The sequence below is a fragment of the Luteimonas soli genome (assembly GCF_042648865.1).
Classification (GTDB): Bacteria; Pseudomonadota; Gammaproteobacteria; order Xanthomonadales; family Xanthomonadaceae; genus Luteimonas; species Luteimonas soli.
This window is the reverse complement of record NZ_JBHRYA010000001.1, coordinates 5,983-63,139: the sequence shown is the minus strand read 5'-3', so window position 1 is coordinate 63,139 and position 57,157 is coordinate 5,983. Positions and strand designations below refer to the sequence as shown.

Below are 57,157 nucleotides of genomic sequence, written 5' to 3'. Positions count from 1 at the left end.
GCCGCGCCCCGCCCGTCCGGCGGCTCCGGGCGCCGCCACAGCCATACCGCCACCACGGCCATGCAGCCGATCCCGGTCGCAGCCATCCACGCGCGCGGTGCGGTCAGCCACATGATGACTCCGCAGGCGGCCATGGACAGGACGGCCAGTCGCTTGGCGCGCCGGCTCACCGCGCCGTGCGCCTGCCAGTCGGCGATCATCGGTCCGAACACGCGATGCGCGAGCAGCCAGCGGTGCAGCCGTTCGGAGCCTCGCGCGGCGGCGAAGGCCGACAGCAGCACGAACGGCACCGTCGGCAGCCCCGGCACCACGACGCCGATCAGTCCCAGGCCGAGGCTGGCGTAGGCCAGCAGCCACCAGGCCCAGCGGAAACGGTTGGAAGTCATCGTCTGCATTGTAGGAGCGGCGGAAGCCGCGAGCTTTTGAGGGCAAGAGCAAATCCCCCATACCCCCTTTTCCAAAGGAGGCAAAAGCGAAGAGCTTTTGCTCCCTCCCCTGCCTTCGCAGGGGAGGGTTGGGGAGGGGGTGTCTTTGGGATCAACGCGAGCCGTGGGCACCCCCTCCCAGCCTCCCCCTGCCTTTGCAGGGGGACGAAGGCAAAAGCTAGAGCACGCGCGCGATCAGCGGGTTTCGACTTCCAGCCGGTCCAGCAGGAACGCATACATCTCCGCCAGTTCGCGGTACTTGCGGAAACGGCCGGACTTGCCGCCGTGGCCGGCGTCCATGTTGGTGCGCAGCACGATCGTCTGGTCGCCGGTGTCCAGGTCGCGCAGTTTCGCCACGTACTTGGCCGGCTCCCAGTACTGCACCTGCGAATCCCACAGGCCGGTGCCGACGAACATCGCCGGATACGCCTGCGCACTGAGATTGTCGTAGGGCGAGTACGAGAGCATGTAGTCGTAGAACGGCTTCTGCTCCGGGTTGCCCCACTCGTCGTACTCGTTGGTGGTCAGCGGGATGCTCGCGTCGAGCATCGTGGTGACCACGTCGACGAAGGGCACCTGCGACAGGATCACGCGGTACTTCTCCGGCGCCATGTTGGCGATCGCGCCCATCAGCAGGCCGCCGGCGCTGCCGCCGTAGGCGGCGACGCGGTGGGGCGCTGCGTAGCCTTCCTTCACCAGGTGGTCGGTGACGTCGATGAAGTCGGTGAAGGTGTTCTTCTTGCGCAGCAGCTTGCCGTCGTCGTACCACTGGCGGCCCATCTCCTGGCCGCCGCGGATGTGGGCGATGGCGTACACCATGCCGCGATCGAGCAGGCTGACCGTAGTGGAGCTGAAGGCCGGGTCGATCGAATGGCCGTAGCTGCCGTAGGCGTACTGCAGCAGCGCGGCCTTGCCGTTCTTCTCGAAGCCCTTGCGGTAGACCAGCGACACCGGGACCTTCGTGCCGTCGCGCGCGGTCGCCCAGGTGCGCTCGGTGGCGTACTTGGACGCGTCGTAGCCCAGCACCGGCTGCTGCTTGAGCTGGCGGCGCTCGCCGGTGTCGACGTTGAGCTCGTAGGTCGTCTCCGGCGTGGTCATCGAGGTGTAGCCGTAGCGCAGCCACGGCGTGTCGTGCTCGGAGTTGGTGTCCAGGCCCATCGAGTAGGCGTCCTCGTCGGCCTTGACGTGTTCCTCGCTGCCGTCTGCCTTGAGCAGGCGGATGCGCTCCAGCCCGCCCGAGCGCTCGGCGACGGCGGTGAAGCCGTCGAACAAGTCGAAGTCCTCGATGAACACGTCGTCGCGATGCGGGACGAGGTCGGTCCAGTCGGCGCGCGAGGTGCTGCCGTCGGGCGCGGTGACGAGCTTGAAGTTGGTCGCACCGTCGGCATTGGTGCGGATCACCCAGCGCCCGCCAAGGTGATCGGCGTCATACTCCACGTCGCGCTCGCGCGGCGCCAGCACGGCGAACTCGCGCGGGTCGGCGGCCGGCGCGCAGCGCAGCTCACTCGACACCGTGCTCTCCACGCCGATGCAGATGTACTGGTCGTCGCGCGAGCGGTCGACGCCCATGTAGAAGCTGTCGTCGTGCTCCTCGTAGACCAGTTCGTCGTCGGCCACCGGCGTGCCGAGCACGTGCTTCTTCACCCGCACGGTGAGCAGGGTCTCGGAGTCGTTTTCGACGTAGAACACGGTGCGGTTGTCGTCCGCCCAGACCAGGTTGGGCGAGACGCCGGTGATCACGTCCGGGTACGTTTCGCCGGAATCGAGGTCGCGGAAGCGGATCGTGTACTGGCGGCGGCCGACGTCGTCCTCGGCCCAGGCCAAGATCCGGTTGTCCTGCGTGACCTCGTAGTCGCCGACGCTGAAGTAGTCCTTGCCCGCGGCCATCGCGTTGAGGTCGAGCAGCACCTGTTCGCCCGCCTCGCCCGCGTCGTTGGCGCGCTGCACGGCAAGCGCGTCGGTGCCTTCGGCATCGCGGCGACGTGCATACACCGGATAGTCCTGCCCGGCCTCGAAGCGCGCGTAGTACCACCAGCCGCGCTCGCGCACCGGCACCGAGCTGTCGTCCTGCTTGATGCGGGCAACGATCTCTTCGTACAGCGCGTCCTGCAGCGGCTTGAGCGGCGCCATCACCGCGTCGGCGTAGGCGTTCTCGGCCTCGAGGTAGGCCAGCATCTCCGGATCCTTGCGCTCGTCGTCGCGCAGCCAGTAGTAGCCGTCGTCGCGCTTGGCGCCGAACGGCGTTTCGACGACGTGCGGCTTGCGGGCGACGTCGGGAGGCGTGGGGACTTGCGCGGCGGTGGGCGTGTTGGTCATCAGGAGGATGGGCAGCAGGAGAAGGAATCTGGTCATGGATGGGGTCCCTGGTGGGGGTTCGCAACGGCGGGCGGACGGCCGCGCGGACTCAGAAACGCAGGTGCTTGACCGACTTGCCGTTGCGACGGATCAGGCGCAGCGCCTCGATGCCGACCTGGATGTGGCTCTCGACGTACTCGGCGCTCACTTTCGCATCCGAGGCCTCGGTCTTGACCCCTTCCGGGATCATCGGCTGGTCGGACACCAGCAGCAGCGCGCCGCAGGGGATGCGGTTGGCGAAGCCGGCGGCGAAGACGGTCGCGGTTTCCATGTCGATGGCCATGCAGCGCATCAGCCGCAGGCGCTCCTTGAACGCCTCGTCATGCTCCCAGACCCGGCGGTTGGTGGTGAACACGGTGCCGGTCCAGTAGTCCAGGCCCATGTCGCGGATCATGGTCGACACCGCGCGCTGCAGCGCGAACGCCGGCAGCGCCGGCACTTCCGGCAGCAGGTAGTCGTTGCTGGTGCCCTCGCCGCGGATCGCGGCGATCGGCAGGATCAGGTCGCCGAGCTGGTTCTTGCGCTTGAGTCCGCCGCACTTGCCGAGGAACAGCACCGCCTTGGGCGCGATCGCCGACAGCAGGTCCATCATGGTCGCAGCATTCGGGCTGCCCATGCCGAAGTTGATCATGGTGATGCCGTCGGCGGTGGCGCTGGGCATCGGCCGGTCGGCGCCGACGATCTCCGCGCCGGTCAGGCGTGCGAAATGCCCCAGGTAGCCGCCGAAATTTGTCAGCAGGATGTGTTCGCCGAACCCGTCCAGCGGCACGCCGGTGTAGCGCGGCAGCCAGTTGTCGACGATCTGTTCCTTTTCCTTCATGGGCAGGATTGTAATGCCAGCCCGGCCGCCGGCCGACTCCCGGTGTCGACTCTTGAATTCCTTGCCGTGGCAGAACGCTTCTGCCCGCAAGGCATGACCATCGACATGGTGCGCAGGCAGGGGACGCGCGCTACGGTGGGCGTTCGTCTCGGGGGAGTTCGACATGACCAGATCGCTGACCTGCGCGCTCGGCGCGCTCCTGCTGGCCGGCTGCGCGACCACCGCGCAAACCGGCAACGACGGCGCGCAGGCAGCCAGCGTCGGCGATCCCTACCCCAGCACCTACGCGCCGATCGCCTCCCCGCCGGTCCTGATCACCGGGGCCACCGTGCTCACCGGCACCGGGACGCGCCTGGAAGGCGCCGACGTGCTGCTGCGCGACGGCAAGGTCGCGGCCATCGACGCCGGGCTCACCGCGCCCGCCGACGCGGTCCGCGTCGACGGCAGCGGCAAGTGGGTCACGCCCGGGCTGATCGACATCCACTCGCACCTGGGCGTCTACCCCAGCCCCGGCGCACGCGCGCACAGCGACGGCAACGAGGCCACCGCGCCGGTCACCGCCAACGTCTGGGCCGAACATTCGGTGTGGCCGCAGGACGAGGGCTTCCTGGCCGCGCTGGCCGGCGGCATCACCACGCTGCAGGTCCTGCCCGGCTCGGCGAACCTGGTCGGCGGCCGCGGCGTGACGCTGAAGAACGTGCCCGCCACCACCTACCAGGGCATGAAATTCCCCGGCGCGCCGTGGGGCCTGAAGATGGCCTGCGGCGAGAACCCCAAGCGCGTGTACGGCGAGAAGGGCGGCCCGTCGACGCGCATGGGCAACGTCGCCGGCTACCGCGCCGCGTTCATCGATGCCGCCGAGTACCGCAGGAAGCATGAATCGAAGGGCGATGGCGACGACGGCAAGGACGACAAGCGCGACCTCAAGCTGGAAACGCTGGCCGGCGCGCTCGATGGCGACATCCTGGTGCACATCCACTGCTACCGCGCCGACGAGATGGCGACGATGATCGACCTGTCGAAGGAGTTCGGCTTCAAGATCGCCGCCTTCCACCACGGCGTGGAGGCTTACAAGATCGCCGACCTGCTCGCCGCCGAAGGCATCTGCGGCGCGCTGTGGGCCGACTGGTGGGGCTTCAAGATGGAAGCCTTCGACGGCATCCAGGAGAACATCGCGCTGGTCGACCGGCCGCGCAACGGCTGCGCGATCGTGCATTCGGATTCGGAGGAAGGCATCCAGCGCCTCAACCAGGAGGCCGCCAAGGTGATGGCGCACGCGCGCCAGGCCGGCATGGCCGAGATCACGCCCGAGCACGCGATCCGCTGGCTCACCGCGAACCCGGCGAAGGCGATGGGCATCGCCGACATGACCGGCACCCTGGAGCCGGGCAAGATGGCCGACGTGGTGCTGTGGAACGGCAACCCCTTCAGCGTCTACGCCCACGCCGAGCAGGTCTACATCGACGGCGCGCGCGTGTACGACCGCGACGATCCGTCGCGGCAGCCGGAGTCGGATTTCATGCTGGGGCAGGATGCAGGACAGGGCCGCGCGGGAGGTGTGCTGTGAGCCGCCTGTCTTCTTTCTTCGCTCATCAATCCCCGGACCATCGCACCTCGGACCGCCCTTCCCGGAGCCGTCATCCGCGCGCAGGCGGGCATCCAGTGACTTTCCTCCGGGAAATGCAGCAGAGCCCACATCGCCGGGCGCCCGGGTTCTCGGGAATGACGACGACCGTGTCAAAGCGCGCGCGCGCCCTCCTCGCTGGCGCCGCGCTGCTCATCGCCGGCGCCGCCTGCGCGCAGGAAGCCGGCGCGGACTCCGGGCAATCGGTCCTGATCCGGAACGCCAACGTCTACACCGCCACCGAAGGCGCCGGCTACCTGGAAGAGCACGACGTGCTGGTGCGCGACGGAAAGGTCGCGGCGATCGGCCGCGGGCTCTCGTTTCCCGGCGTCCCCGTGGTCGAGGCCGGCGGCCGTCCGCTCACCCCCGCCCTGTTCGGCGGCATCACCGGCATCGGCATCGAAGAAGTGTCGGGCGAAGACCGCACCACCGACAACGCGCTCACCCTCGGCGCGGACGACAAGCACATGGTGGTGCGGCCGGAGTTCGACGTGACCCTGGCCTACAACCCGGACTCGGTGCTGGTGCCGGTAACCCGGGTGGAAGGCATCGGCTTCACCCTGCTCGGCGCGGGCAGCCGCGCCGGTGGCTCGATCATCGGCGGCCAGGGCGCGGTGGTGCGCCTGGACGGCGGCCCCGACCCCGTCGGGCCACGGGTGCTGTTCGTGCAGCTGGGCAGCGGCAGCGCCCGCCTGACGGGCAGCTCGCGCGCGGCGCAGTGGATGCTGCTCGACCAGCTCATCGACGAGATGCGCGGCCGCATCGCACCGGACTCCCGCATGGCGCTGCTGACCCCCGCCGGACGCGAAACGCTGGCCCGGTACATCGACGACGGCGGCCGCGTGATGGTCGGCGTCGACCGTGCGTCCGACATCCGCCAGCTGCTGCGCTGGTCGAAGCGCCACGGCGTGCGCATCGCCATCGCCGGCGGCGCCGAGGCGTGGAAGCTCGCCCCGCAGCTGGCCGCGGCAGGCGTGCCGGTGTTCGTCGACCCGCTGGCCAACCTGCCGTCGGACTTCGACCACATCGGCGCCAGCCTGGAGAACGCGGCGCGGCTGCACGCTGCCGGCGTGCAGGTGGCTTTCACCCAGTCCGGCGACGCCTCGCACAACGCGCGCAAGATCCGCCAGCTGGCCGGCAACGCGGTGGCCAACGGCCTGCCGTGGGAAAACGGCCTGGCGGGGCTGACCCGGGTGCCGGCGCAGGCGCTGGGCGTGGATGACCGCGTCGGCACCATCGCCCGGGGCATGGTCGCCGACCTGGTGCTGTGGAGCGGCGACCCGCTGGAAGTCAGCAGCGTCGCCGAGCAGGTCTGGCTGGGCGGCTGGGCGATCCCGATGCGCAGCCGCCAGACCGAACTGCGCGACCGCTACCTCGCGCCGAAGCCCTCGGCCGAATCCGGCGACCTGCCGCGCGCGTATCCCGCCGCCGTGCGCTGACCACGCGCGGCGGCGCCCCCCGAACCGCCCGCACCGTGCGGGTGCGTCGGCGGGCCGCTGTTGTATTGTGATGGCCGTCACCCAGGACCAGGTACGGACCATGCGCATCGGACTCGTCGTCGACTCGGCCTGCGACCTGCCGAAGGATTTCATCGAACGCCACGACATCGAGATCCTGCCGATCGCGGTGCGGATCGACGGCACCACCGAAGTCGACTACCGCGACCAGGCCGCGACGCTGGCCTTCCTCGACTCGCACATCGCCGAACGCGGCGTCAACGCCGAAACCATCCCGTACACCGTCGAGCAGATCCGCGACCTGTTCCTGCAGAAGCTCGTGATCGACTACGACTACGTGTTCTGCATGACCATCACGCGCACGCGCAGCCCGATCTTCGACAACGCGCAGAAGGCCAGTTACGCGATCCTCAACGAGTACCGCGCGATCCGCTCGGAAGCCGGCAACAACACCCCGTTCGCGCTGCGCGTGATCGACACGCAAAACCTGTTCAGCGCGCAGGCGATCCTGCCGGTGGAAGCGGTGCGCCTGCGCGAGGCCGGCGAGGAGCCGGGCCGCATCCGCACCCGCCTCGAGCAACTGGCGTCGAGCACCTACGGTTACCTGGTGCCGCGCGACCTGTACTACATCCGCAACCGCGCGCGCGCCAAGGGCGACCGCAGCGTGAGCCTGTTCAGCGCCGCGCTGGGCACGGCGCTTGACATCAAGCCGGTGCTTCGCGGCTACCGCGGCGACACCGGGCCGGTGGCCAAGGTGAAGGGGTTCGACGCGGCGACGCAGCAGATGTTCGAGTTCTCCGCGCGCCGCGTCGACGCCGGCCTGCTGACCCCGACCGTCGCCCTGTGCTACGGCGGCGAACTCGACGAGATGCGCGCCCTGCCCGGCTACACCGCGCTGCGCGACGCCTGCGGCGCGAACAACATCGAGATGTTCGAAAGCGTGATGAGCCTGACCGGCATGGTCAACGTCGGCAAGGGCGCGGTGGTGGTCGGCTTCGCCGCCGAGCCGCATGAGTTCGGCAAGCCCTGATCCACGCAACACCCTCGCTCTTGTGTGAGCGGCTTCAGCCGCGAGCTCTTCGACGAACTCGAAGACGCCCGATTCACACACGCCTGCTAGCCTGTACCGATCCCCGTAGGAACGGCGGAAGCCGCGAGCTTTTTCCCGGTTCCGTCGGAGACAACAAAGGCTCGCGGCTTCCGCCGCTCCTGCATGAGCTCCACTACAGGCAGACAACATCCATGTCCACCCGCTACTACATCGCCATCCCCGACACCGACAAGGCACGCGCCGCGGGCGAGTTCGCATTCCGCTCGCAGGGCGCCGACGGCATGGCGCAGGAACTGCAGGACGCGCTGCGCACCACCGCACTGTTCGAACGCTGGCGCGCGGCGCAGGACGATCCCGACGAAGTCGATCCCGCCCTCGGCGTGACCGATCCGGCCGCGACGGTCGAAGGCCGCCAGGACGACCTGCACATCGACCTGATCGCGGTGACCTCGATCTCCGGCGCGGTGTTCAAGCAGCGCCTGCGCCTGCTGGCCGGCAGCGCGTGGGAACTGCGCGATGTGTCGTCGGCCTGAGGCCACTCGCCGCGCGACGCCCTGCCGGCTGCGCACGGGTCTTGTCCGGCGATGAGCCCCGCCATTGCACGCAAACCGGTGCTGCTGTGCTGGAGCGGCGGCAAGGATGCGGCATGGGCGCTGCACGCACTGCGCCAGCGCGACGACGTGGAAGTCGTCGCGCTGCTGTCGAGCATCACCACCGACCACGGGCGCTCCTCGATGCAGGGCGTGCGCCGCGAAGTGCTGCAGGCCCAGGCCGCGGCGTGTGGCCTGCCGCTGCTCGAAGCGCGGATCCCCGCCGGCTGCGACAACGACACCTACGAAGCGGCGATGGCCGGCACCTTGGCCGAAGCCGAAAGCCGCTGGCCGGGATTGCGCACCGCCGCCTTCGGCGACCTGCTGCTGGAAGACATCCGCGCCTGGCGACAGGCGCAATGCGCGCGCGTGGGCTGGGAGGTCCTGACGCCGCTGTTCGGCGCTGACACCGCGGGCCTAGCACGCGAGATGCTCGCCGGCGGCCTGCGCGCGTCGTTGTGCTGCGTGGACACACGGCAACTCGACGCCTCCTTCGCCGGCCGCGACTTCGACGCGGCGCTGCTCGACGCCCTGCCGGCGGGCGTCGATCCCTGCGGCGAGAACGGCGAGTTCCACACCTGCGTCGAGGACGGTCCGATGTTCGCCACGCCGCTGGCAATCGAACGCGGCGAAACCATCCTGCGCGACGACCGCTTCGCCTACACCGACTACGCCTTGCGGCCGCTGTAGGAGCGGCGGAAGCCGCGAGCTTTCAGAACCGGGAACCGGGAACCGGGAAAGGCTCTTGCCTTTGCCCCCTTTGCTGAGGGGGTATGGGGGATTTGCTTTTGCTCTCGCCGCGCCCCCGAAAAAAGCTCGCGGCTCCCGCCGCTCCTACAAAGCTGCGACCTTCAGCGCGACCACCGCCGCAGCGGCACCAACACCTGCGGCTCGCGCGGATCCTGCAGCAGCTCCGGTAGCTTCGCCTCGTACTCGCGCCGGTAGGGCTTGTCCTGGCGCGCCAGGAAAGTCTCCACGTCCGGCTCGGCCCAGCGCTCGTACAGGGTGAAGACGTTCGGATCGTTCGCGTCGCGGTGCAGGTCGCAGGAAAGGAACGTGTCTTCCTCCGACATCGCGTCGGCGACCGCCGCGACCTCCCGCAGCCAGTCATCGACGCGCTCGGGCTTCACCCGCAGCACCACGTGGAACACCAGCGGCACGGGCGCGCTCATGCCCGCAGCGCCTTGGCGTGATGCGCGATGTGGTCGCCGATGAAGCTGGCGATGAAGTAGTAGCTGTGGTCGTAACCGGGCTGCATGCGCAGCTCCAGCGGATGCCCGGCCGCATCGCACGCCGCGCGCAGCAGTTCGGGCTTCAGCTGGGTCGCCAGGAACTCGTCCGCGTCGCCCTGGTCGACCAGCAGCGGCAACTTCTCCCGCACACCCTTCACCAGCTCGACGGCGTCGTACTGCTTCCAGGCTTCCCGATCGTCGCCGAGGTAGGCAGCGAACGCCTTCTCGCCCCACGGCACTTGCGACGGCGCGACGATCGGCGAGAACGCCGACACGCTGCGGTAGCGGCCCGGATTGCGCAGCGCGATGACCAGCGCTCCATGCCCACCCATCGAATGCCCGCTGATCGCGCGCACGTCGCTGGCGGCGGAATCGGCTTCCACCCATGCCGGCAACTCTTCGACGATGTAGTCGTACATGCGGTAATGCTTCGCCCACGGCTCCCGCGTTGCATCGACGTAGAAGCCCGCGCCCTGCCCGAGGTCATAGGCGTCGTCGTTGGCAACACCCTCGCCGCGCGGACTGGTATCCGGCGCAACCAGGATGATCCCGTGCTCGGCCGCGTAGCGCTGTGCGCCGGCCTTGGTGATGAAGTTCTGCTCGTTGCAGGTCAGGCCGGAGAGCCAGTACAGCACCGGGCACGATCCCCGTTCGGCCTGCGGCGGGAAGTACACGCCAACGGTCATGTCACAGCCCAGCACCTCCGAGCGGTGCCGGTAGACGTCCTGCCAGCCGCCGAAACAGGCACGGTGTTCGAGGCGTTCCATGGTTTCCTCCTGGTCATACGTAAATCCCCTTCCTGCGAAGCGGGAGAGGGTGGCGCGCAAAGCGCGCCGGGTGAGTCAGCGTAGGGCGGGTCTTGACCCGCCGCTTGTGATCGCCGAGGTGGCGGGTCAAGACCCGCCCTACAAGCTCATCCGCCCTTTCGTGGCACCCCCGCTTCCGTGGGGGCAGGCTCTTCTCCCGCAAGCGGGAGAAGGGGTGAATCAGTAGTGGATCACCGTCCGGATCGACTCGCCGTCATGCATCAGGTCGAAGGCCTCGTTGATGCGCTCCAGCGGCAGGGTGTGGGTGATGTATGGGTCCAGGTCCAGCTCGCCCGACATCGCCTGCTCGACCATGCCCGGCAGCTGCGTGCGGCCCTTGACGCCGCCGAAGGCGGTACCGAGCCACCTTCGGCCGGTCACCAGCTGGAACGGGCGGGTGGAAATCTCCTGCCCGGCGCCGGCCACGCCGATGATCACCGACTGGCCCCAGCCGCGGTGCGCGCACTCGAGCGCGGCGCGCATGACTTCGACGTTGCCGATGCATTCGAACGAATGGTCCACGCCCCAGCCGGTCATCTCCACGATCGCCTGCTGGATCGGTTTGTCATGGTCCTTCGGATTGACGAAGTCGGTGGCGCCCATCGCGCGCGCCTTGTCGAACTTGGCCGGATTGGTGTCGATGGCGATGATCCGCCCGGCCTTCGCCTGCACCGCGCCCTGGATCACCGCCAGCCCGAGTGCGCCGAGGCCGAACACCGCGACGCTGTCGCCGGCCTGCACCTTCGCCGTGTTGTGGACGGCACCAATGCCGGTGGTGACGCCGCAGCCGAGCAGGCAGACCTTCTCCGCCGGCGCGTCGGGGTTGATCTTCGCCAGCGACACCTCGGCCACGACCGTGTATTCGCTGAAGGTCGAACAGCCCATGTAGTGGTACAGCGGCTTGCCCTCGTACGAGAAGCGCGTGCTGCCGTCGGGCATCACGCCCTTGCCCTGGGTGGCGCGCACCGCCACGCACAGGTTGGTCTTGCCGGACTTGCAGAACTCGCATTCACGGCACTCGGCGGTGTACAGCGGAATCACGTGGTCGCCCGGCTTGACGCTGGTGACGCCCTCGCCCACTTCCACCACCACGCCCGCGCCTTCGTGGCCCAGCACCACCGGGAACAGCCCTTCAGGATCGGCGCCCGACAACGTGAATGCATCGGTGTGGCACAGCGCGGTGTGGGTGATCTTCACCAGCACCTCGCCCCTGCGCGGCGGTTCGACGTCGATCTCGACGATCTGCAGCGGCTTTCCGGCTTCGAAGGCGACGGCGGCACGGGATTTCATGGTGATGCTCCTGGCAGGCGACGAACGCACACGGACGTGCCCGTCATGTGGGATGGGTCATTTGAGGTAGGAACGGATCAGCGAGGTCATTTCGTCGACCCGCGCACGGCGGCCGACGGCATCGCGCGCCGGCTGCTCGAACTGCTCGCGCAGGTGCGATTCGAGCACCTCGCTCATCAGCCCGTTGACCGCTCCGCGGATCGCGGCGATCTGCTGCAGCACCGGACCGCAGTCGGCCCCGGCCTCGAGCGCCCGCTCGAGCCCCTCGCACTGGCCGCGGATGCGGCGGATGCGGGCGAGGACCTTCTTCTTTTCCTCGGGGGAATGGGGCACGTCGGTATCGGATGCGGATAGTGGGGGGCAGTATACACCCCCGCACCTCAACCTGGGCCTGGAACCTCTCGCGGGCGCAGGCCCACGGGGTTCAACGGGCACGCGGCGAGCGCATCGCCGGCATCACCCCTTTGCCGGGATCAGCGCGTTGTCCAGCGCCTGCGCGCGCTGGTAGGCCTCGCGTGCGCGCAGGCGTCCGGCCCAGGCGGCGAACGCGGGGCGCTCCGGGATCGAGCCGAAAGCCAGGCCGAAATCCACCTGGCTGCCGACATACACGTCCGCGGCGCTGAAGCGATCGCCGAGCAGCCACGGCGAAGCCGATCGTGCCGCGACTTCCAGCGTGTCCACGGTCTGCTCGAAGCTGCCGTAGCCGACCGTGCCGGCGCGCTCGGGTGGCGGCAGCAGGCCCAGGGCCTTGGCCGACACGGCGGCTTCGACGGGGCCTGCGGCAAAGAACAGCCAGCGGTACCAGGTGCCGCGCAGCGGGTCGTCGGTCGCGGGCGCGAGACCGGCATCGGGGAAGGCGTCGGCAAGGTAGGCGCAGATCGCGGCGGCCTCGGTGACCACCACGCCGCGGTGTTCGATCGCCGGCACCTTGCCCATCGGATTGATCGCCAGGTACTCGGGCGACTTCATGCTCGAGCCGTAGCTTTGCACTTCGGTGCGGTATTCGACGCCGATTTCCTCAAGCATCCAGCGCACGATGCGGCCACGGGACTGGGGGTTGGTGTGGAAGACGAGTTCGTCGCGGTGGTTGGCCATGCGCGGATTCCTGGTGGAAGGTTTCCGCGAGTCTAAAGCGCCAGCGCCGGACTTGTGGGAGCGGCTTCAGCCGCGAGATCTTGGGCACGGTCACGAAAAGCTCGCGGCTGAAGCCGCTCCCACAGGAACCGGGAGGCGCCTGGCGTCGGGGCGTAGCCCCGACCTGCGGCGGCTATCACCCGGTGTTCTGGATCCCCGCAGCGATGCCGTTCACGGTCGCGAACAGTGCACTCAGGGTGTCGTCGTCCCCGCGGCCGTCGGCGCGCCAGCGGTGCAGCAACTCGACCTGCAGCAGGCTGATCGGGTCGACGTAGGGATTGCGCAGGCGGATCGACAGGCGCAGGCGCGGGTCGCGGCTCAGCAGCGCGTCCTCGTCGCGGATCGACAGCAGCATGTCGCGGGTGCGCGCAAACTCGGCGGCGATGCCGGGGAACAGCGCGTCGTGCGCGTCGCCGGCCAGGCGGGAGTAGCGCTCGAAGATCGCCAGGTCCGACTTGGCCAGCGTCATCTCCAGGTCGTCGAGCATGGTGCCGAAGAACGGCCAGTCGCGCGCCATCTCCGCAAGCGCGTCGCGGCCATGCGTGTCGACGCCATGCTGCAGCGCGTGGCCGACGCCGTACCAGGCGGTCAGGCCGGAGCGGTTCTGCGCCCAGGAGAACACCCACGGGATCGCGCGCAGCCCCCGGATGCCGGCGTTGCGGCGGCGCGAGGGGCGCGAGCCGATGTGCAGGCGTTCGATCACGTCGATCGGCGTGGCGGCGCGGAAGTAGTCGTCGAAACGTGGTTCGTCGTAGACCAGCGCGCGGTAGTGGTCGCGCGCGACGCCCGCCAGTTCGGCGGCGATTTCGCGCCAGCGCGCCTCGCGCGCATCCGCCGGGCGCGGACGCAGGCTGGCGCGCATCACCGCCGCGGTGGTCTGCTCCAGGTTGCGCAGCGCCAGCGCGCGGATGCCGTACTTGCGGTGGATCACCTCGCCCTGCTCGGTCATGCGCAGGCTGCCGTCGACCGAACCGCGTGGCGCGGCCATCACCGCGCGCGAGGTCTTGCCGCCGCCGCGGCTGACCGAGCCGCCGCGGCCGTGGAAGAACACGATGCGCACGCCCGATGCCCGTGCCAGCGCGGCCAGTTCCACCTGGGTGCGCTGCAGCGCCCAGCGCGAAGCCATCAGGCCGCCGTCCTTGGCGCTGTCGGAGTAGCCGAGCATCACCGTCTGCCGGTCGCCGCGGGCGCGCAGGTGGGCGCGGTAAACGGGGTCATCGAACAGCGCGCGCATCACCGACGGCGCGGCTTCGAGGTCGGCGACGGTCTCGAACAGGGGCGCCACGTCCAGCGGCACGACGTCATCCTCGACGCAGCCGGCGATCCGCGCCAGCGCCAGCACCGCCAGCGCGTCGGCGGCGGTGCGCGCCATGCTGATGATGTACAGCCCGATCGCGCCGGCGCCGTGCGTGCCGCGCAGTTCCCGCGCTTCGCGGAACACGGCCAGCGTCGATGCGGCGACATCGTTCTCGTTCGTTGACGCCGCTGCGGGCGCGGTCCCGTCGAGCACGCCGTGCAGGCGGTCGACCTGCGCGTCGGCCGGCCGCGACGCCCAGTCCGGATCGCCGAGCAGCGCGGCCAGCGCTTCCTCGTGCACGGCCGAATCCTGGCGCAGGTCGAGCGCGGCCAGGTGGAAGCCGAAGCCGCGCGCACGCCGCAGCACGCGCTGCAGGGCGAAACGGCCGGCATGGTCGCCGCGGTGGTGGGCGAGGCTGGCATCGATCATTTCGAGATCGCCGACGAAGTCGTCCACGCCGGCATAGCCGTGCGCTGCCTGCGCCTCCGTTCCCGCGAGCTTGGCCTCGATCAGTTTCAGCAGCACGCGGTACGGCATGTCGGCGCGGCGCGGCCGGATCGCGGCCATGACGTCGGGCCACTGCGCGGCGTAGGCCTCGATGCGTTCGGTGATGGCGTCGTCGACCTCGACGTGGCCGAGCGTCTGCGTGAGCACGCTGCCGAGCGCGTGCAGGTCGGCGCGATACTGCTTCAGTGCCAGCGCGCGCTGTGCGTCGAGCGCGGCGCGCATGGTGTCGGCGTTGACGTTGGGGTTGCCGTCCATGTCGCCGCCGACCCAGGTGCCGAAACGCACCACCTTGGGCACGACGATGCGGCGGCCGTAGACCGCTTCGATCGCGTCGGCGAAGGCCTCGTAGAACACCGGCAGCGTGCGGTACAGCACGTTCGCGAGATAGAAGCCGACGTGCTCCACTTCGTCGTGCACGGTCGGCTTTTGCGACGGCGCCTCCGCCGTCTGCCAGGTGGAGGTCAGCGCCAGCCGGATGCGGGCTTCGTCCGAGCGGCGCTCGGGCGGCGTGCGGTCGCGGTCGATGTCGGCGACCAGGCGCTCGACGATGGTGCGCTCCTTGTCGAGCAGCGCGCGGCGCACGACTTCGGTCGGGTGCGCGGTGAACACCGGTTCGATCGACAATCGCTGCAGGAACGCGGCGAGCTCGTCGAACGCCACCCCGGCATCGCGCAGCTCGATCAGCACCGCCTCCAGCCCGCCGGGCTGCGGCGCATCGCCATTGCGCTGGTGGTCGCGGCGGCGGCGGATCCGGTGCACGCGCTCGGCCAGGTTGGTGGCCCCGAAGTAGGCGGCGAAGGCGCGCACCAGCGCATCGGCGTCGCCCAACGGCACGTCGGCCAGGCGCGCGGCGAGGGCGTCGACCGGCTCGTCGTTCTCGCGTCGGGCGATGGCCATGCGGCGGATCGACTCGACCCGGTCAAGGAACGCCGGCGACACCTGCTCGGCCAGCATCTGCCCGACCATCGCGCCAAGCCGGCGCACGTCGTCGCGCAACAGGGTGTCGGTTTCGGAGAACTCGAGCGGCTCGCGCAGCGGTCGTTCGTTCGTCGTCATCGCTGCAGGCTAGCGCGGCGGCCGGGATGCGGCAACGACGATGGCGGCCGGCGTGGCCTGCCCGCGCGACGGTCCGCGTTGCAGCGGAAACGAGCAACGGAGAATCCGCCATGTCCCGTCACGCCCCGCACGCGATCGCGCTCGCCCTGCTGCTCGCCGGCTGCGCCGCGCCGCAGCCGCAGGCCGGTGTCGCCGCCACTTCCAGCGCACAGGCCACCACGCAGCCGACGCTGTTCGACGACTTCGGCGACCTGCACCGCGACATTGGCAGCGCCGTCCCCGAGGCGCAGCGCTACTTCGACCAGGGCCTGCGCATGACCTACGGCTTCAACCACGAAGCCGCCGGCCGCGCCTTCGCCGAGGCCGCGCGGCTGGACCCGGACTGCGCTATCTGCGTCTGGGGCCAGGCACTGGTGCTGGGCCCGAACATCAACCTGCCGATGGACCCGGCCGCGGAGCAGGACGCGGCCGCGCTGGCGCGCCGCGCGCTGGTGCTCTCCGCGCATGCGACGCCCGCCGACCGCGCGCTGATCGAAGCGCTGCAGGCACGCCATGCCGACCCGGCGCCGGAGGACCGCACGCCGCTCGACCAGGCCTATGCCGACGCGATGGCGCGCGTGGCCGCCGCGTTCCCCGGCGACGACGACGCGGCCACGCTGTACGCCGAGGCGCTGATGGACCTCGCGCCCTGGGCCTACTGGACCGCCGAGGGCCAGCCGACCACGCACACGCCGCGCATCCTGGGCGAGCTCGAGCGCGTGCTCGCGCGCAATCCGCGTCACATCGGCGCGATGCACTATTACATCCACGCCACCGAGGCCGGACCCGATCCCGAGCGCGCGCTGCCCTACGCCGACGCGCTGCCCGCGCTGGCGCCCGGCTCCGGCCACCTGGTGCACATGCCGGCGCATACCTACATCCGCGTCGGCCGCTACCACGACGCCACCCTGGCCAACTTCGCCGCCGCGACCGCGGACAACGCGTACCTGTCGTTCTGCAGCGGCAGCAACGGCGTCTACCCGCTCGGTTACGTGCCGCACAACTGGCACTTCGCGAGCATGACCGCCGGCCTTACCGGCTCGCGCACGCTGGCGCTGCGCGCGGCCGAGCAGACCGCGCGGCGCGCCGACGTCGAACGCATGGGCGCGCCGCCGTTGGAGTTCATGCAGCTGTTCGTCGCCACGCCACTGCTCACCCGGGTGCGCTTCGGCGAATGGGATGCGATCCTCACGCAAGCCGAACCACCGTCGCCGCTGCCATTCCCGACCGCGATCTGGCACTTCGCGCGCGGCATGGCCTCGGCACGGACCGGCGACCCGGCACGCGCGCAGGCCGAACTGGACGCGTTGCGCGCGATCGCCGCCGACCCGGCGCTGGCGAAGGTGAGCTTCTTCGACATCAATCACGCCGATGCGGTCCTCGCGGTCGCGGTGCCGCTGCTGCAGGGCGAACTGCTGCGCACGCGCGGCGAATCGAAGCCGGCCATCGCGGCGCTGCGCGAGGCAGTCGCCGCCGAGGACCGACTCAACTACAACGAACCCGCCGACTGGCCGCTGCCCACGCGCGGCTACCTTGGCGCCGCGCTGCTGGAGGCCGGCGACGCGCACGGCGCGGAAGCGGCCTACCGCGAAGACCTCGCGACCTATCCCGAGAACGGCTGGTCGCTGTTCGGCCTGGCACAGGCCCGGCGCGCGCTCGGCGACGACGCCGGTGCGGGCGACAACGAGCGCCGCTACCGCGCGGCGTGGCAGTGGGCGGACGCGCCGCTCACGGCCTCGCGCCTTTGAGTCAGTACGCGAACTCGCGGAACACCGGGTCCACGCTGCCGTTCCACTCGCCGTGGAACAGCGCCAGCTTGCGTTCGGCCGGGGTCAGGCTGGATTCGGCCACGGCGATCAGGGTCTCGAGGAAGATCCGCTCGTCGGCGCCGTTGTCGTTGCTGCGGGCGCGGCGCTGCAGGCCGGCGGCGGAGATCTTCAGCGCTTCGAGCGCGAGTTCGCGCACGGTCGCGCCGCGGAACGGCAGCTTCAGCGCGTGCTTCGGCACGCCGTCGCGCAGCGCGTGGCGTTCTTCGCGAGTGAAGTCCTTGACCAGGTCCCAGGCCGCGTCGAGCGCTTCATCGTCGTACAGCAGCCCCACCCAGAACGCAGGCAGCGCGCACAGCCGGCCCCACGGGCCGCCGTCGGCGCCGCGCATCTCCAGGTACTTCTTCATCCGCACTTCGGGGAACGCGGTGGTCATGTGGTCGGACCAGTCGACCATCGTCGGCAGCGCACCCGGGAGCACGGGCAGCTTGCCTTGCAAGAAGTCGCGGAAACTCTGTCCGCTGGCGTCGTGGTAGATGCCATCGCGATACGAGAAGTACATCGGCACGTCGAGCAGGTAGTCGACGTAGCGCTCGTAGCCGAAGCCGTCCTCGAACACGAAGTCGAGCATGCCGGTGCGGTCGGGATCGGTGTCGGTCCAGATGTGCGAGCGGTAGCTGAGGTAGCCGTTGGGCTGCCCTTCCGTGAACGGCGAGTCGGCGAACAGCGCGGTCGCGACCGGCTGCAGCGCCAGCGACACGCGGAATTTCTTCACCATGTCCGCTTCGCTGGCGTAGTCGAGGTTGACCTGCACCGTGCAGGTGCGGGTCATCATGTCCAGGCCCAGGTCGCCGACCTTCGGCATGTAGGCGCGCATGATCGCGTAGCGGCCCTTGGGCATCCACGGCATGTCCTGCCGCCGCCACTTGGGCTGGAAGCCCATGCCGAGGAAGCCCAGGCCGCGCTCGTCGGCGACGGCCTTGACCTCGCGCAGGTGGCCGTCGACCTCGCTGCAGGTCTGGTGGATGGTCTCCAGCGGCGCGCCGGACAGTTCCAGCTGGCCGGCCGGCTCCAGCGTCACCGACGCGCCGTCGCGCAGCAGGGCGATGGTGCGGCCCTTCTCGTCGACCCGCTCCCAGCCGAAACGCGTCAGCCCCCGCAGCAGTGACTCGATGCCGCGCTCGCCGTCGAATTCCGGCGGGCGCAGGTCATCGAGACGGAAGCCGAACTTCTCGTGCTCGGTGCCGATGCGCCAGTCGGCCTTCGGCTTCTCGCCGGACGCGATGTAGTCGACGAGCTGGGCGCGGCCGGTGATCGGCGTGTCGCTGGCGTGGCTGGGGCTGGACATGCGCACCGTTCATGGGAGGAAGACGACCGGCGCCCGGGATGCGGGCGCCTTGGCGGCACTATAACGGCCCGGTCCCCGCCCGGCGTCGCCACCGGTGGGATGGAGTGGCCCGCAGCCGCGATTTCGTGATGCCCCGGCGTTGGGTGTGCAGAAAAGCTCGCGGCCTCCGCCGCTCCTGCAGGCGGCGCGACGATTGGTGCCGTTGCCGTTGCCGTTGCCGTTGATCTTGATCTTCGGGCCCCCTCCGTAGCGGCGGAGCCGGCGGACAAGACCCGCAGGGCGCCGCACAGGGATGTGCGGCGTTTTCCGCGGGGGCAGGATGCCCCCTCGGAAAATCCCGCCGGCTCCGCGGACCCGGCGCGCAGCGTCGGGCGCGAAGGCGGGGTGTTTTTCTTTGCGCCAGGTTTCTTTGCACAAGCAAAGAAAGGTGGCTCGCGCCGTCACGGCGCGAAAGCTCTTGATCTAAAGCCCTTGATTTGACGTCGCCAGAACAGCAGGCGGGTCAAGACCCGCCCTACGATGCCTCCAGGCGGACAAGCGAAAAAAGCGCGTCGGGGGCGTAGCCCCGAGCTACGGCAAGCGGAAGGCGGTTGGACCGCCAGGAAACACCCGCTAGAACCCCAACCACCCCCCCACCACGTCCCGCGCCTCGTCCACCCCCTGCTTCGACTCGCCCGAGAACGTCTGCACGCTCACCGTGTCGCCGAACGCATTGGACAGCTCGCGCCGCACCGCCTGCAGCGTGTTGCCGGCGGCACCGCGGCCGAGCTTGTCGGCCTTGGTCAGCAGCGCGTGCGCGGGCAGGCCGCGCTGCACGGCGTAACCCAGCATCTGCCGGTCGTAATCCTTGAGCGGATGGCGGATGTCCATCACCACCACCAGCCCGCGCAGCGCCATGCGGCTGCCGAAGTAGCCGTCGAGGAAGGCCTGCCAGTGCGCCTGCAGGTCCTTGGGGACCTTTGCATAGCCGTAGCCGGGCAGGTCGACCAGGTAGCGGGCCTCCCCCGGCGCGGCATCGGCGGCGCCGCCGATGCCCGCGGTGACATCGAAGAACACCAGCTGCTGGGTGCGGCCGGGGGTCTTGGACACGCGCGCCAGCGCCTTCTGCTGGCACAGCGCATTCAGCGCGCTGGACTTGCCTGCGTTGGAGCGGCCAGCGAACGCGACCTCATGGCCGCCATCGGGCGGCAGCTGGCGCGGGGTGTGGGCGGCCAGCAGGTACCTGGCGCGGGCAAGCGGATTCGACATGGGCGCAAGCATCGCACATGGCCACGACCGCCCCGCGCGGCGGCCGAGGTTTGACCGGGCTCGCCGCGCGCGACGATAATTCCCGGTTCAAGCGGGTGCGATTCGCCCCCGCGCCATTGCGCCGGCCGGGGCCTGCGCGTGGCCATCCACGTGTTACCAACGGAATTCCGGAGCCCAGCTCATGCGCCACGCCCGTGCCTACGGTTTCGCCGGCCTCGCCGCCCTTGCGGTGGCCGCGGCCGCCTTCGCCCAGACCACCGTGACGCCGCTGCCGGACGCCGAGCCGGTCGAGACGGCGCCGCTGAACGAGGCTTCGGCGGCGGAAGCGCTGGCCGAGACCACCTGGGGCGATCCGCAGGCCGGCGCGCAGAAGGCCGCCGTCTGCGCGGCCTGCCACGGCGTCGACGGCAACCCGGCCGACCCGATGTACCCGCGCATGGCCGGGCAAAGCGAGCGCTACATCGCCCACCAGCTGGCGCTGTTCAAGAGCGGCGAACGCAATACCGGCCTGGCCGCGCTCATGGTGCCGTTCGCGACCATGCTCAGCCCCCAGGACATGCGTGACGTCGGCGCGTACTACGCCACCCAGGTGGCCGGCGCCGGCATCGCCGACGACACGGTCATCGCCTCGGGCCCGAACCAGGGCATGAAGTTCTACCAGGTCGGCGAGAAGCTGTTCCGCAGCGGCGACACCGAGCGCGGCATCCCGGCCTGCATGGCCTGCCACGGCCCCGCCGGCGCCGGCAACCCGGGCCCGCCGTACCCGCACGTCGGCGGCCAGCAGGCGGACTACGTGGTCCGTCGCCTGCAGGAGTACCGCGCCGGTACCACCAGCCAACGCGACCCGCACCTGTTCAACATCATGGCCGAGGTCACCAAGTCGCTGACCGACGAGGAGATCGACTCGCTGGGCAGCTACCTGCAGGGCCTGCACGAGCGCCCGGACGCCGCGACCCTGGCCGCCATGGCCAGCGCGCCGCCGGCCGCCGCAGCCCCCGCCGCAGAGCCGGCGCCCGCGCCGGAACCGGCGGCGGCCGAAGCTGAACCGGCGGCTCCGCCCGCCCAGGGCTGATGAACTTCCGCGCCGGCATGCGGTCGGACGTTCACAGCTCCTGATCAGATTGCCGGCACGGATCTCCTGTGCCGGCTTTTTTTTGCCCACGGCTTTCTTGCCATGCTTCCCCCCACATCCTGACTGATACCCAGGCCATCGCCATGATCCGACGCCACCTGCTCCCGCTGCTCCTGGTCCAGCTGATGCTGCTGCCGCTGGCCGCCTGCGCCCAACAACCGGCGGCCGGGCCGGTGGAAGGCCGCGACTACGTCGTCATCCCCGACGGCCAGCGCTGGTCGACGGCCGACGACAGGATCGAGGTCGCCGAGGTCTTCGCCTACACCTGCCACCACTGCGCCGACTTCGAGCCGACGCTGGCGGCGTGGAAGCGCAAGCAGCCGGCGGACGTGCGCGTGGACTACGTGCCGGCGGCCTTCCGCCCCACCGACAACTACGCGCGCGCGGCCTTCGCCTTCGGGCAGATGGGCGTGCTCGACAAGCTGCACGGGCCGCTGTTCCACGCCATCCACGACGCGCAGACGGTGCCGATCAGCAACGCCAGCGTCGATGAGCTGGCCACCTTCGTCCGCGACGAAGGCGTCGACGCGGACAAGTTCAAGGCGGCGATGGCCAGCCCGCAGGTGGATGCGATGATGCAGCGCGCGCGCGACTTCGCGATTGCCAGCGGCCTGCGCGGCACTCCGACCCTGGTCGTGGACGGCAAGTACCGCGTGCAGGCCACCAGCCACGAACAGGCGCTGCAGATCGCCGGACAGCTGGTCGCGATGGAACGCGCCGCGCGCAGCAAGCCGTGACCCGCCCTCTTTCCGCCTCCGCCACACGACGAGATCCGACCATGAACCAGCGCCTCGCCCTCCTGTCCCTGCTCCTGCTGCCGCTGCTGACGGCCTGTTCGCGCCAGGAACCCGCCGCCGACGCCGCACCGGCCCCGGCTCCGGCGACCGAAGCGCCTGCCGCCGAAGCGCCGCCGGCCACCGATGCCGCCGACACCGGCGCCGCAGACCAGGCCGCCGCACCTGCAACCGGCGACGACGCCGAGGCCGACGCCCCGGCACCGACCGCGCCACCCGCGCCCCCGGTCGACCCGAACGCAGGCGCGTCGCTGGTGGAAGGCCGCGACTACGTCGAAATCGCCAACGGCCAGCCGTTCGCGCCGCGCGACGGCAAGGTCGAGGTGGTCGAGATCTTCGGCTACGTCTGCCCGGCCTGCGCCAACTTCCAGCCGCTGGTGAGTTCGTGGAAGTCAAAACTCCCGGCCGACGTGCGCTTCACCTACGTGCCGGCGCTGTTCGGCGGCACCTGGGACGACTATGCGCGCGCGTTCTACGCCGCCGAGTCGATGGGCCTGGTCGACAAGACCCACGACGCGATGTACCAGGCGATCCACATCGAGCGCAGCCTGAAGGGCGAGCGCGGCCGCGACTCGGTCGAGGACATCGCCGCGTTCTACGGCAAGTACGGCGTCGACCCGAAGCAGTTCGCCAGCACGATGTCGAGCTTCGCGGTCAACGCCAAGGCCGCGCGCGCCAAGCAGTTCGCGATGCGCAGCCAGATCAGCGGCACGCCGTCGCTGGTGATCGACGGCAAGTACCTGGTCAAGGGCAGCAGCTACGAGAACATGCTGCAGATCGCCGACGAACTGATCGCCATGGAGCGCGCCGCGGGCCAGTAACGCCACGCGGACGACAGGCACGATGCCGCACCTCAAGCTGCTCAGCGCCAACATCCAGGCCGGCTCCAGCACCCGCCGCTACAGCGATTACGCGACGCGCAGCTGGTCGCACGTGCTGCCGGCGGGCAACAAGCGCGGCGCGCTCGACGCGATCGCCGAGCTGGCCGGCAGCCACGACATCGTCGGCCTGCAGGAAAGCGACCCGGGCAGCTGGCGCTCGGGCTTCACCAACCAGACCCACTACCTGGCCGAGCGCGGCGGCTTCGACTACTGGAGCCACCAGCCCAACCGGCGAGTGGGTTCGGTCGCCTCCAGCGCCAACGGCCTGCTGAGCAAGCTCGAGCCGCTGGAGGTCGTCGACCACTCCCTGCCCGGCCGCATCTCCGGCCGCGGCGTGCTGCTGGCGCGCTTCGGCGAGGGCGACGAGGGCCTGGCCGTCGCCATCGCGCACCTGTCGCTGGGCCGCCAGTCGCGGCTGGCGCAGCTGTCGTTCATCGCCGAACTGCTGTCCGAGCACCCGCACGCGGTGCTGATGGGCGACTTCAACTGCACCTCCGACGGACCGGAGATGGAAGTGCTGTACAGGCACACGCGGCTGCAGCCGCCGGCCTGCGCGGTACACACCTTCCCCAGCTGGAAGCCGCAGCGCGCGATCGACCACATCCTGGTCAGCGGCGACCTGGGCTGCCGCGAAATGCGCGCCCTGCCCGCCGCCGCCTCCGACCACCTGGCGCTGTCGCTGGAACTGGAAGTGCCGGAGCAGGCCCTCAGGCGCGGCGACGCGTAGGCCGGGGCTACGCCCCCGACACGCCCGCGCCACCCGACCGCTCAGAAATCCAACCCCACCCGCGCATACCAGAACCGCCCTGGCAAATCGTAGGTCGACGCGTCGTAGCCGTTGAGCGAGCAGCTCAGGCAGATCGGCGGATCCTTGCCGGTGATGTTGTTGACACCGGCGCTGATCCGCACGCCCTTCGCCCACGCCGTGCTCAGCCACGACACCTGCAGGTCGTGGTAGGTGGTGGCCGGCAGCCGGTTGATGTCGTTGGCGCTGTCGTCGCAGATGTCGAAGCCGTTGGCGCCGCCGCACGATTCGGTGAGCTCGTCGATGTGGCGCACCGTCCACGCCACCGACCACGGGCCCCGCCGCCAGTCGGTCACCAGCGTTGAAGTCCACTCCGGGATCGCGCTGTTGTTGAGTTCCACGCCCGGCTGCCGCGGCTCGATCGCGCCCGACTCGTTGACCAGCTCGTAGCGGCCGACGAAGGTGTTCTTCCAGTCGAAGCGCAGCCGGCCCCAGTCGCCCTCGGGCAGGGTCCAGCCGACGTTGACGTCCCAGCCGTCGGTCCTGATCGTGCCAAGGTTGTCGAGGATGTCGTCGAAGCGCACGATCTGGCCGCGGTCGCTGCGGTCGTACGCGGCACACGCCACCGGGTCGCCCTCGAACACGCAGCGCTCGAGGATCGCCTGCGCGTCCGGCGCCTGGATCGCGTTCTCGATCGTGTGCCGGTAGAAGGTCACGCCGATGTCGAGCCGGTCCGACCATGCCGCCTGCGCCGCGAACGACGGGCTCCACACCGCACCCAGCATCAGGCTGTTGCTGGTTTCCGGCTGCAGCTCGGCATTGCCCGAGGTCACCACCGAGATCTGCGAATTGGTCTGCGTGTAGCCGGGCGGCACGCCGTCGGCCGCGCACTCGGGCAGCGTGGCGCCGGCGCCGCTGCACGGATCGACCAGGGTCGCGTCGAAGCGGCTCAGGGTGCCGTACAGCTCGCCGATCGACGGGGCGCGGAAGCCTTCGGCGAACGAGCCGCGCAGCAGCAGCTCATCGGCCACCTGCCAGCGCAGGCCGATCTTGCCGGTGCTCTCGCCACCGAACGTGGAATAGTCCGAATAGCGCTCGGCAATGCTCAGGTCCAGGCTCTTGCCCAGCCAGCCGTCGCGCATCAGCGGCACGTTGAACTCCACGTACAGCTCGTTGACGTCGTAGTCGCCGGACGTGGCGCCCGACGGCACGCCGTTGTACTCGCCGGCCACCGTGATCGGGTCGGGCGTGTAGCTGCCCTCGTACTTGCGGTACTCGTAGCCGGCAGCGAACGACAGCGGCCCGGCCCACATCTGCACCAGGTCGCCGGTGAGGTTGGCGGTGAACAGCGACAGCTTGTTCTCGCTCTCGTCGCGCACCACCGGCTGGATGAAGGCCAGCATCTCCGGCGTGATCGTGCCTTCGCCGCCGAACAGGTTCAGCGGCACGCAGCCGGCGATCGCCGCGCACGCGGCCGGGTCGCCGAGCGCCTCGTTGATGCGGCGGATGTTGTAGCTGCCGGTGTTGGTCTGTTCGGCGCGGCTGCGGCTGAAGGCGACGTTGACGTCCCAGCTCCACGGCCGCGTGGCGACCTCGAACATGCCCTCCAGCCCCGCGGACGCGTACCAGGTGTTCACCTCCTGCCGGTAGCGGCGCGGCCCGCCCTCGACCGGGCGCCGGCCGAGCAGGAACAGGTTCGCGTCCGGCCCCACGGTGGTCAGGTCGAAGCCGAACGGGTTGTAGGGATTGAGCGCGGAGATCACCAGCGTGCGCTCGGCGTAGTCGTTGTAGACGCCGGCGTCGGTGCCGAGGAAGAACGGCTCGGGCGCGGCCTGGTTGGCCGATTCGCGCCGGTTGTAGAGCACCTTGGCGTGGCCGCTGACGGTGGGGGTGAAGTCGAAGCGCACCTGGCCGAACACGCTCTTGCGTTCGGACGGGGTCAGCAGCAGGTTGTAGGGCGCGAAGTTGAAACGGTCGGCGGTGGCGAAGCAGTGGAAGTCGTCGCTGCGCTCGCAGCCGGTCTCGCCCGGATTGAACTGCGGGTCGGCGACGCCGGTGTTCGGCGTGATGTCGTACACCGCGCCCGTGTTCGGGTCCTGGAACACCATCCGCCCCTGCGGCGTGGCCGAACTGCCGTTGGCCAGCCCGGTGCCCGGCACCGGCACGCTGGCCGGGCCGTATTCGGACGACACGACCTGCTTCTGCTTGTAGTACGACGCGCCGAGGAACCACTGCCACCGGTCGGTGCTGCCGCCCCAGCCAAGGTCGGCGCCGTAGGTTTCGCCGCCGGCCAGGTCGTCGTAGTCGCCGTAGTTGAAGTCGAGCTTGACGCCGTCGATGCTGCGCCGGGTGATGATGTTGACCACGCCGGCGATCGCGTCGGAACCGTAGATCGACGACGCGCCGTCCTCGAGCACCTCGATGCGGTCGATGATCGACAGCGGGATCGTGTTGAGGTCGACCGACGAGCCCACGCCCGAGGCCGACGACTCGTTCACCCAGCGCACGCCGTCGACCAGCACCAGCACGCGCTTGGATCCCAGATGTCGCAGGTCCACCGTCGCCGCGCCCGCGCCCACGCCGCCACCGTCCGGCGGGAAGCCGAAGTTGCCGCTGGAGTTGAACTTGGTGTTCAGCGCCGCGCCGCTGGCGGTGAGGTTCTGGACGATGTCGGCGACCGAGGTGAAGCCGCTGCGGTCGATGTCCTCGCGGGTCAGCACCTGCACCGGCACCTGGCTCTCGAGTTCGGCCTTCTTGATGCGGGTGCCGGTGACGGTGACCGTGTCGAGGGTCTGCGCCTGCCCGGCATCGGGAGCGACGGGCGCGGCGTCCTGGGCGGAGGCAACGCCGGCAAACGACAGCAGCAGCGCGGCCTGGATGGCCAGGGTCAGCCTGGCGGGGGATGTGGGGGTCATCGACGCTCTCTCCGGAGTGATTCCGCCGCCCCCCTGTCCACGACGGTAATGCGGTTGTAACGAATTCAACCGGACCGCACAAATGCCCAGCGCACGTTTCCGGCTACTGCAGCAGCAGGCTGCCCGCGACCACCACCAGGAACACCGCGAACACCCGCTTCAGCGCCGGCCCGCCGATCGCGTGGGCGAGCTTCGAGCCCAGCGGCGCGCACAGCACCGAAGTCACCGCGACCCCGATCGCCGCGGGCAGGTAGACGTAGCCGATCGCATGTTCAGGCAACGCCCCGGCAGGCGCGTTGAGCGCGTAACCCGCTGCGCTGGCGATCCCGATCACCACCCCGCAGGCCGACGACGTGCCGACCGCGCGCACCGCCGCGACCCCGCGCCAGACCAGCAGCGGCACGGTCATGCTGCCGCCGCCAATGCCCACCAGCGCCGACACCGCGCCGATGCCCGTGCCCGCCACGCTCATGCCCACGCCCGCCGGCGCGGCGTCGCCACCACCGGCGCGCACCCGGCCGAACGTCATCTGCGCCGCGGCCAGCAGGCAGTAGCCGATCACGCCCCACTTCAGCACCACGCCGTCGAGCGCCACCGCCAGCCCGCTGCCCAGCCAGCCGCCCAGCAGCAGGCCGGGCGCCATCCACGCCACCGTCGGCCACAGCACGCTGCCGCGGCGATGGTGCGCGTACGCCGACGACGCGGCGGTGAGCACGATGCTGGCCATGGAACTGGCCAGCGCCGCATGCATCGCCGCGTCCGGGCCGATGCCGTGCAGCGGCAGCAGCCAGACCAGCGCGCCGACCAGGATCAGTCCGCCGCCGACCCCGAGCAGGCCGGCGAGCACTCCGGCGATCGCGCCGAGGATGGGGAAGATCCAGAGCTGGTCGAGCATGGGTTGGTGCCTGTTGGGTGTTTGCTGTTTCAGGACGATGGACGTGCTGCCGGATGGAATAGATGCACGAGTGCTTCGCGCGGCGCTCACGCTCGCGCACGCGAGGGCCCATCACCGTCATTCCCGCGAAGGCGGGAATCCAGTGGCTTGAAGTACCCGCGCACCATCACGCTGCGGTGCATCGTACTTCGCCAGCACTTCCCCATCGGAAGAGCCGAAGTCACTGGATTCCCGCCTTCGCGGGAATGACGACTCGATGGACCTCGCCCTCCGGTGTTACGACAGGCATCGCGGAGCCCGCCCTCTTCCGCAAGCGGGAGAGGGCTGTGCGCAGCACCGGGTCAGGGCCCGCCTCCGGCCTGCGACAGCGCCGTTCACCCACCCTTCGCTATAGTCCGCCGATGCCAAAATCCAGCCTCCACGCCCTGCTTTTCGCATTCACCTGCCTGGTCGCCGCCGGCGCGGCGCAGGCGCAGTCGCCTGCCGCCAATACCGCGATCGCCGACGCGATCAGCGCCGCCGAGCGCGGCCAGCCGGTCGATGCGGCCCGTTTCACCAACGACCCGCTGTACGGCTGGCTCGCGTACGCCGGCCTGCGCCGCAACATCGACACGCTGCCCACGGACCAGGCGCAGGCGTTCCTGCAGCGGCACGAAGGCCAGGCGGTGGCGGACACGTTCCGCTCGATCTGGCTGGCGGCGCTGGCGCGGCGCGAGGACTGGACGACGTTCCGTGCCGCCTGGGATCCGTCGATCGACGACATCGCCCTGCGCTGCGCCGAGCTCGACGCGCGCCAGGCCACCGGCACGACCGACGCGCAGTGGACCAAGCAGGCGCAGGACATCTGGCGCAGCAGCGGCAAGTCGCTGCCCGACGCCTGCGACCCGGCGTTCGCGGCGCTCGCGGCGAAGGGCGGGCTGCCGCCGGAACTGCGCTGGGAGCGGATCGAGAAAGCCGCCGCCGAATGGGCGCCGGGCGTGATGCGCGCCGCCGCGCGCGGCCTGCCGGCCGACCAGTTCGCGCTGGCCAACGACTACGCCGCGTTCTTCGACGCCGTCAACGACCGTGCGCTGCAGTGGCCGAAGACGCCGCGCAGCCGGCTGATCGCCTCGCACGGGCTGGCGCGGCTGGCCAAGTCCACGCCGGTGGCCGCGGAGAATGCGCTGCCGCGCTTCGCCCAGGCGCTGGATTTCACCGAGGAAGACCGCGGCCGCGTGCTGTACCAGATCGCGCTGTGGACGGCCGCGTCGTACGAACCCGAATCCGCGCGCCGGCTGGCCGCGGTGCCGGCTTCGGCCTACGACGAGCGCCTGCACGAATGGCAGGCACGCGAAGCGATGGCGCGCTCGGACTGGGCGGGCGCGCTGGCCGCGATCAAGGCCATGGACGAAAAACAGCGCAGCGGTTCTCGCTGGACCTACTTCGCCGCGCGCCTGACCGAGATGGCGGGCGACAAGGCCGGCGCGCAGGCGCTGTACCGCGCCGCCGCGCGCGAGCCGGACTTCCACGGCTTCCTCGCCGCCGACCGGCTCGACCAGCCGTATGCGCTGTGTCCGTGGATGCCGGCGGCCGACGCTGCTGCGAAGGCCGCCGTCGCCCGCGATCCGGCGCTGGTGCGCGCGATCGCCCTGCAGCGGATCGACCGCGCCGGCTGGGCGGGGCGCGAGTGGAGGGACGCGCTGTCGCGCTTCGACGACAGGCAGCGCCGGCTGGCGATCGAAGTCGCGCAGGACAACGGCTGGGTCGACCGCGGCGTGTTCGGGCTGGAGGTCGCCGACCATCCCGAGGAGAAGCGCTGGTACGAGATCCGCTTCCCGATCCACCACGAAGCCACCATCCGCCGCGAGTCCGCCACGCACCGGCTCGATCCTGCGTGGGTCGCGGCCGAAATCCGCGCCGAGAGCATCTTCAATCCGCGCGCGCGCTCGTCCGCCAACGCGCGCGGCCTGATGCAGGTGCTGCCGTCCACCGGCGCCGGCGTGGCCAAGCGCAACGGCATCCCCTACGGCGGCGCCGAAAGCCTGTACGACTCCGACACCAACATCGCCATTGGCACCGCCTACCTGCGGCAGATGGAGGACAAGTACGGCCAGACCTACTTCGCCATCGCCGCCTACAACGCCGGCCCCTCGCCGGTGGCGCGCTGGCAGTCGCAGCGCCCGGGCATGGACCCGGACTTCTGGATCGAGACGATCAGCTACAAGGAAACCCGCGACTACGTCGCCCGCGTGCTCGCCTTCAGCGTGATCTACGACTGGCGCATGGACGGCGACGCGCTGCCGGTGAGCCAGCGCCTGCGCGGCCAGTCCGGCGACAAGCGCAAGAAGTTCGCGTGCCCGCTGGCGGAGCCGCCGCAGGGCTGACTGGACGCGGGCTGGCCCCCGGCAGCGGCCATGGCCGCTGCCACGAAAAGCCGTAGGTCGGGGTTACATCCCCGACGGCTTCAGGCGCGATTCCCGGATTCGTGGCGTCGGGGGCGTAGCCCCGACCTGCGGCGGATTCCCGGTCTGGCCTGCAGCGCGATCAGGCATCATCGCGGCATGGACACCTACCTCGTCGGCGGCGCCGTCCGCGACCGGCTGCTCGGCATTGAACCCGGCGACCGCGATTTCGTCGTCGTCGGTGAAACCCCGGACGCCATGCTCGCCGCCGGCTTCAAGCCGGTCGGCCGCGACTTCCCCGTGTTCCTGCACCCGCAGACGAACGAGGAACATGCGCTGGCCCGCACCGAGCGCAAGTCCGGCCGCGGCCATCGCGGCTTCGTCGTCGACGCCGATCCGTCGGTGACGCTGGAAGAAGACCTCGGCCGCCGCGACTTCACCATCAATGCCATCGCCCAGGACGCCGGCGGCAACCTGGTCGACCCGTTCGGCGGCGCGCGCGACATCGAGGCGCGCGTGCTGCGCCACGTCGGCCCGGCCTTTGCCGAAGACCCGCTGCGGGTGCTGCGCGCGGCGCGCTTCATGGCGCGCTTCGCCGCGCTGGGCTTCACGGTCGCGCCGGAAACCATGGCACTGATGCGCGAGATGTCAGCCTCGGGCGAACTCGACGAACTGGTGCCCGAACGCGTGTGGCAGGAACTGTCGAAGGCGCTGGCCGCGAAGCAGCCGTCCGCCTTCCTCCGTACCCTGCACGACTGCGGCGCCCTGGCCGCGGTGCTGCCTGAAGTCGATGCGCTGTACGGCGTGCCGCAGCGCGCCGAATACCATCCGGAAGTCGACACCGGCGTGCACGTCGAGCTGGTTTGCGACATGGCCGCGCAGCTCGCGCCCGGCGATACCGCGATCGGCTTCGCCGCGCTCACCCACGACCTCGGCAAGGCGCTCACGCCGGAAGAAGAGCTGCCGCGCCACGTCATGCACGAACGGCGCGGACTCGCCCCGCTGCGCGCCCTGTGCGAACGGCTGAAAGTCCCCGTCGCGCATCGCGAACTCGCGCTGATGGCCTGCCGCGAACACCTCAACGTCCACCGCCTGTTCGAACTGCGCGACGACACCGTGCACGACCTGCTTGCCCGCTGCGACGGTTTCCGCAAACCCGAGCGCATCGCGAAGCTGGCCATCGCGTGCGAAGCCGACAAGCGCGGTCGCGCCGGACTGCAGGACGAGCCCTACCCGCAGCGCGCGGAGCTGCTGCGCCTGCACGCCGCCGCGCAGGCGATCCGCGGCGCGGATGTCGCGCGCGAAGGCCTGCAGGGCGCGGCCCTCGGCGAGGCCTTCCGCCGGGCGCGGATCGCGGCGATCCACGACGCACGCGGTGCTTGATTCCGGCAGGGCGCTGAGTCGCCGAATCGCCGCTTCCGCAATCTCCCTTCGGCCGGGCCAGGACAGCGCGCGCGTGCCGCGTTCTCACTGTTCGGTCACGCGAACTCGGGCATTGTGCCGGCCAGCACATTGAGGCACCGACATGCTTTCGATCCTGATGACGATCGGCCTGGGGGCCGCGCTGTCGAACCAGCCGGTGGATGCACTCGACCTGGCCCGCTACAGCGGCACCTGGCACGAGATCGCGCACCTGCCGATGTTCTTCCAGCGCCAATGCCGGGATTCGATCACGGCGACCTACACGCCGCAGCCCGACGGCACGATCCGGGTGCGCAATGCCTGCCGCACGAAGGACGGCACACAGGATGAATCGATCGGCGTCGCGCGCCCGGTCGAGGGGCGGCCGGGTGCGCTGGAAGTCCGCTTCGCCCCGGACTGGCTGCGCTGGCTGCCGTGGGTCTGGGCGGACTACTGGGTCGTCGAACTGGATCCGGATTACCAGTGGGCCGTGGTCGGCGGGCCGAGCCGGAAATACATGTGGATCCTCTCGCGCACGCCGGCAATGGATCCCGCATTGTTCGAACAGATCAAGGCGCGTGCCGCGCAGCGCGGTTACCCGGTGCAGGCGCTGGTCATCGCTGGCCCATTGAAGTGATCCGGTCGTCGGCCGGAGGCGCACCTGTCCTGCGCCGATGATCAATCTTTGCGCAGGCGCGCCGCCCACATGTTGTCGACCAGGTTCGGGTAGCGCCGGCCAGCTTCTTCGGCGCGCTGTCTGGCGGCCTCCTTCTGCGCCGGCGTCAGCTGCATGCCGGGCCGCGCCGAGGGCGGTTTGGGCTTCTTCCACGGTGGTTTCGGCGGATGCTGCATGGCGGTTCGCGTCAGTCTCCGATCGGCGGACGGGGCCCGGACGGTTCCGGCCAGCGCTGCGGCACCTTGCGCAGGTCTGCGAGTGAATATCCCAAGGTCCGCAGGCGCGCCAGTGCGGCGTCGTAATCGGCATCCGGGATCGTCGGCGTGCGCGCCATGACCCACGCATGATCGCGCGCGCTGCGACCGATGATGGTCAGGGCGTAGCCCGGATCCACGTACACGATCACGTACTCGGCCTTGATCGGCCACACGAACTGCATTCCCCACACCGCGTTGCCGGTGTCGGGGCGCACGTGGCCCACCGGGCGCATGGTCTTGAGCGGCGCGTCGAACCCGCCCTTGCGGAACCGGAACGTGGTCTGGATGTTGCCGTCGGGCCGCAACGCATAGGATTCCACGGCGTTGTAGGCATCCCGCTCCGGACGCGTCGGGATGTTGGCGATCACGTACCAGTCGCCCATGAAACGCGCCAGGTCGACGTGGTCGACCGGCGCGATCGTCGTCGGCGCATGGGCGCAGCCGGCGAGCAGCCCGAACAGCCCGGCAACGAAGACTTTGGCGATGTGCGATGAGCCGGACATGTCAATGCGCCCGGCAGAAGCGGTAGTGCGCCACCATCCACTCGCTGCCGTCGGCGTAGCCGAACAGTTCCGCGCACGCCATCCAGAACATCCGCCAGCGCTGGAACCACAGGCCGGCCGCTTCGCCGTAGGCCTGCTGCAGGATCGGCACGAGCGCGTCGCGATGCCGGTCCTGCGCCTGCAGCCAGTGTTCGGCGGTGCGCTGGTAGTGGCGGCCATCGACCAGCCAGCGCTGCTCCAGCCGCAGGTGGCGCTGGAACCACAGCAGCGTGTCGGCCGACGGCATCAGCCCGCCGGTGAAGAAGTGCCGGCCCATCCAGTTGTCGTCGCCGTCGGCCTGGAACGGGTACAGCAGCGTGCGGTGGCAGAAGATGTGCACGAACAGCTTGCCGTCCGGGCGCAGCCAGCCGCCGATGCGTTGCAGCAGCGCGTCGTAGTTGCGCATGTGCTCGAACATCTCGATCGAAACGCAGCGGTCGAACTGCGCCCCGTCCAGTTCGAGCCGGTTGACGTCGCAGGTCAGCACGCGGACGTTGCCGAATCCGCGCCCGCGGCAGCGACCCTCGATGAACTCGCGTTGCGACCGCGAGTTGGAAACCGCGGTGATGCGCGCGGCCGGATAGCGCTCGGCCATCCACAGGGTCAGCGAGCCCCAGCCGCAGCCCAGTTCGAGGATGTCCTGCCCGTCGGCCAGTTCCGCGCGTTGTTCGTACAGCGCCAGCATCGCTTCCTCGGCGGCGGCGAGGCTTTCCGTGCCGGTGGCGTAGTAGCACGACGAGTATTTCAGCCGCGGGCCGAGGCAGCGCTGGAAGAATCCCGGCGGCAATTCATAGTGCTGGCGGTTTGCGGCATCGGCGTGGATCGCCAGCGGGCTCTCGCGCAACAGCGCGAGTTGCTGCTGGAATCCTGACTCCTGCGCTCCGGCTCCGCTCGCGCGCGCCTCGCGCAGGCGCTGCGCGCACAGCCGGCGAATGCCCATTCGCACCAGAACATCGGGCAGCTGGCCGCGTTCGGCTAGGCCCAGCAGGCCGGCGGCCGGCGCGTCGTGCGCCACTTCGATTGCGGTCGTGGCAGTGCTCATGACTTGCTCCTTGCAACATCGCGTTTCGGAAACCAGGGGAACAGCATCGGCGTCGTGCGCTGGTACTGGCTGTAGTCGTCGCCGCGCGTGCGCAGCGCCTGTGCCTCGGTGTAGGGAATGCCGCTGATCCAGCGCAGAAAGACGAACATCACCAGCGGGCCGGCCCACGCCAGCCACCACCACGGCGAGCCGACCGCGAGCAGCACGTAGGCGAACCAGTGCAGCCATTCGAAGAAGTAGTTGGGATGGCGCGAGTACCGCCAGAGGCCGGCGCGGCAGGTACGGCCACGATGGCCGGCATCGGCGCGGAAACGCGCCAGCTGCGCATCGGCGATCGCCTCGCCGGCCACGCTCGCGATCCAGACCGCGACACCGGCGAGCAGCCACGGCGTGACTCCGGCAACCGGATTGCGCACCACCGCCAGGAACGGCAGCGAGAACAGCACCACCAGCAGCGCCTGGAACTGGAAGAAGGCGAACCACTTGCGCTGGTCCTCGCCCCAGCGCTTGCGCAGGTTCGCATAGCGCCCGTCTTCGGGTTCGCCGCGCACGCGCCGCCACAGGTGCCAGGCCAGGCGCAGCCCCCAGGCGCCGCCAAGCAGCGCCAGCGTGATCCGTGGCAGCGGCGCGCCGTCGCCGAGCAAGGCAAGCACGACAGCGGCAAGCCCCACGCCGGTCGACCACAGCACGTCGACGATGCCGGCATTGCGCCGACGCCGCTGCCAGGCCCAGCCGCCAGTCTGGGCGGCCGCTGCGAGCAGCCACACCAGGCCCAGCATCTGCAGCGCGCTCACGGCTCCGGCTCCGCGGAAGCGGCAACGCGCGGCGCATCGCCCCATCGTTGCGCCAGCCATGCCAACAGCGGCATCGCGATGCCCCAGCCCAGCGCCAGCGCAGCCACCGCGCGCCAGCCCGGCGCGACGAATTCAACCGCATCGAAGCCGCGCGCCGCGCCGAGATAGGCCAGCGGGCCACCGATTGCGCCCAGCGCCGTCGCCAGCCACGTGCGCCTTTGCAGCAGCGCCAGCGAGTGGTTCAGGGTCATCGCGAACGCCGCCCACAGCGCCAGGATCCAGACCGGCGCAAGCACTGCCGGCAAGGCCGATGCGTAGCGCAGCCAGCCGCTGCCCGCGAGCGCACCATCGAACACGATGCCCAGCGCAACCGCGCAGACGACCAGCCGCGCATCGCTCGCGCGCTCGCGCGAGGCCCGCCACTGCGCGCCCGTGAACGCCAGCGCCGCGGCGACCGCCAGCCACGGCCGCTGCTGCGCCGCCGCGATCACCACCGCGAACCAGACCAGCTGATAGCCGACGAGATTGGCCCAGAAGCGCATGTCAGGCCTCGATCCGGTCGAGGCCGGCGACGAATTCGGCGTCGCGGCAGCCAGGTTTCGCGAACAGCATCTGCGCCACGCCGATCGAGCGTTCGCGAAAACCGCCTTCGCAATAGGCCAGGTAGAACTCCCACATGCGGATGAAGCGTTCGTCGTGGCCCTGCGCGCGCACCTGCGGCAGCTGCGCGAGGAACCGTCGTCGCCATGCCTGCAGCGTGCGCGCATACGACGAACCGAAGTCTTCCAGGTGCACCAGCGCCAGGTCGCTGCTGCGCGCCTTGGCCGCGACCATCGCCGCGACCGAGGGAATGAACGAGCCCGGGAACACGTGCCGCTTGATGAAGTCCACCGTGCGCAGCGCGCGCGCGTAGCGGTGGTCCTCGATGGTGATGGCCTGCACCAGCGCCAGGCCGTCCGGCTTGAGCAGCGCACCGAGTTTGGCGAAGTAGGTGTCGAGATAGCGCGCACCGATCGCCTCGACCATCTCGATCGACACCAGCTTGTCGTATTGCCCATGCAGGTCGCGATAGTCCGCGCGCAGCAGCGTCACCCGGTCCTGCAGGCCGGCCGCGGCGATGCGCGCGCTGGCCAGCGCGTGCTGCTCGCGCGAAATGGTGGTGGTGGTGACATGGCATTCGTGATGCTTCGCCGCGTGCACGGCAAAACCGCCCCAGCCGGTGCCGATCTCCACCACCCGGTCGCCGGGACGCAGCCGCAGCTTGCGGCAGATGCGCTCGAGCTTGCGCGCCGAAGCCTGCTCGAGCGTATCCGCGTCGCCCGCGTACAGGGCCGAGGAATACATCAGGTCGTCGGAGAGGAACAGGCGGAAGAACGCATTGCCGAGATCGTAGTGCGCCGCGATGTTGCGCCGCGAACCCGCGCGGGTGTTGCGACGCAACGCATGCAGGCCGCGCAGCGCCAGGCCGCCGGCGCGCGCGACTCCGGTTTCCATGGCGTCGAGCAGGTCGCGGTTGCGGACCAGCAGGCGCACCAGTTCGACCAGGGCCTGCCCCGGACTCGATCCGGCGGCCTCGCACGTCCAGTGCCCGTCCATGTAGGCCTCGGCGGCACCGACGCTGCCAAAGGCGGCGACAGAACGATAGAACGCGGGATCGCTCACCCGAATCTCCAGCGGCGGTTGCCGCGCATCGGCCTGCGCGATGTCGATCACGCCCATCGCATCGTGGATCCGCAACGCGCCGCCACCCAGGGTCGCCATCTGCGCCAGCAGGCGCGCGCGCAACAGCCGGTCCAGCGCGCCAAACGCGGCCGGGACTCGGCGGACATCGCTGGCAATACGGTTCATGACTTCTCCTGCAGGTGATGGCCCGGGTGCGCGTGAACGGGCGTGCGCAGCCGCCACAGCCGCAGCGCCTGCCAGTGGATGCCGGCGATCACCTGCGCGGTCATCAGCGGATAGCGCCACAGCACGCGCGCCAGCGAGCGCGCGTCGAGTGGGCGTCGCTGCAGCGCCAGCGTTGCGTCGAACTCGCGCACGCCCTCGCGCAGCACGTCCATGTGGATGCGCAGGTCATCGCCGGGCGCGGTGACGCTCCAGTGGTACTGGCGATCCATCGGCAGGAACGGCGAAACGTGGAATGCCTTGGCGAAATCCCAGTGCCACGCGCGGCCGCGCCGCTGTGCGCCCTCGACCGGCAGCACGTACGCATGGCGCTCCCGCCACGGCGTGTTGGTGATCTCGGCGACCACGTGCTGCAGGGTGCTGCCGTCGGCCGCATGGCAGAAGTAGAAGCTGACCGGATTGAACACGTAGCCGAAATAGCGCAGGTGGGTCAGCAGCCGGACCGGCCCGTTCGTCGCCACGCCGGTTGCCGCGTACACGCGATCGCGCACCGCCTGGGCCAGCGGCTTCGCGGCCGGCCCCAGGTAGTCGGAGCGGCGGAACTCGGCCAGATTGCGCCCGCTGGCCGACCACAGCCAGCGCCTGGCGAACACCTGGTCGACTTCGTCCAGGTCCAGGTACAGCTGCGCCATCCGGTACCGGAACGCATGCGGCCGCGGCGCGTGCCGGCGATGGCGCACGCCGCCTTCGTAGACCGCGCTGGCCAGGGTTCGAGTGCGGGATCCACCGTCGCTCATGCCGGCGACCATCCTGGCCTGGCAAGGACGCCCGGTGCCGATTCGGGGATGGGCTCTGCCTGCCAGCGCACGCCCAGCTTTGTTGCGACCTCGACCGCGCTGCGCATGCCGTCCTCGTGGAACCCCCAGCCCCAGTACGCGCCCGCGAACCAGGTATTCCGCTGCCCCTGGATCTCCGCCTTGCGCGCCTGCGCCGCCACCGCGGCGGCCGTGTACACCGGATGCCGGTAGCGCAGCCGGCGCAGCACCCGCCGCGGATCGATGGCGTCGCCACGGTTGAGCGTGACCACCAGTGTTTCCGGCGCATCGAGATGCTGCAACAGGTTCATGCAGTAGCTGACCGTGCAGCCCTGCGCCGGATCGCGCGGGACGTACGCGTTCCACGCTGCCCATGCCTTGCGCCGGCAAGGCAGCACGCTGGCATCGGTATGCAGGATCGTGTCGTTGTCCTGGAAGGACATCGCACCCAGCACCGCATGCTCGCGTTCGTCCGCATCGGCCAGCAGCGCCAGCGCCTGGTCGCCGTGGCAGGCGAGCACGACCTGATCGAAGCGTTCGCAGCCGGTCGCGGTTTGGATCTCCACGCCCGTGGCGTCGCGCCGCACGGACTGCACCGGCGTGCACAGCCGCACCGCGACCTGCCAGCGCGCCCGCAGCGCGTCGACATAGCTGCGCGAGCCGCCGCGCACCACCCGCCACCCGGGTCGCCCGGCGACCTGCAGCATGTGGTGGTTGGCCATGAACTGCACCAGGTAGCGCGCCGGGAACGACAGGATCCGCGTCGCCGGCGACGACCACAGCGCCGACGCCATCGGCACCAGGTGCTCGTCGCGGAAGGCATCGCCGAAGCGGTGCTCGGCAAGATAGTCGCCCAGGCTCGCCCCCGGCCCATCGCCGCGCAGCAGTCGCGGCGCGATGCGGTAGAAGCGCAGCAGGTCGCGCAGCATCCCGAGGAAACGCGGCGAAACCAGGTTGCGGCGCTGGCAGAACAGCGCGTCGAGCGAGGTCGCGTTGTACTCCAGGCCGGTGCCCGCGTTGTGCACCGAGAAACCCATGGTGGTCGGCCTCGAGGCGACGCCGAGTTCATCGAACAGTCGCGTCAGCAGCGGGTAGTGCACCGGGTTGTGCACGATGAAGCCGGTGTCCACGGCAAACCGGCGTCCGTGCAGGTCGATGTCGTGCGTGTGCGTGTGCCCGCCCAGGTAATCGTTGCGCTCGAACAGCACCACCTCGTGGCGCCGCGACAGCAGCCAGGCCGACGCCAGGCCGGAAATGCCGGAGCCCACGACCGCGATGCGCATGTCAGCCCCGCGCCCTGGCCGCCACCCACGCCGGGATCGGCTTCAGCCCGTGCACCAGCCCCAGTGCCGCCATCGCCTTCAGCGCGTACCAGGTCAGGTCGATCTCCCACCAGCGAAAGCCCTGGCGCGCGGTTCCCGGGAAGAAGTGGTGGTTGTTGTGCCAGCCCTCGCCGAAGGTGATCAGCGCCAGCCACAGGTTGTTGCGGCTGTCGTCATCGGTGTCGAAGCGGCGCCGGCCGAAGCGATGGGCCAGCGAGTTGATGGTGACCGTGGCGTGGAACAGCACCACGGTGGACACGAAGAATCCCCACACCAGCATCTGCCCGCCGCTGGTGCCGAGCTGCGGCGCGACCTGCTGGAGCAATGCGCCCAACCCATACAGCGCGCAGGCGAGCGCGACCGGGACCAGCGTGTCGTAGCGATCCAGCCAGCGCAGTTCGGGATACCGGGCCAGGTCGGGGATCCGCGACCAGTCGGTCCTGAAGCCGCGCGGCGTCAGGAACCATCCTGCATGGCTCCAGAGAAAGCCGCGCAGCGTCGGCGAATGCGGATCGAGCGAGGTATCGGCGTGGCGGTGGTGGCTGCGGTGGTGCGCCGCCCACCACAGCGGCCCGCGCTGCACGCAGGACGCGCCGATGACCGCGAACACGAACTGGACCACGCGCGAGGTCTTGAACGTGCGATGCGAAAAGTAGCGGTGGTAGAACGCGGTGAGCGCGAACATGCGGATCGCATACAGGCCCGCGGCCACCGCCAGCGCCACCGGCGACACCCCCACCCACAGCACGCCGATGCACGCCAGGTGCATCGCCACGAACGGCGACGCGCGCAGCCAGTCGATCCGGTCGGCGCTGGCCGGATCGGTGGCTGTGTCGTGCGCGGCCTGGGTGTCGATCCAGCCGCGCACGGTCGCGAACCGGCGAGGCGCGCGCTTGCCGGCGGGAGCCGCGATGGCGGCGCGCGACGCGACATTCTCCGGGAGCTGGTTGGCCATGCGTCTGTCCGTGGTGACGATCGATATCCGCTATACGGAACCGGTCCACGAATGGATGCACCGCCGAGGTCAGATGTGCTGGATGCCGCCCTTGGCCACGATCGGCCCGCTCGGCGCCGCATGCGGCATGCCGGCCTGCGGTTCCAGGGTGATCGCGAGCGTCGAGCCGACCGCAAGCGCCCGGCGCAGCGCGGCCGGAACGGTCACCGTGTGCGCCTTGTCGTTGGAGACGAAGCCCAGCGACAGCGGGGCCTGGCCGGCCGGGATGATCCACAGCTCGTGGACCAGGCCGCTGGCATTGGCGGGCGTCGGTACCGGCACCATCAGCAGCTTGCCGTCGGCGGCGTCGATCGACGCCAGCCAGCCGGTGCTGCCGTCGTCGCGGGCCAGCACCGTGACCGGCCTGGCGGCGGCTTCTTCGGCGGCCGGTGGCGGTTGCACGACGACCACCGGTGCCGGCGCAGGCGGCGGCTGCACGCGCAGGCCGATCGCCAACGCCGCAACGCCGGCGGCGACGGCCAGGCCGGTGGCGACGCGCCAGAACGCGGCGCTGTTCCAGATGCCGGGACGCGCGCGCTGCACCGGCGACCAGCCCAGCCGGCTGCGGATGCGCGGCCACACGTGCGCGGGCGGAGCGACCGACTCGAACTCCGGCAACCACGCGGCCAGGCGTGCGTTCCAGGCATCGACCAATCGCGCGAAAGTCGGCTCGGCCACGATGCGCGCCTGCGCCTGCCGGCGCTGTCCGGCGTCCAGAACGCCCAGCACGTACTCGCCCGCGCGGATGTCGTCGCTCGGCGGGATCTGTCCGGATCCGTCGTCGCCGGGGTCCATGCCGAAGTGGTCGCTGGACGTGTTCATTGCTCCAGGCACGCCTTGAGCTGCATCAACCCGCGCCGGATCCAGCTCTTGACCGAGCCCAGCGGCGAACCCGAACGCGTCGCCAGTTCCTCGTACGTCGCACCGTCGAAGAAGGCCGTGCGGATCAGGCTGCGACGGCGCGGTTCAAGCTGGTCGAGGCAGTCGTCGAGGCGCACGCGCTCGGTCGTCGCATCCGCCTGCGCGGCGGGCGATGGCGACGGGTCGCGAACGGTTTCGGCAACGTCGATGGCCGCGCGCGTGGCCGGCGCCGGCAGTGCGCGCAGGCGATCGATCGCGCGGTTGCGGGCGATCGATCCCAGCCATGTCAGCGCGCGGGCGCGGCCGGCGTCGAACTGCGCGGCCTTGTTCCAGACGGTGACATACACCTCCTGCAGCACGTCCTCGGCTTCGGCACGATCGGCCAGCACCTTCAGGCAGATGCCGAACAGCTTGCCGCAGGTGTCGTGGTAGAGCGCTTCGAAGGCATCGCGGTCGCCGCCGGCCGTCCGGGCCAGCAGGTCGTCGATCCTGCCACCCGAAACCTCGCTGCCACCCGGACTCGATTCGATCACGCGGTGCTCCGTCATGCGACGCCCCTGGCCGCGCCCGGCGTCGCGGGCAGGCGGGTCGCGCCTCGATCCAGCGCGCATGGTACGCGATGGGCGCGATCCGGAGGTCAGCCTGCGGCGCCGGCGCTCCCATCCGCCCGCACCGGCCGCGTTTGCGCGCGCCGGCCCGTCGATCCCCGCGGCGTCCATGGCCTCAATCATCACAACCCCGCGACAGGGGCAGCGCGGCAGCCGCATCGACCTGCGCGCGCGCCACTTCGTCGACCCGCAGTCGTGGCGGGAACTCGATCCGCACGTGCCGATGGCGACCGCGGTCGTCGCGAATGGTGCCGATGCCCTCGAACCGCAGCAAGCGGCGATCGCTGCCGCGATAGACGAGATCGATCCGCGGCGCGGCAAAGCCATACCAGGCGTCCAGCTTCATGCGCAGGTGCAGCTGGCCCGGGTCGGCGGCGGCGTCGACCTTGCGGATGCTGACTTCGACGGTGTCCAGGCGACTGGGGACGAGGAAGGCGGCCTCGACCGGCATGCCTGCATGGAGTTCGTCCCAGCGCGCGCGCACCAGCGCGTCGAAACCCGCATCGGCGACCACGTTGGCGCCGATCTCGAGCGTGCGCGCCTGCGCCTTCGCCTGCCGTCGCGGCTGCCAGTAGACCTCCCGGCGCGCGCCATCTCCATTGCCATCGCGCAGGCCTTCGCGATAGCCGTCGCGCGCATCGACGAAGGCAAATCGCGGCGCGATCGCGTCCGCCGCACCGTGCAGGTGCTTGCGCGCGAACGGCGTGCCGTCCGGACAGCGGTACAGCACCAGGCGCGCAGGTCGGCCCTGGTCGCGATAGCGCCAGTGCGTTTCGCGGTACGCCAGTTCGCCGCTGTCGCTGGCGTAGGCCAGCCCTTCATAACGATCGGCGGCGCTCGCGGATGCAAATGGCAACAGCGTGATCGCCAACAGGATCGCGGTGCATCGCGATCCTGTCCGGATCGGCCGGGACCGCTTCGACTGGCCTGACTGGCGCATGCTGGACCCCGCTTCAACTCCCATCGACATACGGTGCGGGCGTGGTCGCGGATGCAAGCCTGCATCCGGAACGGCGCCGGCTGCGTATGTCCGCTGTCGCAGACAGCGCAACCGGACTGCCGCATGACTCGCTCGTCGCATCCCCTTCGAACGCCCGCACGCCGGATCATCCGGTTGGCGCTGCCGCTGTCGTTGCTGCTGTGCACCGGCTGTGAAAGCCTGCTGTTCCGGTTCGTCAATCGCAGCCTGCCGCCGCCCGAGGCGACCGTCGCGTATGCGCCCGAGCTCGGGTTGTCGCTGGACATCTACCGGCCGCGCCCGACGCTCACGCGCGCGGCTTCCGACGGCGGTGCGCCGGTCGTCGTATTCTTCTACGGCGGCGCCTGGCAGCGCGGCGAACGCGCCCAGTACCGTTTCGTCGGCCAGCGCCTTGCGCAACACGGCATCCTGGCCATCGTCGCGGACTACCGCACCTGGCCGCGCGCCGGCTTTCCCGAGTTCATGGACGACGCCGCGCGCGCCGTGGCCTGGGCCGATGGGCACGCTGCGCGATGGGGCGGCGATCCCCAGCGGCTGTTCCTCGCCGGCCATTCCGCCGGAGCGCACATCGCCGCGCTGCTTGCCACCGATGGTCGCTACCTTGGCAGGCGCGGCATCGCATCGTCCGGCCTGGCCGGCGTCATCGGCATGTCCGGCCCCTACGATTTCGAGATCACCGGCAAGCTGCGGCCGATCTTCGGAGATCCGGGGCAGTGGCCACGCGCGCAGCCGGTGAACTTCGTCGATGGCGACGAGCCGCCGTTCCTGCTGATCCACGGCCTGCGCGACAGCACGGTGGAAAGCGCGGACAGCGTCCAACTCGCACGCAGCTTGCGCGCGCATGGCGTCGACACCAGACTGGTCCTGCTTCCGGAAGGCACGCACAGCACGCCGCTGGCCGGCCTGTACGACCCGCGACGCGCGCCGTCGGCACTGCCGGCGATCCTGGCGTTCGTGCGGCAGGACGCAAGCGTGCCCCCTCCGTCGCAATCGCATGGTCCATCCCTTCATCGCACACAGGCGCACGACCACGATGCCGACCGCCATCCTCTGGTTTCGCAATGACCTGCGGCTGGACGACAATCCCGCGCTGCAGGCGGCGCTGCGCGCAGGGCTGACGCCGGTCCCGGTCTACATCCACGCACCCGGCGAGGAAGGCGACTGGGCGCCGGGCGCCGCGTCCGACGCCTGGCGCCAGCGTTCGCTGCGGGCGCTGGACGCCGACCTGCGCGGTCGCGGTTCACGGCTGCGCCTGTTCACCGGAACCAGCAGTGAAGTCCTGCACGAACTGGTCGCAGCCACCGGTGCCGAAGCGGTGTTCTGGAACCGGCGCTACGAACCGGCCGTCGAGGAGCGCGACACCCGCATCAAGCGCGCCCTGCGCACGCTCGGCGTGCGCGCGGAGAGCTTCAACGGCAGCCTGCTGTTCGAGCCGTGGCAGCTGGAAACGAAAACCGGCGACCCGTACCGGGTGTTCACGCCGTTCTGGCGAACGGCGCTGAAGCAATGGCGACTGCAGGCCACGGCGCCGGCGCCGGAGGCGCTGCCGTCGTGCGATGCCGCTCCGGCGGGCGTCGCCCTGGAGGCGCTCGGACTGGCGCCACGCCCGGATTGGGATACCGGCTTCTGGATGCAATGGACGCCCGGCGAAGCCGGCGCGCACGCCGCGCTGCAGCAGTTCACGCAACGGGCCTTGCGCGACTACGGCTCGGCGCGGGACAGGCCCGACATGCAAGGCACTTCGCGGATGTCGCCGCACCTGCACTTCGGTGAAATCCCGCCGTGGCGGATCGTGCACGCGCTCGACGATGCGGCAGGGCCGGGAGATGATCGGGATGCGTTCGTCCGCGAACTGGGCTGGCGGGAATTCGCGCACCACGTCCTGCACCACTTCCCGCACACGCCGGAGCGCAACTTCAATCCGCGTTTCGACGATTTCAAGTGGCGCGACCTGTCCGCCGACGCGCTGCACGCCTGGCAACGCGGCCGCACCGGCGTGCCGATCGTCGATGCCGGCCTGCGCGAGCTGTGGTCGACCGGCTGGATGCACAACCGCGTGCGCATGGTGGTGGCGAGCTTCCTGACCAAGCACCTGCGCGCGCACTGGTCGCACGGCGCGCGCTGGTTCTGGGACACCCTGGTCGATGCCGACCTGGCCAACAACACCCTGGGCTGGCAGTGGGTCGCCGGAACGGGCGTGGACGCCGCGCCGTACTTCCGCGTGTTCAACCCGGTGCTGCAGGCACAGCGCTTCGATCCGGAAGGACGCTACATCGCCCGCTGGGTGCCCGAGCTGGCCGCGTTGCCGGCGTCGCTGCGCCACGCCCCCTGGCAGGACCCGGATGCATCGCGCCGGGCCGCGAAGGACTACCCGTCAAGGCCCATGGTGGATCTGGCAGCCGGTCGGGCTGCGGCCATCGAAGCCTATGCCGGGGTGAAGTAGACCTGCGGCACGGGTGGGGCAATGCCGGGGCGATGCGAAGTCTCCACTCGCTCGCTTGGGTGGATCAGATGCGCGGACGCCAGCCGCGTCGATCCATCCACCACGTGATTCCCCACCAGTGCGCCACGAACGCAAGCGCGAACGCCAGCGATGGCAGATACGGTCCGAATCGCGGCGTCATCCATCCGGCGAAGCCGATGCGATGGATCGGCTCCCACCAATCCAGCGCGATGAGGACGTACACCATCAGCGCGGAACCGGCGTACGCGGTGATGGCGTTGACGCCGAAGCTGCGGCCGATGGCAGGCCAGCCGCGCTGGTCGATCAACACGTGGCACGCCGCAAGCGCGAGCAGCGCGCAGCCGCCTGTCCACAGGACATAGGACGAGGTCCACAGGTTCTTGTTGAAGGGGAACACCTGCGCCCACAGCGCGCCGAGCAGCAGCGCGGCGACGCCCGCGATGCAGATGTGCCCGGTGGCGCCGCGACGCAGCCAGTCGCCGGCGCGCAGGCCGAGCAGGGTGGTGGCGATCGCGGGCAGCGTGCTCAGCAGGCCTTCCGGATCATGGCCGCGGCCGGTGACGGGATCGAAGAGATAGGCATGCGGGCCGAGCATCGCGGTGTCGATGCGGCTGGCGAGGTTGGTCCACGGTTCGAAGCCGCCCTTCCACGCGAGCAGGCCCCAGTAGCCGAGCAGCAGCGCGCCCAGGCACAGCCATTGCACGCGCGCACGGGTGTGCAGCGCGAGCAGGCCGACGACGGCGAAACAGACGCCGATGCGCTGCAGCACGCCCCAAGGACGGAAGTCCTCCTTGTCGAGCAGCCACCACGCGGCCAGGTGCAGCAGCAGGCCGAGGCCGACGATGCGCGCGGCGCGCCACAGCAGCGCGCGCCGCAGCTTGTTTCGATCGACGCCGCTCTCGATGCGCGGCACGATGGCCAGGGCGACCGAGACGCCGACGATGAACAGGAAGAAGGGGAACACCAGGTCGGTGGGCGTGCAGCCGTGCCATTGCGAATGCAGCAGCGGGGCGTAGACGTGGCCCCAGTCGCCGGGGTCGTTGACCAGCAGCATCGCGGCGACGGTGAGGCCACGCAGGGCGTCGACGGAATGGAAGCGTCGTGACGTGGCGAACATGGCGCGTCCTGCAGGAGCGCCTCGTGGGCGCGATCGCTCGTCTCCAGTGATGCGGTTCGCGCCCATGGGGCGCTCCTACAACGGCTGGCCGGCGATCCAGGTGGTGGCGACATCGAGGTCGTCGTCCAGCAGCACCAGGTCGGCGTGGTATCCGGGCGCGATGCGTCCGCGCGTGCCATCGAGTCCGAGGAACTGCGCCGGGTACAGCGACGCCATCCGCGCGGCTTCTTCCAGCGGCAGGCCGAGCATCGTCACCGCGTTGCGCACCGCGCTGGCCATGTCGAGCGCGGAACCGGCCAGCGCGCCGGCGGCGTTGCGCACCACGCCGTCGCGCGCGGTGATGGTTTCGCCGTACAGCACGTAGTCGGGGCTGTCCGCGCCGACCGGCGGCATCGCGTCGGTGACCAGGAACAGCTTGCCGCGCGACTTGGCCGCCAGCGCCACGCGCAGGCTGGCCGGGTGCACGTGCACGCCGTCGACGATGATCCCGCACCAGCTGTCGCGATCCTCGAGCGCGGCGCCGACCGCGCCCGGTTCGCGTCCCTGCAGCGGGGTCATGGCGTTGTACAGGTGGGTAAAGCCACGCACGCCCGCGTCGAGGCCGGTGCGGACCTGTTCGTAGCTGGCGGCGGTGTGTCCGGCGGCCACGATCGCACCGCGTTCGGCCAGTGCGCGGATGCTGTCCGCCGGCACCTGCTCCGGCGCCAGCGTCAGCAGGGTCACGCCGTCGCCGAGCGAGGTCGCCAGTTCGATCTCCGCCGCGTCCGGCACGCGGAACTTGCCGGCGTCATGCGTGCCCTTGCGCGCGGCGGCCAGGTAGGGGCCTTCGAGGTGGATGCCGAGCACGCCGGGCACGCCGCGCGCGATCGCCTCGCGCACCGCGGCGATCGCCGCGTGCATCACTTCGACATCGTCGCTGATCAGCGTCGGCAGCAGGCCGGTGGTACCGAAGCGGCGGTGCGCGCGCGCGATGGTCTCGATCGCTCCCACCGTCGGCGCGTTGTTGAACAGCACGCCGCCGCCACCGTTGACCTGGGCGTCGATGAAGCCGGGCAGCAGCGTTCCGCCGCGCAGGTCTTGCAGGTCGGCATCACGCACGCGCGCGTCGTCGTCGCGCAGCACCGCGGCGATCCGGTTTCCGTCGACGAGCACCGCCAGGCCCTCGCGCAGGCCATCGTCGACAAGCACTTTGCCGTTGACGAGCGCGGTGGCCATCAGACGGTCTCCGTGACCTTGTTGAGGTGCGGCGGCAGGTCGGGGTTGTAGCCGCGCCGCAGCGCGAGCGCGTTGAGCGCGCGGTAGAACGACTGGATGGTGAGCAGCGGTGCGCAGGCCGGATGCGGCGGCGGCGGGATGGGCAGGACCTGTTCCTCACCTGCCTCGACCGCCGCCACCCACACCTGCGCGCCGCGCTCGCGGAACTCCCGCGCCAGCGCACGCGTGCCGGGGCCGGTTTCGTCCGGCTGCGCGAACGCCAGCACCGGGAAGCCCGGCCCCACCAGCGCCATCGGCCCGTGCCTGACTTCGGCCGAACTGTAGGCCTCGGCGTGCAGGCCGCAGGTTTCCTTGAACTTGAGCGCCGCCTCCTGCGCCGCGGCCAGGCCCAGGCCGCGGCCGAGCACGAACAGGTTGCGCGCCTCCAGCAGTCCGTCGCCGAGCGTCGACCAGTCGGCTTGCCAGGCGCGTCGCATCGCGCCGGGCAGTGCGTCCAGCGCGTCGAGCAGCGGCGCCTCGCCCTTCCAGTGCGCGCCGATCTGCAGGATCGCCGCCAGCGAGGCGAGGTAGCTCTTGGTCGCCGCCACGCTGCGCTCGCTGCCGGCGTGCAGCGGCACCACGGTGTCGGCCAGCCGCGCCAGCGGCGAATCCTCGGCGTTGACCAGCGCCACCACGCGCGCACCGGCCTCGCGCGCGGCCTGCGCGTTGCGCAGCAGGTCCGGGCTCCTGCCGGACTGCGAGATCACCACGTACAGCGCGCCGCGCAGCGCCTGCGGCACTTCGTAGACCGAGCCTACCGACGGCGACGCGGAGGCGGTGACGATGCCGAGCGCGGTTTCGAACAGGTACTTGGCGTACGTCGCCGCGTGGTCGGAGCTGCCGCGCGCGCAGGTGACGATGAACGGCGGCGGCGTGCGGCGCAGGTCTTCGCCGAGGCGCGCGACCACCTCGCGGTTGCGTTCGAACTGCCGCTCCACCACGTCCGGCGCTTCGGCGGCCTCGCGGAGCATCAGCGTGTCCTCGTCGCCTGCCGCTGTCCGTGTCTGTTTCGTCGCACTCATTTCTGGTTCTTCGCCCACGCGATGGGATCCCGGGCCGCCGTGCGAAAAGCACGTCGGGGATGTAACCCCGACCTACGGCCTGCTGCCTGCTTCGTCGCGCTCATTTCTTTGCCTGCTCGACGCGGCTCTCGCTGCCACCGCCGCTGCCGCCACGCGCGCGCAGCGGGGCGGTCGAGCCGCGCACCACCAGCTGCGGCACGAAGCCCTGGTTGTGCATCGCCAGCGGATGTTCGTCGTAGGCGTCCTGGCGCAGGTGGCTGGCCAGCAGCCGCGCGGCGTGGCGCGCGATCTCCTCGGTCGCCTGCTTGGCGGTGGTCAGCGCCGGCCACGACTGCTTCGACACCGGGCTGTCCTCGAAGCCGGCGATCGACAGTTCGAACGGCACGTCGACGCCGGCCGACTTCGCCGCCGCCAGCACGCCGGCGGCAATCTCGTCGTTGGAGCCGAAGATCGCGGTCGGCGGTTCGCGCAGGGCCAGCAGCCGGCGCGCGCCGCGGAAGCCGTCGTCGAAGGTGTAGTCGCCCGGCACCACCAGGTGCTTGTCGAGCGTGATGCCGTAGTCCTTCAGCGCGTCCTCGTAGCCCTGGTAGCGCTCCTGGCTGGAACGGTGCGCCGCACCGCCCCACAGGAAGCCGATGCGCTGGTGGCCAAGCTGGACCAGGTGTTCGGTGATCTCGTAGGCGGCGTCGCGGTCGTTGACGAACACGCACGGGTGGCCGTCCTTCGGGTCCTCGGTCGCGGCGATGATGCGCACCAGCTTCACGCCGCGCGCAACCAGCGCCTCGACCAGTTCGGTCGATTCGGACATCGGCGCGGTCAGCACCAGGCCGGCCAGGCGCGAGCGCCGCGCCCACTCGCCCAGTTCGTCGGCCAGCAGCGGCGAGCTCGAATCGCAGGGATGGATCTGCAGGTCGAAGCCGGTCTCGCGGCACGCGGCCAGCACGCCGTTCTGCACGCCGATGATGTGGTACGGGTTGGGGTTGTCGTAGACCAGCCCGATCACGTACGGCGTGGCGCTGCGCAGGCTGCGCGCGGACGGGTCGGGCTCGTAGTCGAGCTCGTCGATCGCGTGCAGCACGCGCGCGCGCGTGGCCTGCATCACCGACGGTTCGTTGTTGATCACCCGCGACACGGTCTTGAGCGAGACCTTGGCGCGCTCGGCGACGTCCTTGATGGTCGGCCTGCGCATCAGTGCCCGTCCCGCCTGTCGTTGCCCTTCATCGCCTTGCACCCGAGTCGATCAGTCCAGTCCGGCGCGGTGGCCGCGCCGTGCGTAGTAGAGGATATACAGGTAGCACGGCACCACCAGCGCGGCGAACACCAGCTGGAAGTCGTGATGCTGCTTGAGCACCGCGAACAGCTGCGGGATCACCGCGCCGCCGGCGATGCCCATCACCAGCAGCGCCGAACCGGTTTCGGTCAGGCGCCCGAGCCCGCGGATCGCCAGCGGGAAGATCGCCGGCCACATCATCGCGTTGGCGAAGCCGAGCGCGGCCACGAACCCCACCGAGACGTAGCCATGGGTCAGCAGCGCGCCCAGCGCCAGCAGCACGCCGAGCACCGCCGACAGGCTGAGGTAGCGCTCCTGCGAGATCCAGCGCGGGATCGCCACCAGCCCGACCAGGTAGCCGACCAGCATCGCGCCGAGCGTGAACGAGGTGAAGAACTTGGTCTGGTCCAGCGGCAGGTCGAAGCCCTGCCCGTAGATGCCGATCGCATCCCCGGCCATCACCTCCACGCCCACGTACACGAAGATGCACAGCGCGCCCAGCCACACGTGCGGGAACTGCAGCAGGCCACGCCGGGCCGCGCCACCGCCGCTGGCGTTGGCGTCCTCGGCGCGCACTTCCGGCAGCGGCGAGTACACGATGCCCACCGCCAGCAGCGCCAGCAGCCCGGCCATCACCATGTACGGCGTGTGCACGCGCGCGGCGAACTCCGCCAGCAGCGCCTCCCGCGCACCGGCGTCGGCGCCGGCGACCTCGGCAGCCAGGTCGCCCATGCCGTGCATCACGAAGGCGCCGATCAGCAGCGGCGCGAGGATGCCGGCGGCCTTGTTGCAGATCCCCATCACCGCGATGCGCTGCGCGGCGCTTTCGATCGGGCCGAGGATGCTGATGTAGGGATTGACCGCGGTCTGCAGGATCGCCAACCCGGCGCCGATCACGAATACCCCGGTCACCGCACCCGGATACACGCGCAGCGTCGTGTAGTGGCCGAACACCACCGCGCCGATCGCCATCACGAACAACCCCAGCGCCATGCCTTTTTTCATGCCGGTGCGCCGCAGCACCCACGACGACGGCAGCGCCAGGCAGAAGTAGGAGATGTAGAACGCGCTGGGGATCAGGAAGGCCAGCGCCTCGCTGACGTCGAAGGCGAGCTTGGCGAACGAGATCAGCGGCCCGTTGAGCCAGGTGACGAAGCCGAAGATGAAGAACAGCAGGCCGATGATGGCGATGGAGCCGATATTGCCGGCGGGTTTCGATGCGGAAGCGGCGACGGCCATGGACAATGTCTCCTGTGCGCAACGGATGCGATGCCGGCCGCCGCTGCATGACGCATCGGACAGCCCCCGGGAATAACGTTGTCATACTTTTGCGCTGCAAGCCATGTTTTCAGCGCGCCGGATGGCTCCGGCTGCGCAGTCATGGCTTGTGCGATGCAGCATCGCTGTCCGCTTGTTGCACCGCGACAATCGTCAGAAACCGCTTGTTTGATCACACAAACACAATCAAAGGAATCAATTGAATGCGACCAGCGATATTTTTGTCGTCATTTCCGGGGGCTTGCCCGGACGTTTGTGACGGCCTGTTGACATCGTTGTCAACGTACTTCCAAACTCCAGCCCACTTCACCGCCCCCGCACTGCGCGAAGGCGGTGGCCGACCGGAGACGACGTGCCCACAGCCGCCAGCCCGATGCCAGTGGACGCCATGAGCCGCGCCGACGCGCCGTTCATCGCGGCCGACGTGGGCGGCACCCACGTGCGCATCGGCCTGGTCCGCGCCAGCGGCAACCCGGCGCATCCGGTCGAGGTGCTCGAGTACCGCAAGTACGTCTGCGCGCAATACCCGGGACTGGCCGAGATCATCGAGGACTTCGTGTCCGGGCTCGACGGCGTCGCGGTCAGCGAAGGCGCGATCGCCAGCGCCGGCTACGCGCTCGAGGACGGCTCGCTGATCACGGTCAACCTGCCGTGGCGGGTGTCGCTGGAGGACATCCGCGCGCGCCTGGGCTTCCGCGCCTTCCGCCTGGTCAACGACTTCGAGGCGGTGGCGCACGCGGCGGCCTACGTCGACGCCAGCGAAGTGCTGCAGCTCACCGGCCCGGACACCGCGCCGACCGGCCCGACCCTGGTCGTCGGCCCCGGCACCGGCCTGGGCGCCGCGGTCTGGATCCCGACCGCGCACGGCCCGGTGGTGCTGGCCACCGAAGCCGGCCAGGCCGCGCTGACCGTCGGCACCGAAGTGGAAATGGCGCTGCTGAGGCAGATGCTCGGCCAGCGCAGCCACGTGCCGGTCGAATACGCGTTGTCCGGCCCCGGCCTGATGCACCTGCACGCCGCGCTGTGCGCGCTGCACGGCGAGAGCTCCGGTTACCGCACGCCCGACGCGATCACCGCCGCCGCGCTTGATGGCAGCGACGAGCGCGCGCGCGAAAGCCTCGGCGTGTTCTGCGGCCTGCTCGGCAGCACCGTCGGCGACATGGCGCTGCTGTACGGCGTGCAGGGCGGCATTTACCTGGCCGGCGGGATCCTGCCGCAGATCCGCGAGTTCGTGCTGCAGAGCAGCTTCGTCGAACGGTTCCTCAACAAGGGGCCGATGCGCGAGGCGCTGGAGCGCATTCCCGTGAAGCTGGTCGAGCACGGGCAGCTGGGCGTGATCGGCGCGGCCAGCTGGTACCTGTCCGGCGCAGGAGCGGGGACGCCGACGCAATAAGGCCGGCATGCGTGGCGACGCCCGTCGCGACGTGCACTGGCCGGCAAGACACACGGCACGACCACGCGGTCGACGCCGGCCAATCAACGCAAGACGGGAGAGAGACCATGACGTACCGCAAATCCGCACTGACCGCCGCGATCGTCGCCTGCCTCGGCTTCAGCGCCCATGTCCACGCGCAGGACAGCCAGGACCCGCCCCCGGCCCCGGCCGACCAGGACGACGTCACCGACATCGAGACGGTCATCGTCACCGGCATCCGCGGCAGCATGGAGCGCTCGCTCGACGCCAAGCGCGAGTCGGACTCGCACGTGGAAGTGGTCAGCGCCGAGGACATCGGCAAGCTGCCGGCCAAGAACGTCGCCGACACCCTGCAGCGCCTGCCCGGCGTGAACATCAGCTCGTCCAGCGCCACCGAGGGCGGCTTCGACGAGAGCGACCGCATCAGCCTGCGCGGCACCAGTCCGAGCCTGACCCAGACCCTGATCAACGGCCACACCGTCGGCACCGGCGACTGGTTCGTGCTCAGCCAGGTGCAGACCGTCGGCCGCAGCGTGAGCTACAGCCTGCTGCCGGCCGAGATCGTCAGCCAGGTGGTGGTGCACAAGGGGTCGGAGGCCAGGCTCGTCGAGGGCGGCAGCGCCGGCTCGATCAACATCATCACCCGCCGCCCGCTGCAGTTCGCCGATCCGTTCACCGCCGAGGCCAACGTCGGCGCGGTGTATTCGGACCTGCCGGGCGAGACCAAGCCGCAGTTCGATGCCCTGCTCAACTGGAAGAACGACGCCGGCACCGCCGGCATCCTGTTCCAGGGCTTCTACGAGAAGCGCGGCCTGCGCCGCGACGGCCAGGAAGTGGTGGGCGGCTTCCAGCAGATCGCCGCCGACGCGCCGGTGGTGGCCACCAACCCGGACCTGGCCGGCGTGCTGTACCCGAACCTGATCGGCTCGACGCTGTTCGAGCAGACCCGCGAGCGCAAGGGCGGCGTGCTCGACATCCAGGTCAAGCCGACGGACAACCTCACCCTCGGCCTGAACGCCTTCTACTCCAAGCTCCAGGCCGACAACTTCAACCGCAACTACATGCTGTGGAACAGCCAGTACGTGCCGACCACCGCGCCCCTGCCCGGCTACGAGATCCGCGACGGCGTGCTGGTGAACGCCGAATACCCCGCGGTCACCGGCCCCGTGGTGCCGCGCGGCGTGTACGACCAGATCTCGCGCCCCGGCGCCAGCTCCGAGTCGAAGTACCTGACCCTCGACGCCGACTGGCAGGTGACCGACCGCTTCGGCATCAAGGCCCAGGCCGGGCAGACCGAAGGCCACGGCCGCAGCGACACCCAGGACGTGATGGAGCTGGGCTTCGGCGGCAACGCCGCGTCGGGCTGGTCGATGAACGGCGCCGGCAGCCCGGTCGACTGGCACGTCGGCGGCGACAACGCCTCGCCGTCCGGCATCCTGCCGGCGTTCGGCTGGATCTTCGGCGGCCAGGGCATCAACGTGCTCGACAAGGAGGACTGGGCGCAGGCCGACGGCCAGCTGTACTTCTCCGATGGTGCGCTGGCGACGCTCGACTTCGGCGTGCGCTACGCCGAGCACACGCGCCGCAACGACAACGAGATCGCGCAGGGCCCGAACTGGGCGACCGACTGGCAGAACGTGGCCAACTACCCGACCGGCGACTACCAGAGCTACCCCGGCGACTTCGGCAACGACCTGGGCGGCAACTTCCCCACCGGCATCTGGTACTGGACGCCGGACCAGCTGGCCGACCTCAACGACCGCTTCGCCGACCGCGACCCGGTCACGCGCTTCTACTGGCAGGACCTGTACAGCGTGAAGGAGAAGGCCGGCGCGGCCTACGTGCAGGCGAACTTCGAAGGCGAGCGCTGGGCCGGCAACGTCGGCCTGCGCTACGTGCGCACGCAGCAGCGCATCGTCACCAACGTCGCCGTGAACCCGACGATCCCGGTCGAGGACCAGCCCGAAGGCACCATCAACGGCTCCGCGTTCGGCCCCTACCTGCCCACGCTCAGCCGCAAGACCTATGAAGAGCTCCTGCCCAGCGCCAACTTCAAGTTCGACATCACCGACGACCTGGTCGCGCGCGTGTCGGCGTCCAAGACCCTGACCCGCCCGGACTTCTCCGCACTCGCCGGCTCGGTGTCGCTGGACGACCTGACCCACACCGGCAGCGGCGGCAACCCGGACCTGGACCCGATCGTGTCGACCAACTTCGACGCCGCGCTGGAGTGGTACTTCGCCCCGCGCGCGCTGCTGTCGGGAAGCGTGTTCCTGATGAAGATGAAGGACTACGTCACCTTCGGCACCTCGACCCAGCAGTTCATCGACCAACAGGCCAGCCAGGACGCGGGCGAGCTGATCCTCGGCGACTACCAGGTCTCGAGCCCGGTCAACACCGATGCCGACGTCAAGGGCATCGAACTCGATTACCAGCAGCCGATCGGCGAGAACTTCGGCATCAACGCCAACTACACCTGGGCCGACAGCGAATCCGACGGCGACAAGCCGGTGTTCGGCACCTCGAAGAACACCTACAACGTGTCCGGCTACTTCGAGAACGACCGCTTCAACGCGCGGCTCAGCTACACCCGCCGCTCCGAGTTCTACGCCGGCGTGGCGCGCACGGACGACTTCTTCCAGGACAGCATCGCCAACGTCTCCGCCTCGATCGGGTTCAAGGCCACCGACTGGCTGTCGATCACCTTCGACGCGCTCAACCTCAACAACCCCAAGCTCAAGTACTACAGCCAGACCGGCGACAACCCGAAGCTGCCGTACGCGTTCTATTCCAACGGCCGCCAGTACTACCTGAACTTCCACTTCAAGCTCTGAGCGCGGCCGCGGCCTGTGCTTCGTCATGCGGGCCCGGGATTCCCGGGCCCGCGTCTTTTCCAGCATGCCCTCCCGATCATTCCCGCGTGCGCAACGCCAGCCCGACGTCCGGTATCGTGACCCGCAAGGAATCGCCATGAAGCTCGCACAATTTCTCCTCCTGCTGCTCGTGCTGCTGCCTGCCGCGGCCATCGCGGCGCCTGCCGACGCGCACGCGCCGCTGTCGCTGATCCCCGAGCCCGCCACGCTCACGCTGCGCGATGGCACGTTCGAGCTGCGCGCGGACACGCCGCTGGTCGCGGCCGACCCCCGGGCCGCGCAGGTCGCGCGGCAGTTCGCCGGCTACGTGCGGCGCGGTCGCCACGTCGCACCGCGTTTTGATGGCGCGGGTGCCGGCGATGCGCCCGCGGTGGAGTTCCGGATTTCGCCCGTGGGTGCGGACGCATCGCCGGAGGCCTATTCGCTCGACGTCTCGCCGCAGCGCATCGTGGTCAGCGCCGGCGACCCGCGCGGCCTGTTCTACGGCGCGGTGACGCTGTGGCAGCTGGCCACGACCAGTCCGGACGACGGCACGCCCGCCCGCATTCCCGCGCTGCATATCGACGACACGCCGCGCTTCGGCTGGCGCGGGCTGATGCTCGACTCTGCGCGCCATTTCCAGAGCGTCGACGAGATCAAGCAGCTGCTCGACGCGATGGCGCGGCACAAGCTCAACACCTTCCACTGGCACCTGACCGACGACCAGGGCTGGCGCCTGCAGATCCGCAAGTACCCCGAGCTCACGCAGGTCGGCGGCTGCCGCATTCCCGCCGGCGACGGCGGCATCGACCCGCGCACCGGCAAGCCGGTCCCGTACTGCGGGTTCTACACCCAGGACCAGGTGCGCGAGATCGTGCGCTACGCCGGCGAGCGCCACATCACCGTGGTGCCCGAGATCGACATTCCCGGCCATGCGCAGGCGGCGGTGTCGACCTATCCGCGGCTGGGCAGCGTCGAAGGCCCGACGCCCGTGTCCAACGAGTGGGGCGTGCACAAGTACCTGTTCAACGCCGAGGAAGGCACGTTCGCCTTCCTCGAGGACGTGATGGCTGAAGTGATCGAGATGTTCCCCGGCCGCTACGTGCACATCGGCGGCGACGAGGCAGTCAAGGACCAGTGGAAGGCCTCCCCGCGCGTGCAGGCGCGCATGCGCGAGCTTGGCGTGGAGAACGAAGCGCAGCTGCAGGGCTACTTCGTCAAGCGCATGGCTGATTTCCTCGCCGCCCACGACAGGCGCGCGATCGGCTGGGACGAGATCCTCGAGGACGACCTGCCCGCCGACGCCGCGGTGATGTCGTGGCGCGGGATCGAGGGCGGCACCGAAGCTGCGCGCCGGGGCCACGACGTGGTGATGGCACCAGTGTCGCACCTGTATTTCGACTACCTGCAAACCGGTTCGCCGGACGAGCCGCCCGGCCGTCCGCTGCTCATCCCGTTGCGCAAGGCCTACGAGTTCGAGCCGGTACCGGACGCGCTCACGCCGGAACAGGCGCACCACATCCTCGGCCTGCAGGCCAACGTGTGGACCGAACACATGCGCTCGTTCGAACGCGTCGAACACGCGTTCTTCCCGCGCATCGCCGCGGTCGCCGAGACCGGCTGGACACCGCGCGCGCGCAAGGACTACGCCGGCTTCCTGGCCCGGCTGCCGGCGCAGCTCGACCGCTACCGCCACTTCGGCATCGCCTACGCGCGCACCCCGTTCGAGGTGCGCATCGAGGGCACGCCACGCGGCGAAGGCGCGATCGACGTCGCCCTCTCGCAACCGGTGGGGTTGGGCACGATCCGCTACACCGTCGACGGCAGCGCTCCCACGGCCGCCTCGCCCGCCTACGGCGCCCCGCTGGAACTGCAGCTGCCGGTGGAAGTACAGGCAGTGGCGTTCGTCGACGGCCGTGTGCTGGAGGCACCGACGTCGCGACGCTTCGACGCGGCCTCGCTGCTGCAGCGCGAGGACGAGGCGCTGGCGATGTGCAGCCAGGGCCTGATGCTTCGGCTGGAGGACGACGGTCCGCTCGAAGGACGGCGCGCGATCTTCAACGCCGACATCTTCAACCCCTGCTGGCTGTGGGCCGACGCGCCGCTGGACGGCATCGCGGCCGTCGAAGTCCGTGCGGGCCGTATCCCGTACTACTTCCAGCTGGCCGGGGACGAAGGCCATCGCAAGTTCCGCCCCCCGCACGGCGCGCACGGCGAACTGGAACTGCGCGACGGCTGCGACGGCGAACTGCTGGCCAGCGTGCCGCTGCCGGCCGGACCGGATGCCGACGGCTTCGTCACCCTGCTCGCACCGCTGCCGGCCGGGCATCCGGCGACCGCCGACCTGTGCATGGTGTTCACCGGCGACACGCGCCCGACGATGTGGGTGGTGGACCGGGTGGCGCTGCGGCCCTGAAACGCTGTCGGGGACGCAGCCCCGACCTACGGATCGTAGGTCGGGGTTACATCCCCGACATGCTCTTGCTCTTGGCGGTGGCACCGCTCAACGGCTGTACCCTTCCCTTGCAGGAGCGGCGGAAGCCGCGAGCTTTCCCGTCGGCA

General features: G+C 70.1%; 48 protein-coding genes (1 of these 48 cut by a window edge). 18 read left to right on the top strand and 30 right to left on the bottom strand.

Going from position 1 to position 57,157, the window contains the following annotated elements; genetic code table 11:
- The 3 genes from ACFONC_RS00275 to ACFONC_RS00265 all read right to left on the bottom strand — a co-directional run.
- Positions 1 to 386, bottom strand: the 5' portion of a protein-coding gene (locus ACFONC_RS00275) for a YbaN family protein (protein WP_386741520.1). It extends 13 nt beyond the left edge of the window; only the first 386 of its 399 coding nucleotides appear in the window; the start codon lies at positions 384 to 386; the stop codon falls past the left edge of the window.
- A gap of 234 nt (positions 387 to 620) precedes the next feature.
- On the bottom strand, positions 621 to 2,777 hold the full coding sequence (locus tag ACFONC_RS00270; protein WP_386741519.1) for a S9 family peptidase: 2,157 nt from the start codon (positions 2,775 to 2,777) through the stop codon (positions 621 to 623).
- A gap of 52 nt (positions 2,778 to 2,829) precedes the next feature.
- A complete protein-coding gene (locus ACFONC_RS00265) occupies positions 2,830 to 3,600 on the bottom strand; it encodes an AMP nucleosidase (RefSeq protein ID WP_386741518.1) in 771 nt (256 codons plus the stop codon).
- Positions 3,601 to 3,763: 163 nt separating this feature from the next.
- Between ACFONC_RS00265 and ACFONC_RS00260 the strand changes: the two genes are divergently transcribed.
- The 5 genes from ACFONC_RS00260 to ACFONC_RS00240 all read left to right on the top strand — a co-directional run bounded on the left by ACFONC_RS00260 (position 3,764) and on the right by ACFONC_RS00240 (position 9,012).
- Positions 3,764 to 5,167, top strand: a complete 1,404-nt coding sequence (locus tag ACFONC_RS00260; RefSeq protein WP_386741517.1) for an amidohydrolase — start codon at positions 3,764 to 3,766, stop codon at positions 5,165 to 5,167.
- A gap of 155 nt (positions 5,168 to 5,322) precedes the next feature.
- On the top strand, positions 5,323 to 6,663 hold the full coding sequence (locus ACFONC_RS00255; protein ID WP_386741516.1) for an amidohydrolase family protein: 1,341 nt from the start codon (positions 5,323 to 5,325) through the stop codon (positions 6,661 to 6,663).
- A gap of 100 nt (positions 6,664 to 6,763) precedes the next feature.
- The gene (locus tag ACFONC_RS00250; protein WP_386741515.1) at positions 6,764 to 7,711 is read left to right on the top strand and encodes a DegV family protein; all 948 of its coding nucleotides are present in this window, start codon (positions 6,764 to 6,766) and stop codon (positions 7,709 to 7,711) included.
- 212 nt (positions 7,712 to 7,923) lie between these two features.
- Positions 7,924 to 8,265 carry a hypothetical protein gene (locus ACFONC_RS00245; RefSeq protein ID WP_386741514.1) on the top strand — a complete coding sequence of 114 codons (342 nt, stop codon included), beginning with the start codon at positions 7,924 to 7,926 and terminating at the stop codon, positions 8,263 to 8,265.
- Positions 8,266 to 8,316: 51 nt separating this feature from the next.
- A complete protein-coding gene (locus ACFONC_RS00240) occupies positions 8,317 to 9,012 on the top strand; it encodes a Dph6-related ATP pyrophosphatase (protein ID WP_386741512.1) in 696 nt (231 codons plus the stop codon).
- Positions 9,013 to 9,173: 161 nt separating this feature from the next.
- Here the strand turns inward: ACFONC_RS00240 and ACFONC_RS00235 are convergent, their stop codons facing one another.
- From ACFONC_RS00235 to ppc, 6 genes are all read right to left on the bottom strand, one after another.
- Positions 9,174 to 9,494, bottom strand: coding sequence for a putative quinol monooxygenase (locus ACFONC_RS00235; protein WP_386741511.1), 321 nt, complete (start codon positions 9,492 to 9,494; stop codon positions 9,174 to 9,176).
- Entirely contained in the window at positions 9,491 to 10,321 is an 831-nt protein-coding gene (gene fghA, locus ACFONC_RS00230; RefSeq protein WP_386741510.1) for an S-formylglutathione hydrolase, read from the bottom strand. The genes ACFONC_RS00235 and fghA overlap by 4 nt, the downstream gene beginning before the upstream one ends.
- A gap of 219 nt (positions 10,322 to 10,540) precedes the next feature.
- The gene (locus tag ACFONC_RS00225) at positions 10,541 to 11,650 is read right to left on the bottom strand and encodes an S-(hydroxymethyl)glutathione dehydrogenase/class III alcohol dehydrogenase (protein ID WP_386741509.1); all 1,110 of its coding nucleotides are present in this window, start codon (positions 11,648 to 11,650) and stop codon (positions 10,541 to 10,543) included.
- A 57-nt stretch (positions 11,651 to 11,707) separates the two neighbouring features.
- Positions 11,708 to 11,983, bottom strand: coding sequence for a formaldehyde-responsive transcriptional repressor FrmR (gene frmR, locus ACFONC_RS00220; RefSeq protein ID WP_386741508.1), 276 nt, complete (start codon positions 11,981 to 11,983; stop codon positions 11,708 to 11,710).
- A gap of 123 nt (positions 11,984 to 12,106) precedes the next feature.
- Positions 12,107 to 12,745 (bottom strand): glutathione S-transferase family protein, encoded by a 639-nt coding sequence (locus ACFONC_RS00215; RefSeq protein ID WP_386741507.1) that lies wholly within the window; start codon positions 12,743 to 12,745, stop codon positions 12,107 to 12,109.
- Positions 12,746 to 12,920: 175 nt separating this feature from the next.
- Positions 12,921 to 15,644 carry a phosphoenolpyruvate carboxylase gene (ppc, locus tag ACFONC_RS00210; RefSeq protein WP_386741506.1) on the bottom strand — a complete coding sequence of 908 codons (2,724 nt, stop codon included), beginning with the start codon at positions 15,642 to 15,644 and terminating at the stop codon, positions 12,921 to 12,923.
- A gap of 110 nt (positions 15,645 to 15,754) precedes the next feature.
- Here ppc and ACFONC_RS00205 point away from each other — a divergent pair, with 110 nt between their 5' ends.
- Positions 15,755 to 17,431 carry a tetratricopeptide repeat protein gene (locus ACFONC_RS00205; protein ID WP_386741505.1) on the top strand — a complete coding sequence of 559 codons (1,677 nt, stop codon included), beginning with the start codon at positions 15,755 to 15,757 and terminating at the stop codon, positions 17,429 to 17,431.
- A 1-nt stretch (position 17,432) separates the two neighbouring features.
- On the opposite strand, the gene ACFONC_RS00200 is transcribed toward ACFONC_RS00205, so the two are convergent.
- Together ACFONC_RS00200 and yihA are read right to left on the bottom strand one after the other, a co-directional pair.
- Positions 17,433 to 18,797: a glutamate--cysteine ligase gene (locus ACFONC_RS00200; protein ID WP_386741504.1), complete on the bottom strand. Its 1,365-nt coding sequence runs from the start codon at positions 18,795 to 18,797 to the stop codon at positions 17,433 to 17,435.
- A 612-nt stretch (positions 18,798 to 19,409) separates the two neighbouring features.
- Positions 19,410 to 20,045 (bottom strand): ribosome biogenesis GTP-binding protein YihA/YsxC, encoded by a 636-nt coding sequence (gene yihA / locus ACFONC_RS00195; protein WP_386741503.1) that lies wholly within the window; start codon positions 20,043 to 20,045, stop codon positions 19,410 to 19,412.
- Positions 20,046 to 20,226: 181 nt separating this feature from the next.
- Between yihA and ACFONC_RS00190 the strand changes: the two genes are divergently transcribed.
- The 4 genes from ACFONC_RS00190 to ACFONC_RS00175 all read left to right on the top strand — a co-directional run bounded on the left by ACFONC_RS00190 (position 20,227) and on the right by ACFONC_RS00175 (position 23,579).
- Positions 20,227 to 21,117 (top strand): c-type cytochrome, encoded by an 891-nt coding sequence (locus ACFONC_RS00190; protein ID WP_386741502.1) that lies wholly within the window; start codon positions 20,227 to 20,229, stop codon positions 21,115 to 21,117.
- Positions 21,118 to 21,260: 143 nt separating this feature from the next.
- Positions 21,261 to 21,914 (top strand): thiol:disulfide interchange protein DsbA/DsbL, encoded by a 654-nt coding sequence (locus ACFONC_RS00185; protein ID WP_386741501.1) that lies wholly within the window; start codon positions 21,261 to 21,263, stop codon positions 21,912 to 21,914.
- 41 nt (positions 21,915 to 21,955) lie between these two features.
- The gene (locus ACFONC_RS00180; RefSeq protein WP_386741500.1) at positions 21,956 to 22,792 is read left to right on the top strand and encodes a thiol:disulfide interchange protein DsbA/DsbL; all 837 of its coding nucleotides are present in this window, start codon (positions 21,956 to 21,958) and stop codon (positions 22,790 to 22,792) included.
- Positions 22,793 to 22,829: 37 nt separating this feature from the next.
- Positions 22,830 to 23,579, top strand: a complete 750-nt coding sequence (locus ACFONC_RS00175) for an endonuclease/exonuclease/phosphatase family protein (RefSeq protein ID WP_386742175.1) — start codon at positions 22,830 to 22,832, stop codon at positions 23,577 to 23,579.
- A 41-nt stretch (positions 23,580 to 23,620) separates the two neighbouring features.
- Here ACFONC_RS00175 and ACFONC_RS00170 read toward each other — a convergent pair whose 3' ends face one another.
- Both ACFONC_RS00170 and ACFONC_RS00165 read right to left on the bottom strand, forming a co-directional pair.
- The gene (locus ACFONC_RS00170) at positions 23,621 to 26,512 is read right to left on the bottom strand and encodes a TonB-dependent receptor plug domain-containing protein (RefSeq protein WP_386741499.1); all 2,892 of its coding nucleotides are present in this window, start codon (positions 26,510 to 26,512) and stop codon (positions 23,621 to 23,623) included.
- A 103-nt stretch (positions 26,513 to 26,615) separates the two neighbouring features.
- Positions 26,616 to 27,407 carry a sulfite exporter TauE/SafE family protein gene (locus tag ACFONC_RS00165; protein WP_386741498.1) on the bottom strand — a complete coding sequence of 264 codons (792 nt, stop codon included), beginning with the start codon at positions 27,405 to 27,407 and terminating at the stop codon, positions 26,616 to 26,618.
- Between the two features lie 401 nt (positions 27,408 to 27,808).
- Here ACFONC_RS00165 and ACFONC_RS00160 point away from each other — a divergent pair, with 401 nt between their 5' ends.
- The 3 genes from ACFONC_RS00160 (at position 27,809) to ACFONC_RS00150 (ending at position 31,826) form a co-directional block, all read left to right on the top strand.
- On the top strand, positions 27,809 to 29,770 hold the full coding sequence (locus ACFONC_RS00160) for a lytic transglycosylase domain-containing protein (protein WP_386741496.1): 1,962 nt from the start codon (positions 27,809 to 27,811) through the stop codon (positions 29,768 to 29,770).
- A gap of 177 nt (positions 29,771 to 29,947) precedes the next feature.
- Entirely contained in the window at positions 29,948 to 31,171 is a 1,224-nt protein-coding gene (locus tag ACFONC_RS00155; protein ID WP_386741494.1) for a multifunctional CCA addition/repair protein, read from the top strand.
- Between the two features lie 142 nt (positions 31,172 to 31,313).
- Entirely contained in the window at positions 31,314 to 31,826 is a 513-nt protein-coding gene (locus ACFONC_RS00150; RefSeq protein ID WP_386741492.1) for a lipocalin family protein, read from the top strand.
- Between the two features lie 41 nt (positions 31,827 to 31,867).
- Here the strand turns inward: ACFONC_RS00150 and ACFONC_RS00145 are convergent, their stop codons facing one another.
- From ACFONC_RS00145 to ACFONC_RS00090, 12 genes are all read right to left on the bottom strand, one after another.
- Entirely contained in the window at positions 31,868 to 32,041 is a 174-nt protein-coding gene (locus ACFONC_RS00145) for a hypothetical protein (protein WP_386741490.1), read from the bottom strand.
- 11 nt (positions 32,042 to 32,052) lie between these two features.
- A complete protein-coding gene (locus ACFONC_RS00140; RefSeq protein WP_386741489.1) occupies positions 32,053 to 32,625 on the bottom strand; it encodes a lipocalin family protein in 573 nt (190 codons plus the stop codon).
- A gap of 1 nt (position 32,626) precedes the next feature.
- A complete protein-coding gene (locus ACFONC_RS00135; RefSeq protein WP_386741488.1) occupies positions 32,627 to 33,706 on the bottom strand; it encodes an SAM-dependent methyltransferase in 1,080 nt (359 codons plus the stop codon).
- Positions 33,703 to 34,485, bottom strand: coding sequence for a DUF1295 domain-containing protein (locus tag ACFONC_RS00130; protein ID WP_386742173.1), 783 nt, complete (start codon positions 34,483 to 34,485; stop codon positions 33,703 to 33,705). Before ACFONC_RS00130 ends, ACFONC_RS00135 begins: the two co-directional genes overlap by 4 nt.
- A gap of 11 nt (positions 34,486 to 34,496) precedes the next feature.
- Positions 34,497 to 35,042 (bottom strand): DUF2878 domain-containing protein, encoded by a 546-nt coding sequence (locus ACFONC_RS00125; protein ID WP_386741487.1) that lies wholly within the window; start codon positions 35,040 to 35,042, stop codon positions 34,497 to 34,499.
- A gap of 1 nt (position 35,043) precedes the next feature.
- Positions 35,044 to 36,348, bottom strand: a complete 1,305-nt coding sequence (locus ACFONC_RS00120) for a class I SAM-dependent methyltransferase (RefSeq protein WP_386741486.1) — start codon at positions 36,346 to 36,348, stop codon at positions 35,044 to 35,046.
- Entirely contained in the window at positions 36,345 to 37,142 is a 798-nt protein-coding gene (locus tag ACFONC_RS00115; RefSeq protein ID WP_386741484.1) for a DUF1365 domain-containing protein, read from the bottom strand. Before ACFONC_RS00115 ends, ACFONC_RS00120 begins: the two co-directional genes overlap by 4 nt.
- On the bottom strand, positions 37,139 to 38,443 hold the full coding sequence (locus ACFONC_RS00110; protein WP_386741483.1) for an NAD(P)/FAD-dependent oxidoreductase: 1,305 nt from the start codon (positions 38,441 to 38,443) through the stop codon (positions 37,139 to 37,141). Before ACFONC_RS00110 ends, ACFONC_RS00115 begins: the two co-directional genes overlap by 4 nt.
- Position 38,444: 1 nt before the next feature.
- Positions 38,445 to 39,437, bottom strand: coding sequence for an acyl-CoA desaturase (locus tag ACFONC_RS00105; protein ID WP_386741481.1), 993 nt, complete (start codon positions 39,435 to 39,437; stop codon positions 38,445 to 38,447).
- Positions 39,438 to 39,506: 69 nt separating this feature from the next.
- A complete protein-coding gene (locus ACFONC_RS00100) occupies positions 39,507 to 40,298 on the bottom strand; it encodes an anti-sigma factor (protein ID WP_386741479.1) in 792 nt (263 codons plus the stop codon).
- Positions 40,295 to 40,867, bottom strand: coding sequence for a sigma-70 family RNA polymerase sigma factor (locus ACFONC_RS00095; protein ID WP_386742171.1), 573 nt, complete (start codon positions 40,865 to 40,867; stop codon positions 40,295 to 40,297). Before ACFONC_RS00095 ends, ACFONC_RS00100 begins: the two co-directional genes overlap by 4 nt.
- Positions 40,868 to 41,060: 193 nt before the next feature.
- A complete protein-coding gene (locus ACFONC_RS00090) occupies positions 41,061 to 41,801 on the bottom strand; it encodes a hypothetical protein (protein ID WP_386741477.1) in 741 nt (246 codons plus the stop codon).
- A gap of 207 nt (positions 41,802 to 42,008) precedes the next feature.
- Here ACFONC_RS00090 and ACFONC_RS00085 point away from each other — a divergent pair, with 207 nt between their 5' ends.
- Both ACFONC_RS00085 and ACFONC_RS00080 read left to right on the top strand, forming a co-directional pair.
- Positions 42,009 to 42,989, top strand: a complete 981-nt coding sequence (locus ACFONC_RS00085) for an alpha/beta hydrolase (RefSeq protein WP_386741476.1) — start codon at positions 42,009 to 42,011, stop codon at positions 42,987 to 42,989.
- Entirely contained in the window at positions 42,958 to 44,367 is a 1,410-nt protein-coding gene (locus ACFONC_RS00080; protein ID WP_386741475.1) for a cryptochrome/photolyase family protein, read from the top strand. The genes ACFONC_RS00085 and ACFONC_RS00080 overlap by 32 nt, the downstream gene beginning before the upstream one ends.
- Positions 44,368 to 44,431: 64 nt before the next feature.
- Here ACFONC_RS00080 and ACFONC_RS00075 read toward each other — a convergent pair whose 3' ends face one another.
- The 5 genes from ACFONC_RS00075 to ACFONC_RS00055 all read right to left on the bottom strand — a co-directional run bounded on the left by ACFONC_RS00075 (position 44,432) and on the right by ACFONC_RS00055 (position 50,290).
- Positions 44,432 to 45,505: an acyltransferase family protein gene (locus ACFONC_RS00075; RefSeq protein ID WP_386741474.1), complete on the bottom strand. Its 1,074-nt coding sequence runs from the start codon at positions 45,503 to 45,505 to the stop codon at positions 44,432 to 44,434.
- A 75-nt stretch (positions 45,506 to 45,580) separates the two neighbouring features.
- Complete coding sequence (gene nagA, locus ACFONC_RS00070; RefSeq protein ID WP_386741473.1) at positions 45,581 to 46,720, bottom strand: N-acetylglucosamine-6-phosphate deacetylase; 1,140 nt, start codon at positions 46,718 to 46,720, stop codon at positions 45,581 to 45,583.
- Positions 46,720 to 47,781, bottom strand: coding sequence for an SIS domain-containing protein (locus ACFONC_RS00065; RefSeq protein ID WP_386741472.1), 1,062 nt, complete (start codon positions 47,779 to 47,781; stop codon positions 46,720 to 46,722). The genes nagA and ACFONC_RS00065 overlap by 1 nt, the downstream gene beginning before the upstream one ends.
- A 100-nt stretch (positions 47,782 to 47,881) precedes the next feature.
- On the bottom strand, positions 47,882 to 48,970 hold the full coding sequence (locus ACFONC_RS00060) for a LacI family DNA-binding transcriptional regulator (RefSeq protein WP_386741471.1): 1,089 nt from the start codon (positions 48,968 to 48,970) through the stop codon (positions 47,882 to 47,884).
- Positions 48,971 to 49,021: 51 nt separating this feature from the next.
- On the bottom strand, positions 49,022 to 50,290 hold the full coding sequence (locus ACFONC_RS00055) for a sugar MFS transporter (protein WP_386741470.1): 1,269 nt from the start codon (positions 50,288 to 50,290) through the stop codon (positions 49,022 to 49,024).
- 427 nt (positions 50,291 to 50,717) lie between these two features.
- Between ACFONC_RS00055 and ACFONC_RS00050 the strand changes: the two genes are divergently transcribed.
- The 3 genes from ACFONC_RS00050 (at position 50,718) to ACFONC_RS00040 (ending at position 57,011) form a co-directional block, all read left to right on the top strand.
- Complete coding sequence (locus ACFONC_RS00050) at positions 50,718 to 51,722, top strand: glucokinase family protein (protein ID WP_386742169.1); 1,005 nt, start codon at positions 50,718 to 50,720, stop codon at positions 51,720 to 51,722.
- A 107-nt stretch (positions 51,723 to 51,829) separates the two neighbouring features.
- Positions 51,830 to 54,577 (top strand): TonB-dependent receptor, encoded by a 2,748-nt coding sequence (locus tag ACFONC_RS00045; RefSeq protein ID WP_386741469.1) that lies wholly within the window; start codon positions 51,830 to 51,832, stop codon positions 54,575 to 54,577.
- Between the two features lie 136 nt (positions 54,578 to 54,713).
- Positions 54,714 to 57,011 carry a beta-N-acetylhexosaminidase gene (locus ACFONC_RS00040; protein ID WP_386741468.1) on the top strand — a complete coding sequence of 766 codons (2,298 nt, stop codon included), beginning with the start codon at positions 54,714 to 54,716 and terminating at the stop codon, positions 57,009 to 57,011.
- Positions 57,012 to 57,157 lie beyond the last annotated feature (146 nt).

Coding starts and splice junctions, on each gene's coding strand:
- ACFONC_RS00270 (WP_386741519.1), bottom strand. CDS start 2,777: ATGACCAGATTCCTTCTCCTGCTGCCCATCCTCCTGATGACCAACACG.
- ACFONC_RS00265 (WP_386741518.1), bottom strand. CDS start 3,600: ATGAAGGAAAAGGAACAGATCGTCGACAACTGGCTGCCGCGCTACACC.
- ACFONC_RS00260 (WP_386741517.1), top strand. CDS start 3,764: ATGACCAGATCGCTGACCTGCGCGCTCGGCGCGCTCCTGCTGGCCGGC.
- ACFONC_RS00255 (WP_386741516.1), top strand. CDS start 5,323: ATGACGACGACCGTGTCAAAGCGCGCGCGCGCCCTCCTCGCTGGCGCC.
- ACFONC_RS00250 (WP_386741515.1), top strand. CDS start 6,764: ATGCGCATCGGACTCGTCGTCGACTCGGCCTGCGACCTGCCGAAGGAT.
- ACFONC_RS00245 (WP_386741514.1), top strand. CDS start 7,924: ATGTCCACCCGCTACTACATCGCCATCCCCGACACCGACAAGGCACGC.
- ACFONC_RS00240 (WP_386741512.1), top strand. CDS start 8,317: ATGAGCCCCGCCATTGCACGCAAACCGGTGCTGCTGTGCTGGAGCGGC.
- ACFONC_RS00235 (WP_386741511.1), bottom strand. CDS start 9,494: ATGAGCGCGCCCGTGCCGCTGGTGTTCCACGTGGTGCTGCGGGTGAAG.
- fghA (WP_386741510.1), bottom strand. CDS start 10,321: ATGGAACGCCTCGAACACCGTGCCTGTTTCGGCGGCTGGCAGGACGTC.
- ACFONC_RS00225 (WP_386741509.1), bottom strand. CDS start 11,650: ATGAAATCCCGTGCCGCCGTCGCCTTCGAAGCCGGAAAGCCGCTGCAG.
- ACFONC_RS00215 (WP_386741507.1), bottom strand. CDS start 12,745: ATGGCCAACCACCGCGACGAACTCGTCTTCCACACCAACCCCCAGTCC.
- ppc (WP_386741506.1), bottom strand. CDS start 15,644: ATGACGACGAACGAACGACCGCTGCGCGAGCCGCTCGAGTTCTCCGAA.
- ACFONC_RS00205 (WP_386741505.1), top strand. CDS start 15,755: ATGTCCCGTCACGCCCCGCACGCGATCGCGCTCGCCCTGCTGCTCGCC.
- ACFONC_RS00200 (WP_386741504.1), bottom strand. CDS start 18,797: ATGTCCAGCCCCAGCCACGCCAGCGACACGCCGATCACCGGCCGCGCC.
- yihA (WP_386741503.1), bottom strand. CDS start 20,045: ATGTCGAATCCGCTTGCCCGCGCCAGGTACCTGCTGGCCGCCCACACC.
- ACFONC_RS00190 (WP_386741502.1), top strand. CDS start 20,227: ATGCGCCACGCCCGTGCCTACGGTTTCGCCGGCCTCGCCGCCCTTGCG.
- ACFONC_RS00185 (WP_386741501.1), top strand. CDS start 21,261: ATGATCCGACGCCACCTGCTCCCGCTGCTCCTGGTCCAGCTGATGCTG.
- ACFONC_RS00180 (WP_386741500.1), top strand. CDS start 21,956: ATGAACCAGCGCCTCGCCCTCCTGTCCCTGCTCCTGCTGCCGCTGCTG.
- ACFONC_RS00170 (WP_386741499.1), bottom strand. CDS start 26,512: ATGACCCCCACATCCCCCGCCAGGCTGACCCTGGCCATCCAGGCCGCG.
- ACFONC_RS00165 (WP_386741498.1), bottom strand. CDS start 27,407: ATGCTCGACCAGCTCTGGATCTTCCCCATCCTCGGCGCGATCGCCGGA.
- ACFONC_RS00160 (WP_386741496.1), top strand. CDS start 27,809: ATGCCAAAATCCAGCCTCCACGCCCTGCTTTTCGCATTCACCTGCCTG.
- ACFONC_RS00155 (WP_386741494.1), top strand. CDS start 29,948: ATGGACACCTACCTCGTCGGCGGCGCCGTCCGCGACCGGCTGCTCGGC.
- ACFONC_RS00150 (WP_386741492.1), top strand. CDS start 31,314: ATGCTTTCGATCCTGATGACGATCGGCCTGGGGGCCGCGCTGTCGAAC.
- ACFONC_RS00145 (WP_386741490.1), bottom strand. CDS start 32,041: ATGCAGCATCCGCCGAAACCACCGTGGAAGAAGCCCAAACCGCCCTCG.
- ACFONC_RS00140 (WP_386741489.1), bottom strand. CDS start 32,625: ATGTCCGGCTCATCGCACATCGCCAAAGTCTTCGTTGCCGGGCTGTTC.
- ACFONC_RS00135 (WP_386741488.1), bottom strand. CDS start 33,706: ATGAGCACTGCCACGACCGCAATCGAAGTGGCGCACGACGCGCCGGCC.
- ACFONC_RS00130 (WP_386742173.1), bottom strand. CDS start 34,485: ATGCTGGGCCTGGTGTGGCTGCTCGCAGCGGCCGCCCAGACTGGCGGC.
- ACFONC_RS00125 (WP_386741487.1), bottom strand. CDS start 35,042: ATGCGCTTCTGGGCCAATCTCGTCGGCTATCAGCTGGTCTGGTTCGCG.
- ACFONC_RS00120 (WP_386741486.1), bottom strand. CDS start 36,348: ATGAACCGTATTGCCAGCGATGTCCGCCGAGTCCCGGCCGCGTTTGGC.
- ACFONC_RS00115 (WP_386741484.1), bottom strand. CDS start 37,142: ATGAGCGACGGTGGATCCCGCACTCGAACCCTGGCCAGCGCGGTCTAC.
- ACFONC_RS00110 (WP_386741483.1), bottom strand. CDS start 38,443: ATGCGCATCGCGGTCGTGGGCTCCGGCATTTCCGGCCTGGCGTCGGCC.
- ACFONC_RS00105 (WP_386741481.1), bottom strand. CDS start 39,437: ATGGCCAACCAGCTCCCGGAGAATGTCGCGTCGCGCGCCGCCATCGCG.
- ACFONC_RS00100 (WP_386741479.1), bottom strand. CDS start 40,298: ATGAACACGTCCAGCGACCACTTCGGCATGGACCCCGGCGACGACGGA.
- ACFONC_RS00085 (WP_386741476.1), top strand. CDS start 42,009: ATGACTCGCTCGTCGCATCCCCTTCGAACGCCCGCACGCCGGATCATC.
- ACFONC_RS00080 (WP_386741475.1), top strand. CDS start 42,958: ATGCCGACCGCCATCCTCTGGTTTCGCAATGACCTGCGGCTGGACGAC.
- ACFONC_RS00075 (WP_386741474.1), bottom strand. CDS start 45,505: ATGTTCGCCACGTCACGACGCTTCCATTCCGTCGACGCCCTGCGTGGC.
- nagA (WP_386741473.1), bottom strand. CDS start 46,720: ATGGCCACCGCGCTCGTCAACGGCAAAGTGCTTGTCGACGATGGCCTG.
- ACFONC_RS00065 (WP_386741472.1), bottom strand. CDS start 47,781: ATGAGTGCGACGAAACAGACACGGACAGCGGCAGGCGACGAGGACACG.
- ACFONC_RS00060 (WP_386741471.1), bottom strand. CDS start 48,970: ATGCGCAGGCCGACCATCAAGGACGTCGCCGAGCGCGCCAAGGTCTCG.
- ACFONC_RS00055 (WP_386741470.1), bottom strand. CDS start 50,290: ATGGCCGTCGCCGCTTCCGCATCGAAACCCGCCGGCAATATCGGCTCC.
- ACFONC_RS00050 (WP_386742169.1), top strand. CDS start 50,718: ATGAGCCGCGCCGACGCGCCGTTCATCGCGGCCGACGTGGGCGGCACC.
- ACFONC_RS00045 (WP_386741469.1), top strand. CDS start 51,830: ATGACGTACCGCAAATCCGCACTGACCGCCGCGATCGTCGCCTGCCTC.
- ACFONC_RS00040 (WP_386741468.1), top strand. CDS start 54,714: ATGAAGCTCGCACAATTTCTCCTCCTGCTGCTCGTGCTGCTGCCTGCC.